Annotated in this window: 46 protein-coding genes and 1 other annotated feature (1 of these 47 running past the window's edge); of the genes, 17 read left to right on the top strand and 29 right to left on the bottom strand. The window is 44.8% G+C overall.

What is annotated here, in order from left to right; all coding sequences use genetic code 11:
• Window positions 1-634: 634 nt before the first annotated feature.
• The 3 genes from clpB to rluD form a co-directional block, all read right to left on the bottom strand.
• Window positions 635-3208: an ATP-dependent chaperone ClpB gene (clpB, locus tag ABMY42_RS17450; RefSeq protein WP_005447963.1), complete on the bottom strand. Its 2574-nt coding sequence runs from the start codon at window positions 3206-3208 to the stop codon at window positions 635-637.
• 146 nt (window positions 3209-3354) lie between these two features.
• Entirely contained in the window at window positions 3355-4083 is a 729-nt protein-coding gene (gene pgeF, locus ABMY42_RS17445; RefSeq protein ID WP_017817297.1) for a peptidoglycan editing factor PgeF, read from the bottom strand.
• 1 nt (window position 4084) lies between these two features.
• Window positions 4085-5062 (bottom strand): 23S rRNA pseudouridine(1911/1915/1917) synthase RluD, encoded by a 978-nt coding sequence (gene rluD / locus ABMY42_RS17440; protein WP_005447961.1) that lies wholly within the window; start codon window positions 5060-5062, stop codon window positions 4085-4087.
• 136 nt (window positions 5063-5198) lie between these two features.
• Between rluD and ABMY42_RS17435 the strand changes: the two genes are divergently transcribed.
• The 5 genes from ABMY42_RS17435 (at window position 5199) to yjjX (ending at window position 10200) form a co-directional block, all read left to right on the top strand.
• Complete coding sequence (locus tag ABMY42_RS17435) at window positions 5199-5927, top strand: outer membrane protein assembly factor BamD (protein WP_005447960.1); 729 nt, start codon at window positions 5199-5201, stop codon at window positions 5925-5927.
• 121 nt (window positions 5928-6048) lie between these two features.
• A complete protein-coding gene (locus ABMY42_RS17430; protein WP_009697650.1) occupies window positions 6049-7533 on the top strand; it encodes a lytic transglycosylase F in 1485 nt (494 codons plus the stop codon).
• 360 nt (window positions 7534-7893) lie between these two features.
• Window positions 7894-8220 (top strand): ribosome-associated translation inhibitor RaiA, encoded by a 327-nt coding sequence (gene raiA, locus ABMY42_RS17425; protein WP_005447957.1) that lies wholly within the window; start codon window positions 7894-7896, stop codon window positions 8218-8220.
• A 107-nt stretch (window positions 8221-8327) separates the two neighbouring features.
• Window positions 8328-8450 (top strand) — a sequence feature (Phe leader region).
• A gap of 13 nt (window positions 8451-8463) precedes the next feature.
• Window positions 8464-9642, top strand: coding sequence for a prephenate dehydratase (pheA, locus tag ABMY42_RS17420; protein ID WP_005447956.1), 1179 nt, complete (start codon window positions 8464-8466; stop codon window positions 9640-9642).
• Window positions 9643-9666: 24 nt separating this feature from the next.
• Window positions 9667-10200 (top strand): inosine/xanthosine triphosphatase, encoded by a 534-nt coding sequence (gene yjjX / locus ABMY42_RS17415; RefSeq protein WP_049534745.1) that lies wholly within the window; start codon window positions 9667-9669, stop codon window positions 10198-10200.
• Window positions 10201-10293: 93 nt separating this feature from the next.
• Here yjjX and trpR read toward each other — a convergent pair whose 3' ends face one another.
• Window positions 10294-10596 (bottom strand): trp operon repressor, encoded by a 303-nt coding sequence (gene trpR, locus ABMY42_RS17410; protein WP_005447954.1) that lies wholly within the window; start codon window positions 10594-10596, stop codon window positions 10294-10296.
• A gap of 13 nt (window positions 10597-10609) precedes the next feature.
• Window positions 10610-12556 (bottom strand): murein transglycosylase, encoded by a 1947-nt coding sequence (sltY, locus tag ABMY42_RS17405; RefSeq protein WP_005447953.1) that lies wholly within the window; start codon window positions 12554-12556, stop codon window positions 10610-10612.
• A gap of 375 nt (window positions 12557-12931) precedes the next feature.
• On the opposite strand from sltY, the gene ettA reads away from it, so the two are divergent.
• The 3 genes from ettA to ABMY42_RS17390 all read left to right on the top strand — a co-directional run bounded on the left by ettA (window position 12932) and on the right by ABMY42_RS17390 (window position 16256).
• Window positions 12932-14599: an energy-dependent translational throttle protein EttA gene (ettA, locus tag ABMY42_RS17400; RefSeq protein ID WP_005447952.1), complete on the top strand. Its 1668-nt coding sequence runs from the start codon at window positions 12932-12934 to the stop codon at window positions 14597-14599.
• Between the two features lie 257 nt (window positions 14600-14856).
• Window positions 14857-15225 carry a PilZ domain-containing protein gene (locus tag ABMY42_RS17395; RefSeq protein WP_009697646.1) on the top strand — a complete coding sequence of 123 codons (369 nt, stop codon included), beginning with the start codon at window positions 14857-14859 and terminating at the stop codon, window positions 15223-15225.
• A 29-nt stretch (window positions 15226-15254) separates the two neighbouring features.
• A complete protein-coding gene (locus ABMY42_RS17390) occupies window positions 15255-16256 on the top strand; it encodes a M23 family metallopeptidase (protein ID WP_009697645.1) in 1002 nt (333 codons plus the stop codon).
• A 79-nt stretch (window positions 16257-16335) separates the two neighbouring features.
• Here ABMY42_RS17390 and tyrA read toward each other — a convergent pair whose 3' ends face one another.
• From tyrA to nagZ, 3 genes are all read right to left on the bottom strand, one after another.
• Window positions 16336-17463 (bottom strand): bifunctional chorismate mutase/prephenate dehydrogenase, encoded by a 1128-nt coding sequence (gene tyrA, locus ABMY42_RS17385; RefSeq protein ID WP_005447947.1) that lies wholly within the window; start codon window positions 17461-17463, stop codon window positions 16336-16338.
• 24 nt (window positions 17464-17487) lie between these two features.
• Complete coding sequence (locus ABMY42_RS17380) at window positions 17488-18561, bottom strand: 3-deoxy-7-phosphoheptulonate synthase (RefSeq protein WP_005447945.1); 1074 nt, start codon at window positions 18559-18561, stop codon at window positions 17488-17490.
• Window positions 18562-18800: 239 nt separating this feature from the next.
• Entirely contained in the window at window positions 18801-19784 is a 984-nt protein-coding gene (gene nagZ / locus ABMY42_RS17375; protein WP_009697644.1) for a beta-N-acetylhexosaminidase, read from the bottom strand.
• 100 nt (window positions 19785-19884) lie between these two features.
• Between nagZ and ABMY42_RS17370 the strand changes: the two genes are divergently transcribed.
• Window positions 19885-20997, top strand: coding sequence for an anhydro-N-acetylmuramic acid kinase (locus ABMY42_RS17370; protein ID WP_005447941.1), 1113 nt, complete (start codon window positions 19885-19887; stop codon window positions 20995-20997).
• Between the two features lie 64 nt (window positions 20998-21061).
• Window positions 21062-21988, top strand: coding sequence for an N-acetylmuramic acid 6-phosphate etherase (gene murQ, locus ABMY42_RS17365; RefSeq protein WP_017190112.1), 927 nt, complete (start codon window positions 21062-21064; stop codon window positions 21986-21988).
• A gap of 86 nt (window positions 21989-22074) precedes the next feature.
• On the opposite strand, the gene ABMY42_RS17360 is transcribed toward murQ, so the two are convergent.
• On the bottom strand, window positions 22075-22404 hold the full coding sequence (locus ABMY42_RS17360; RefSeq protein WP_017190111.1) for a hypothetical protein: 330 nt from the start codon (window positions 22402-22404) through the stop codon (window positions 22075-22077).
• 110 nt (window positions 22405-22514) lie between these two features.
• Window positions 22515-22856 (bottom strand): DUF2799 domain-containing protein, encoded by a 342-nt coding sequence (locus tag ABMY42_RS17355; protein ID WP_005425322.1) that lies wholly within the window; start codon window positions 22854-22856, stop codon window positions 22515-22517.
• 316 nt (window positions 22857-23172) lie between these two features.
• Here ABMY42_RS17355 and ABMY42_RS17350 point away from each other — a divergent pair, with 316 nt between their 5' ends.
• From ABMY42_RS17350 to btsR, 3 genes are all read left to right on the top strand, one after another.
• Window positions 23173-24657 (top strand): carbon starvation protein A, encoded by a 1485-nt coding sequence (locus tag ABMY42_RS17350; RefSeq protein ID WP_005447938.1) that lies wholly within the window; start codon window positions 23173-23175, stop codon window positions 24655-24657.
• A gap of 128 nt (window positions 24658-24785) precedes the next feature.
• Window positions 24786-26456: a sensor histidine kinase gene (locus tag ABMY42_RS17345; RefSeq protein ID WP_009697640.1), complete on the top strand. Its 1671-nt coding sequence runs from the start codon at window positions 24786-24788 to the stop codon at window positions 26454-26456.
• Between the two features lie 31 nt (window positions 26457-26487).
• The gene (gene btsR / locus ABMY42_RS17340) at window positions 26488-27216 is read left to right on the top strand and encodes a two-component system response regulator BtsR (protein ID WP_005447935.1); all 729 of its coding nucleotides are present in this window, start codon (window positions 26488-26490) and stop codon (window positions 27214-27216) included.
• Window positions 27217-27343: 127 nt separating this feature from the next.
• Here the strand turns inward: btsR and ispH are convergent, their stop codons facing one another.
• The 6 genes from ispH to murJ all read right to left on the bottom strand — a co-directional run bounded on the left by ispH (window position 27344) and on the right by murJ (window position 34967).
• A complete protein-coding gene (ispH, locus tag ABMY42_RS17335) occupies window positions 27344-28309 on the bottom strand; it encodes a 4-hydroxy-3-methylbut-2-enyl diphosphate reductase (RefSeq protein ID WP_017190109.1) in 966 nt (321 codons plus the stop codon).
• 24 nt (window positions 28310-28333) lie between these two features.
• Window positions 28334-28765 carry an FKBP-type peptidyl-prolyl cis-trans isomerase gene (gene fkpB / locus ABMY42_RS17330; protein ID WP_005447933.1) on the bottom strand — a complete coding sequence of 144 codons (432 nt, stop codon included), beginning with the start codon at window positions 28763-28765 and terminating at the stop codon, window positions 28334-28336.
• A 160-nt stretch (window positions 28766-28925) separates the two neighbouring features.
• On the bottom strand, window positions 28926-29432 hold the full coding sequence (gene lspA, locus ABMY42_RS17325) for a signal peptidase II (protein WP_005440576.1): 507 nt from the start codon (window positions 29430-29432) through the stop codon (window positions 28926-28928).
• 73 nt (window positions 29433-29505) lie between these two features.
• On the bottom strand, window positions 29506-32334 hold the full coding sequence (ileS, locus tag ABMY42_RS17320; protein ID WP_069686828.1) for an isoleucine--tRNA ligase: 2829 nt from the start codon (window positions 32332-32334) through the stop codon (window positions 29506-29508).
• Between the two features lie 64 nt (window positions 32335-32398).
• The gene (gene ribF, locus ABMY42_RS17315; RefSeq protein WP_349266575.1) at window positions 32399-33334 is read right to left on the bottom strand and encodes a bifunctional riboflavin kinase/FAD synthetase; all 936 of its coding nucleotides are present in this window, start codon (window positions 33332-33334) and stop codon (window positions 32399-32401) included.
• A 70-nt stretch (window positions 33335-33404) separates the two neighbouring features.
• Window positions 33405-34967, bottom strand: coding sequence for a murein biosynthesis integral membrane protein MurJ (gene murJ / locus ABMY42_RS17310; RefSeq protein WP_005447928.1), 1563 nt, complete (start codon window positions 34965-34967; stop codon window positions 33405-33407).
• A 294-nt stretch (window positions 34968-35261) separates the two neighbouring features.
• Between murJ and rpsT the strand changes: the two genes are divergently transcribed.
• On the top strand, window positions 35262-35522 hold the full coding sequence (rpsT, locus tag ABMY42_RS17305; protein ID WP_005447926.1) for a 30S ribosomal protein S20: 261 nt from the start codon (window positions 35262-35264) through the stop codon (window positions 35520-35522).
• Window positions 35523-35653: 131 nt separating this feature from the next.
• Here rpsT and ABMY42_RS17300 read toward each other — a convergent pair whose 3' ends face one another.
• A complete protein-coding gene (locus ABMY42_RS17300; RefSeq protein WP_005447923.1) occupies window positions 35654-35959 on the bottom strand; it encodes a metalloregulator ArsR/SmtB family transcription factor in 306 nt (101 codons plus the stop codon).
• A gap of 127 nt (window positions 35960-36086) precedes the next feature.
• On the bottom strand, window positions 36087-36977 hold the full coding sequence (gene nhaR / locus ABMY42_RS17295; protein ID WP_005447920.1) for a transcriptional activator NhaR: 891 nt from the start codon (window positions 36975-36977) through the stop codon (window positions 36087-36089).
• Between the two features lie 383 nt (window positions 36978-37360).
• Here nhaR and ABMY42_RS17290 point away from each other — a divergent pair, with 383 nt between their 5' ends.
• A complete protein-coding gene (locus ABMY42_RS17290) occupies window positions 37361-38509 on the top strand; it encodes a Na/Pi symporter (RefSeq protein ID WP_005447917.1) in 1149 nt (382 codons plus the stop codon).
• Window positions 38510-38890: 381 nt separating this feature from the next.
• Here ABMY42_RS17290 and ABMY42_RS17285 read toward each other — a convergent pair whose 3' ends face one another.
• From ABMY42_RS17285 to rppH, 5 genes are read right to left on the bottom strand one after another with little or no spacing between them, the layout of a single operon-like run.
• On the bottom strand, window positions 38891-39742 hold the full coding sequence (locus ABMY42_RS17285) for a thymidylate synthase (RefSeq protein WP_005434888.1): 852 nt from the start codon (window positions 39740-39742) through the stop codon (window positions 38891-38893).
• A gap of 9 nt (window positions 39743-39751) precedes the next feature.
• Window positions 39752-40573: a prolipoprotein diacylglyceryl transferase gene (gene lgt / locus ABMY42_RS17280; protein ID WP_005447915.1), complete on the bottom strand. Its 822-nt coding sequence runs from the start codon at window positions 40571-40573 to the stop codon at window positions 39752-39754.
• Window positions 40574-40612: 39 nt separating this feature from the next.
• Window positions 40613-41404: a sulfite exporter TauE/SafE family protein gene (locus tag ABMY42_RS17275; RefSeq protein ID WP_005447912.1), complete on the bottom strand. Its 792-nt coding sequence runs from the start codon at window positions 41402-41404 to the stop codon at window positions 40613-40615.
• 7 nt (window positions 41405-41411) lie between these two features.
• Complete coding sequence (ptsP, locus tag ABMY42_RS17270; RefSeq protein ID WP_005447910.1) at window positions 41412-43658, bottom strand: phosphoenolpyruvate--protein phosphotransferase; 2247 nt, start codon at window positions 43656-43658, stop codon at window positions 41412-41414.
• A gap of 9 nt (window positions 43659-43667) precedes the next feature.
• Window positions 43668-44186, bottom strand: a complete 519-nt coding sequence (gene rppH / locus ABMY42_RS17265; RefSeq protein ID WP_005434895.1) for an RNA pyrophosphohydrolase — start codon at window positions 44184-44186, stop codon at window positions 43668-43670.
• A gap of 618 nt (window positions 44187-44804) precedes the next feature.
• Between rppH and mutH the strand changes: the two genes are divergently transcribed.
• A complete protein-coding gene (gene mutH / locus ABMY42_RS17260; protein ID WP_349266574.1) occupies window positions 44805-45485 on the top strand; it encodes a DNA mismatch repair endonuclease MutH in 681 nt (226 codons plus the stop codon).
• Between the two features lie 139 nt (window positions 45486-45624).
• Here mutH and ABMY42_RS17255 read toward each other — a convergent pair whose 3' ends face one another.
• Window positions 45625-45936 carry a DUF6482 family protein gene (locus tag ABMY42_RS17255; protein ID WP_005447906.1) on the bottom strand — a complete coding sequence of 104 codons (312 nt, stop codon included), beginning with the start codon at window positions 45934-45936 and terminating at the stop codon, window positions 45625-45627.
• A 154-nt stretch (window positions 45937-46090) separates the two neighbouring features.
• On the opposite strand from ABMY42_RS17255, the gene ABMY42_RS17250 reads away from it, so the two are divergent.
• Window positions 46091-47125 carry an NADP(H)-dependent aldo-keto reductase gene (locus ABMY42_RS17250; protein ID WP_005447904.1) on the top strand — a complete coding sequence of 345 codons (1035 nt, stop codon included), beginning with the start codon at window positions 46091-46093 and terminating at the stop codon, window positions 47123-47125.
• Between the two features lie 142 nt (window positions 47126-47267).
• Here the strand turns inward: ABMY42_RS17250 and ABMY42_RS17245 are convergent, their stop codons facing one another.
• The 5 genes from ABMY42_RS17245 to recJ form a co-directional block, all read right to left on the bottom strand.
• A complete protein-coding gene (locus ABMY42_RS17245) occupies window positions 47268-47519 on the bottom strand; it encodes a hypothetical protein (protein WP_005447902.1) in 252 nt (83 codons plus the stop codon).
• 527 nt (window positions 47520-48046) lie between these two features.
• On the bottom strand, window positions 48047-49381 hold the full coding sequence (vpsR, locus tag ABMY42_RS17240) for a cyclic-di-GMP-binding transcriptional regulator VpsR (protein WP_005447897.1): 1335 nt from the start codon (window positions 49379-49381) through the stop codon (window positions 48047-48049).
• A gap of 246 nt (window positions 49382-49627) precedes the next feature.
• Entirely contained in the window at window positions 49628-51145 is a 1518-nt protein-coding gene (gene lysS, locus ABMY42_RS17235) for a lysine--tRNA ligase (RefSeq protein ID WP_005447896.1), read from the bottom strand.
• Window positions 51146-51179: 34 nt separating this feature from the next.
• A protein-coding gene (gene prfB, locus ABMY42_RS17230) for a peptide chain release factor 2 (protein ID WP_100208484.1) occupies window positions 51180-52278 on the bottom strand; the annotation gives its coding sequence in 2 pieces (ribosomal slippage) (window positions 51180-52202 and window positions 52204-52278; 1098 coding nt in all).
• Window positions 52279-52450: 172 nt separating this feature from the next.
• Window positions 52451-52996, bottom strand: partial view of a single-stranded-DNA-specific exonuclease RecJ gene (recJ, locus tag ABMY42_RS17225; protein ID WP_005447894.1) — the end only. The gene runs 1194 nt beyond the window's last position; the window shows 546 of its 1740 coding nt (coding positions 1195-1740); the start codon falls outside the window, past its right edge; its stop codon occupies window positions 52451-52453.

The raw sequence follows: 52996 nt of genomic DNA, 5'->3' as shown, positions 1-52996 counted from the left end.
GCATGTGTTAGGCCTGCCGCCAGCGTTCAATCTGAGCCATGATCAAACTCTTCAATTTAAAGTTTTTGATTCCCTAAATAAATAGGGAGAGGCTCAATGAATACTGACTTCAAAACTACTAATGTAATTTTAAAGCTATTATCGTTCCAACAGAACGATAATGAATTGACTGTGCCAAGTCCGAAGACTTGATTGGTCACTTCGTTTCATTGAAACCTAATTTGAAACCGCTCTTTATTAAGAGAAATTTCTAATTGGATTATCATCAACGAGTGCCCACACAGATTGATAGGTTCTTATTTTTAAAGAGCAGACTTTGAAGTTCTCTTCAAAGTGGACGGTCATTTTAGCGAGATAACTTGCCGTGTCAAACACTTTTTTAAGTTATTTCTCTGTGAGTTAACTTCTAACTCACTGACCTTGTCATCTTGGTTTCGCTTAGCTTGCTTTCCCGTGACAACGGAGGCGCATTATAGGGAGTTCCCTAAGGAACACAAGCCTATTTTTCAAAAAAACTTGGCTTTTTAGTTCGTTCGTATAGAAAACAAACAAAACTCAATAAAAGTGTATTAAAAAGGGGGCTATAGCCCCCTAAAGTTTGAACTTTATCCCACTTTTCAGTGCATCAATGCAATTATTGATGAGCAATGATTTGGTCATTGCTAACAATCAGCTGTACTTTCTTGTCTGGTAATATCTCTCCAGCCAAAATCGACTTCGCTAATGGGTTTTCTACATTCTGTTGAATTGCACGTTTTAAAGGTCGTGCACCATATACTGGGTCGAAGCCAACTTGGGCGATCAAATCGAGGGCTTTATCAGATACCTCAAATTGGTAACCTTTTTCTTCTAAACGTTTAGCCAAACGTTCTAGTTGAATAGACGCAATAGATTTAATGTGTTCTTGACCTAGTGGGTGGAAGACGACACTTTCATCAACACGGTTTAAGAATTCCGGACGGAAGTGTTTGCTTACAACATCCATCACCTCATTCTTGATTCCTTGGTAATCCAGAGTAGCAAAGTTCTCTTGAATACGAGCCGAACCTAGGTTCGATGTCATAATGACGACCGTGTTACGGAAATCCACCGTACGACCTTGTCCGTCAGTTAAGCGTCCGTCATCTAATACTTGCAGTAGAATATTGAACACATCAGGGTGAGCCTTTTCTACTTCATCTAATAAGATGACGGAATAAGGTTTACGACGAACCGCTTCAGTTAAGTAGCCCCCCTCTTCATAGCCGACATAACCCGGAGGCGCACCAACCAGCCTTGCCACAGAGTGTTTCTCCATGAACTCTGACATATCGATACGTACCATGGCATCTTCACTATCAAACATGAAGCTAGCGAGTGTCTTACACAACTCTGTTTTACCTACGCCTGTTGGACCTAAGAATAAGAAGGAACCAATTGGTTTATTTGGATCGGATAAACCAGCTCGGCTACGACGGATAGCATTCGATACCACCTCAACCGCTTCAGCCTGGCCAATGACACGTTTATGCAGAACATCTTCCATACGGAGTAATTTCTCTTTTTCTGCTTCAAGCATTTTTGAAACAGGAATACCCGTCTGCTTAGAAAGCACTTCTGCAATTTCATTGTCAGTAACCTTATTACGCAGTAGCGTCATCTCTTGCATTTCTGCTTGAGTTGCTAGGTCTAATTGCTTTTCTAATTCAGGAATACGTCCATACTGCAGCTCAGACATACGGTTTAAGTCACCAGCACGACGAGCAAAGTCCATATCCATACGAGCTTGTTCTAACTCACCTTTAATATGTTGCGTACCTGATAGCGCTGCTTTTTCAGCATTCCACACTTCTTCAAGCTCTGCATACTCACGCTCTTTCTCGTTCAACTCATCGTTAAGCACATCCAAACGTTTTTCACTCGCTTCATCATGCTCGTTGCTCAGCGCTTGCTGTTCGATTTTCAGTTGAATGATTTTGCGCTCAAGTTTGTCTAGCGACTCTGGTTTAGAGTCAATTTGTAGACGAATACTAGAAGCGGCTTCATCAATTAAATCGATCGCTTTGTCGGGTAGTTGACGATCAGAAACATAACGATGCGACAAGCTAGCCGCCGCAACAATCGCCGGATCTGTAATTTCTACGTGATGGTGAAGCTCATAGCGTTCTTTTAAACCACGCAGAATTGCAATGGTATCCTCAACACTTGGCTCATCCACCAGCACTTTTTGGAAACGACGCTCAAGCGCAGCATCTTTCTCTATATACTGACGGTATTCATCTAGTGTTGTAGCGCCCACACAATGAAGTTCACCACGAGCCAGCGCTGGTTTTAGCATGTTACCGGCATCCATAGAGCCTTCACCTTTACCTGCACCAACCATAGTATGAAGCTCATCAATAAACAGAATGACGTTGCCTTCTTCTTTGGCTAGTTCATTCAATACCGACTTCAAGCGCTCTTCAAATTCACCACGGTACTTCGCGCCCGCAACAAGTGCGCCCATATCTAATGAAAGCACTCGGCGACCACGTAGCCCCTCTGGAACTTCATTATTAATGATGCGCTGAGCCAAACCTTCTACGATTGCTGTTTTACCAACACCTGGTTCACCAATAATCACAGGGTTGTTTTTAGTACGGCGTTGCAATACTTGGATGGTACGACGAATTTCGTCATCACGACCAATAACCGGATCCAACTTACCCTGCTCTGCACGTTCAGTAAGGTCTATGGTGAACTTTTCCAACGCTTGTCGAAGTTCTTCCGCATTCGGGTCATTAACCTTTTGACCACCTCTGATCTTTTCGATCGCTTGACTCACTTTTTGCTCGGTCAAGCCCATCTCTTTCAATAACTGACCAAGTGGACCACGGTCTTCTAATGCTGCAAGCAAGAAGACTTCGGAGGAAATGTAGGAGTCCTGACGCTTTTGAGCCACTTTGTCACACAAATTGAAAAGCGTACCCATAGAGCTAGACAGCTGAACATCACCACCGATGCCACTGACTTTAGGCAGTCGATCTAACATTTCGCTCAATTTAGAGCGTAGATGAGTCACGTCGACATCTAACATTGTTAGCAGTGGACGAATTGGGCTACCGTTCTGATCAAGCAATGCCACCATTAGGTGCACTGGTTCGATATATTGATGATCGCGCCCTAACGCTAGTGACTGAGCATCAGAGATAGCGATTTGAAACTTGCTTGTGAATCTATCAAGACGCATATCTTCCTTCCTAACCTCAACTGAAGAAAATTCTTTTGACAGTTAGAAAGATGGATACGCACAGAGGGAATTTCAAGGGAGAGAATTAATAAAGATAGCTTTGCAAAAATGAAGCTATGCATCTTTGTACTTTTGGGTTGTAGTGGTTAGTCCTCGATCCAAATAAAAGTCGCTTGTCTACCCGTCACACCATCACGACGATATGAGTAAAAATCTTCTCTATTTTGGAAAGTGCACAATCCGGAATCAAATACTTGAGTGACCCCAGCTTTGTTAAGACGTTGAGTTGCAAGCTTGGACATATCAGCCAGCCACTTACCTTCAACATTACGAGGTGTAAATGCTTGATGCGCTTGAGAGTCAAAATCTACAAAGGATTGTAAGACATCCTCACCCACTTCAAATGCTTGAGGTCCAATTGCAGGACCAAGCCACGCTATTACTTCACCAGAAAATAGCGCTAGTGCATTTTCAACAATACCATTTGCTAAACCGCGCCAACCAGCATGCACGGCTGCCACTTGGCTGCCCTGTGTATTGGTTAATAGAACAGGTAAACAATCTGCAGTCATCGCAGAACAGACAATATTATTTGAAGAAGTAAACACACCATCAGCGTCAAGTACTTGTGTTGTTGGTGTGCTAACCTGAGCTACCACAGTAGAGTGAGTTTGATTCAACCAAATTGGCGCATTTGGCATATTCGCTTGTTGCGCCAACCAATTACGGTTCTTCTCTACTATAGACGCATCATCCCCAACATGCGCACCAAGGTTCAACCCTTGATATGGCGAAGTCGAAAAGCCTCCGACTCTTGTAGAGGCGAAAGCTTTAACATTTTTCGGCGCGGACCAATTGGGAACAATCGTCTTCATATTAGAACTCGTCAGGTAGACCGAACTCTTCTGTATCTTTACGCAGCGCTTCTGTCATCTCTACCATGTCATCAGGAACTGGAGCGTGGAACTCTAGCTCTTCACCAGTGATAGGATGTTCGAAACGTAGCATTACCGCGTGCAATGCTTGACGATCAAAACCACGAATCATGGCTGTTAGCTCTTCCGATGCACCTGTTGGGATACGAGCACGACCGCCATAAGCAGTATCACCGAGTAGCGGATGCTGTAGGTAAGACATATGAACACGGATTTGGTGCGTGCGACCGGTTTCTAGACGAAGACGGATACGTGTGTGTTCACGGAAATGCTCTGCAACACGGTAATGCGTTACCGCCGGTTTACCCAGAGGCGCAACTGCCATTAGCGTACGCTTAGTCGAGTGACGACCAATTGGCTGATCCACTTTACCACCCGCCGTCATACGACCGATTGCAATCGCTTCGTACTCACGAGTGATGTTACGTTTTTGCAAAGCGCGAACCAGACGAGTTTGTGCCGGAACAGTTTTCGCAACCACCATTAGACCAGTGGTGTCTTTATCTAGACGGTGTACGATACCTGCACGAGGTACTTCAGCGATGTCTGGGTAGTGATGCAGCAATGCGTTTAGTACTGTGCCGTCTGGAGTACCCGCACCTGGGTGTACAACAAAATCACGAGGCTTGTTGATTACGATGATATCTTCATCTTCGTAGACGATATCTAGCGGGATATCTTGTGCTTCCCAGCGTTCTTCATCTTCCAGCTCGGCTTGCAAGGTAATTTCCTCACCACCCATTACTTTGGTGCGAGGTTTAGTGACAACTTCACCATTCACTTGTACCTTCCCGTCAAGCAACCACTCTTTCAAGCGAGAACGAGAGAAGTCCGCGAACAATTCGGCGATAGCTTGGTCTAAACGTTGACCTAACTGGCTATCTTTTACGGTGTTGGTTAAAACAATCTGCTGAGCCATATCGAACTTTTTTAAAAACTGTGAGACTAATGCTCACGACTGTGGAAAAATAGACTATTACGTCATTGTATCTGTTACTGGAAAGAAAGTAACGGCAGCTTAAGAAATATTTAGATTCAAGGAACAGACTCCTGATATGAAACATCAGACTTTAACAGGCCTTTTAGCGGTATCCCTTCTGTTTGGCTGTGCAAGCAAAGAAGAAATCGTTCCTGATGTGCCACCTTCTGAACTGTATGCAGACGCGCAAACTTCTCTGCAAAGCGGTAACTGGCTTTCTGCCATCGAGAAATTAGAAGCTTTGGATTCGCGTTACCCGTTTGGTGCCTACTCTGAGCAGGTACAACTTGACCTTATCTACGCGTACTACAAAAACGACGACCTAGCACTCGGTCTAGCAACTATTTCTCGCTTTATGCGTTTGAACCCGACTCATGAAAAAATGGACTGGGTATTGTACATGCGTGGTTTGAGCCACATGGCACAAGATCGTAACTTCATGCATGACCTATTTAACGTTGATCGCAGTGACCGTGACCCAGAGCCCGTTAAGAAAGCATTTGATGATTTCAAAAAACTGCTAGAGCGTTACCCGAACAGCCCATACGCGGAAGATTCACAGAAACGCATGGTGGCGCTGAAGAACCGTCTTGCAAACTACGATCTTGCGACAGCAGATTTCTACTTGCGTCGTGAAGCTTGGATTGCGGCGATTAACCGTTCTCAAGAGCTTCAAAAGACTTTCCCTGATACAGAAGCAGCTCGCAAGTCGCTTGAGATTCAACTAGAAGCTTACAAACAGTTGAAACTGGATGACGCCGTTGCCAGAACGGAAGAGCTTATCAAGCTAAACCCAGCAAACTAATCCTCAACCGCCACAGCTCAAACTGTGGCGGTTTTGTTTTCCCTTCTTATTTTTGCTCCACCCGCTAACTTGATGATTTTTTGAGCGCTACTTATGCTTAAAGTTCTCCTTCACCATCAACATGGATGTGAACGTGACATTATCAAAGTTATGGATAGGATTGCTGCTTCTACTCTCAGCATCGAGCTTTTCTCTTGAGCTCTCCCCTCTTAGACAACCACCTTACACGGGGGATCTGGATGTCATTAAAGAGAAAAATGTTTTACGCGTATTAGTGTCTGCCGACCTTGGTTTCTATTACATAGAAGGTGGAGAACCAAAAGGCATTGGTGCAGAACTATTGGCTCATTTCGAAAAAGAGCTCCGTAAGCTCAAACCAAAACTCAACATTCAAATTATCCCAGTTTCACGCGATGAGTTGCTACCTTCTCTTGAGCAAGGTTTAGGGGATTTAGTGGTTGCCAATCTCACCATTACCGATGCACGCAAGAAGCTGGTCGATTTTAGCGATCCTGCTATTACAGGGATTGAAGAATGGGTCATCACTAACAAAAAAACACCAGCAATGACGAAGATTGAACAACTGAGTGGCAAAGAAATTTGGGTTCGTGCCAGTTCAAGTTATTTCGAGAGCATTCAGGTATTAAACAAACAGCTTAATAAAAAAGGCTTACCACCAGTGGTGGTGCACTTTATTGAAGAGACGCTGCAAGACTATGAACTGGTAGGAATGCTAAACAATGGCTATATCAAAGCTATCGTACTTGATAGCCACAAAGCCAAGCTGTGGATGAACTTTATGGATGACATCCGAGCACACACCAAGATTCCGATTAGAGAAGGGGGTGAAATTGGTTGGGCCATGCGCCATAACAGCCCGGAGCTAAGAAAAGCGGTCAACAAGTTCATCCAAACTTCCAAGTCAGGAACACTACTGGGCAACGTCATTTATGGAAAATACATCGATAACACCAATTGGCTCAACAAAGCACTGAACCCCAAAAAGATTGCTCAGCTTGAAAAGCTCTCATCACTGTTTGCTAAGTATGGGGAGAAGTACGACTTTGACTACCTCCTCATCGCAGCGGTGGCCTATCAGGAATCAGGGTTCGATAACAGTCTAGTATCAAGCCGTGGTGCCGTTGGTATTATGCAAATCTTACCGAGTACGGCCAGTGACCCTAATGTGAACATTAAGAATGTCCGTAATCTAGAGAACAACGTTCATGCAGGGGTGAAATACTTAGCGTTTCTTCGCCGGTATTACTTCAGTGATAGCAACATAACTAAAGAGAACAAGCTCTACTTAACGTTAGCTGCATACAATGCTGGACCTGGAAACATTGAGAGAATGCGTAAACGTGCCGCTCAGCAAGGTTACGATCCGAATGTATGGTTCAATAATGTGGAGGTCGTAACACGTAGAAGCTTAGGGGAAACCATCAGGTACGTAACGAATGTGAACCGCTACTACGTGATCTACAAACAGTTAGAAAGTCTCGACCTAGCAAAAACTCTCGATAATGTTCTGCTTGTGCCTGATGACCCTGTCTTTATGACGCCATTGCGCAGCGTCAGCCAAACGCCTCAATTGAAAACACACTAGCTAGAAACCAAAAACGCCGCTCATTTGTTGAGCGGCGTTTTTGAATCTAACTTATTGTGCACTTTAAGAGTGATCTGATTCACATCTTTGATCTGGTTAATTTTTAACTAACTAGAATTACAGGCCGTATAACTCCCCTAAAAACGGGTTAGTTTTCAGCTCAGTACTCTATCCAATCTAATGATTTCGAATCCGATAACAAGCAATTTTCACATAAATCTCAGCAGTTCTTGAGTGAGATCACATTCATTTTTCATCTCGAAAAACCCATCCCAAAAAGCGATCTAGATCACATTCTTTTCTCCTCAAAGCGGTAATCTGAACTCAACCCATGAGGGATGAAACAGAGGAAAAACATTTATGACAATGAACATTACTGGTAAAAACATCGAAATCACCTCTGCAATCCGCGCTCATATTGAGAGCAAATTTAAAAAGCTGGAGAAATGGCAAGTAGACATCATTGGATGCCAAGCAACATTCAGCGAGGAACCAAACAAACAGAAGAAATTCGAAGCCGTTATTAAAGTTCCTAAAGGCCAGCTAATCGCCTCAGCAACTCACGAAGATCTTTACGCAGCTATTAATGAAGTGGAGCAAAAACTAGAACGACAACTGAATAAGCTGACCCACAAACCTGAAGCTCGACGTGCGAATAAGCCTGAGCTAGTGGAAGAAGAAGAGTAAAACGTCCAGATTGAGGAAGTAGCGCCGAAAGGCGCTATTTTTTTGCTTGACGCTCCCCGCCTGCTTGCTTATTGTGTTTAAACACTCACAAATTAAGCACTATTTATGCACTCAACTAACCTGTTTCTTTTTGACTTCTTTTTCCTTCCATAGTTGGAGGGGCTAACTCGTTTGTGAAAGAAAAGTCAAAAACAAACAGAAAGCCTCCCAAATCGGGGGGCTTTTTTTATAAGGAAAGAATTGATGACTGACCAACCTATTTCCCTGGAAGAAATTCGTTTACGTTTGAATGAACTCGATGACGAGTTATTAAGCCTGCTGTCCGAACGCCGTAAGCTCAGCATTGAAGTCGCTAAAAGCAAAGTTCAAACTTCGAAACCTGTTCGTGATGCCGTCCGTGAACAACAGCTTCTAGTAAAACTGATCACCAATGGTCGTGATAAATACGAACTCGACGCTCAGTACATCACCAAACTTTTCCATACCATCATTGAAGACTCGGTCCTTCTTCAACAAAGCTACCTACAAAACCTTGTTAACCCACAGCAAAGCCGTAAGCCACTTGCTCGTGTTGCTTTTCTTGGTGCGAAAGGCTCTTACTCACACCTTGCAAGTCGCGAATACTTCAGCCGCAAGAACACAGAGTTAATTGAACTCAACTGTGAACACTTCAAAGAAGTGACTCAAACGGTCGAATCAGGTCATGCTGATTACGGTGTGCTGCCAATTGAAAACACCAGTTCAGGCTCGATCAATGAAGTCTACGACCTACTGCAACACACAACGCTGTACATCGTTGGTGAACTGACTCAACCAATTGAACATTGCTTGGTGGCAACCAAAGACATTCGTCTTGAGAACATCAAAACGCTTTACTCTCATCCACAACCACACCAACAATGCAGCGAGTTCCTGAGTCGCATGAAAGGCGTGAAACTAGAATCTTGTGCAAGTACTGCAGATGCGATGCAAAAAGTGCAAGAGCTCAATCGTGATGATGTAGCGGCAATCGGTAATGCTTCAAGCGGTAAGCTTTATGGTCTACAAGCGATTCAGGGCAATATCGCAAACCAAACCGAAAACCACACACGCTTTATCGTAGTTGCGCGTAAACCAGTAGAAGTATCGACACAGATCCCTGCAAAAACCACACTGATCATGTCGACTTCTCAAGAAGCAGGCTCACTGGTTCAAACGCTATTGGTACTTCAACGTTACGGCATCAATATGACCAAACTAGAATCACGTCCAATCATGGGTAACCCATGGGAAGAAATGTTCTACGTTGACCTTGAATCTCATCTTGGTTCGAACGAAATGCAACAGGCAATTGATGAGCTAACTAAAATCACTAAGCACTTGAAAGTACTAGGCTGTTATCCAAGTGAGAATGTGAAACCGACTCAAGTTAAACTGAGCTAAAAGACATCCATAGGTAAAAAGATCATGGCAGGCCAAAAAGTCGTTATCGCATCACTTAACCCAGCGAAAATCAAAGCCGTAGAGAGTGCTTTTCACAGCGCTTTCCCTGAGCAGAAGTTTGAATTCATTGGGGTCAGCGTTCCAAGTGAAGTCGCAGATCAACCAATGACAAATGATGAAACACATCTCGGAGCTCTGAATCGCGTTCGTAACGCTAAAGCCGAAATAACGAATGCCGATTTCTATGTCGGTTTAGAAGCAGGTATTGAAGGGAAAGTCACATTTGCTTGGATGGTGGTTGAATCTGATACGCATCGCGGGGAATCTCGCTCTGCAAGCTTGATGTTGCCACCAGAAGTACTACAGAAGCTTAAACATGCCAATGAACTTGGTGATGTGATGGATGAAGTTTTTGGTACCGACAACATCAAACAGAAAGGCGGTGCAATTGGGTTGCTAACTCAAAACCAACTGACTCGTAGCTCGGTGTATCATCAAGCTTTGATTCTGGCGTTGATTCCATTTACGAATCCCGAGCACTTCCCTGCGAATTTATAACTGCTTTTGGACTCATGGCTAAATAATACACGAATTAAAAAGGGCGGTTTTTCCGCCCTTTTTACTGTCTATGATATAGAAACTCAAACGACCTTACTGAGCACCTTGCTCGAGCAACGTCTTGAGTTTGTCCTTATCGACTTCCGACTTTGACTTCAACTCATTTGAGCCGCGAGTGATCGTTGCTATGCCAACCCCCAGCATTTGACTGATTTGACGTTGAGAAAGCTCACCTTTCAGCAATTCATTCAGAATGTTCACACGTGCGGTGAGTGATTCTCTCTCATCCGGTGTCATTAGCATGGTCAACAACATCTCATGTTGCTGGTTATCCACACTTGAGCGGATCAATTCAACAATCTGCTGCCAGTCTTTGTACTCAGGTTCGTGTGACATCAAGTTACCTCACTCAATACTTGGTATTGATCTCATTTGGGGTCAAGAACGCACCATCGACACCTAAAAGGTCACGGTAATACGTTTCAAACATCAAAATGTTCTGCACATAACCGCGAGTCTCTTTAAACGGAATCGCTTCAATAAAGGAATAAGCGTCCACTTTTCCTTGGGTTCGCTCTCGCCACGTTTTTACTCGGTTAGGTCCTGCATTATAAGCGGCGAGCGCAAAAATACGATTATTATCGTAATCCTCCATTAACCCTTGTAAGTAATGGCTACCGATTTCAATATTCTTACCTACATTGTACAAGTCTTCCGTACCTTGGTATTTAAGCTTGTATTTACGAGCCGTGTACTTCGCGGTTGCAGGCATAATTTGCATCAAGCCACGAGCGCCAACGGGTGAGCGAGCCTCAGAGTCCAGTGCACTTTCTTGTCGAGCCAAAGACATCATAGTAATAGGATCGATGTTATGTTTCTCGGCATAGAAATTAAACCACCAGCGGTGAGCGACAGGAAAACGCAGAGGAATGTTGTCCCACATTTTAGCTTGAATACTCGCTGTTACCGTTAAATTATGCCAACGTTTAGAAGCAGCATAAGCCGCCAACATCTTTTTCTCTTCTTTACCAACACGACGCAACAAATGTGCCCATTCACTTTTGGCAGCAGCAATTTTGTCGGTTTCAATCAACTCTTCAATTCGCACTAACGATTTTTGGTAAGGTTGAACAACCTTTTTATCGAGCTTCACGGTACTCGATGGATACTTAATCGACTGACCAATCGCATTCGCTGCAGCAACACTATAAAAATTCCGTTGACCCGCCAATTTAGCCAAGCGCTGTTTGCCCGCGACTTTATCACCCAACGCCATCTCACTGCGTCCTAACCAGTATTGCCACCGAAGCGTCGCTTGTTCTTTTTCATTTAAAACTGCAATCCACTTCTGTACCCCTTTCCAATCACCATTTTGAATCGATAAACGAATGCGGCTTTCAATCAAGGGTAAATTCTTACTCGATCTCGTCTTATCATCACGCCATTGAGCCAACGAATCTGACTCGGTACGAATCAAACGAATCGCAATATAGTCAGCTAATGCTTGTGCTTTCTCTGGTGAAAACTTCTGTCCTTTCACAACGATTGCGTAAGCGTCTTGCGCCTTTTTTGTATCCTTACGCGCTAGTTTTTCTAACGCGAATTCACTTTGAGCACGGTTGAAATCATTAGCAGGTTGTTTCTTAGCAAATGCAGCGACCGTTTCTGGTTTATCAAACAGTGCCTTCATCGCTTTGGCTTGCTGCTGCGCCTTGCTTGATTTAGGCAGTTTTTGTAGGTAACTCAATAAACCACCGTTACGCGCATCAAACGCCAGCAACATGCGTTGTAAGATAAGTTCATCAGAGCGCTCACCCGCTTTATCCCACGCAGAGAATAATGGGTCACACTCATCTGCAATGCTGCTGCCACGCAACCACATGTGTTCTGCACCTTTGAACGCAGCCACTTGTTTGCCTTGATTTAATTGGGCGACGTAAAAAATACATTGATAGCGCTCACCACTTGGTTCCACTCTCTGAAACTCAGTAATGGTTTTCCAATCTTTCTGACGATAAAGGTTATCTAAGTAAGGGGCACGAATTCGACGTGAGAATGGAAAAGCCTCATGGTCTTTAATAAATTCGTCTACCTGTTGTGGAGACTTACTCGATAATTGCCTCAGAAACACCCGATAATCCACATAAGGAGTCAGTGGATAGTTGGCGATTTTTGAACGGATAGATAAGTAACCATCAATGTCATTCTTATCTAATAGGTCTTGAGCTTGTTCATAGACCTGGCGCTGCTTTTCTAAACTCAGCGCAGCGTTTGCTGATACGCTAACCGCACATAAAGCGGCTGCATAACATACTCTTTTAGCCAATTCAGATACGTTGAATCTCATGTGCGTCATTTTCCTCAGACGTTTATCACTCCATGCCTTACTAATGAAGAATACAAAGCGTAGTAAGTCATAAAGCATATGCATCTATTTACACCGTATTAAGTTCTCATTGTAAAGCGACTTGATGTAATAAATGTTGTACTCGTGAAACTTTAGAACCCTTAAAGACAAATAGATTCCCAACAATCCATTCTTCCTGATGAATCGCAGCACATTGAATTAAGGATGAACAAGAAAAGTGTATACCCTAAAGTTGTGAGTTTCCGGTCAGCAATGAAGAAGAAATCACATGAGCGGCGAATTTCTTGCAATGCGGTAACAAAACTCAAGGAGTTGGTATAAAATAGACGCTTTGAATGACAGTTAATTTAGGAACGATCGGCAATGGCTGAATACGTATATACCATGTCGCGGGTGAGCAAAATCGTGCCACCTAAGCGTCAAATTCTTAAAGACATCTCTCTAAGCTTCTTCCCAGGTGCAAAAATCGGTGTTCTAGGTCTGAACGGTGCGGGTAAATCAACTCTGCTACGTATCATGGCGGGCATCGATACTGATATCGATGGTGAAGCACGTCCACAACCTGGTCTAAACGTAGGTTACCTACCTCAGGAGCCAGTACTAGACGAATCAAAAACCGTTCGTGAAGTGGTTGAAGAAGCGGTATCTGATGTTGCAGACGCGCTGAAGCGTTTGGATGCGGTATATGCTGCGTATGCAGAACCAGACGCAGACTTCGATGCACTTGCAAAAGAGCAAGGCGAACTAGAAGCGCTAATTCAAGCGAAAGACGGTCATAACCTAGACAACGCGCTAGAGCGTGCGGCTGATGCACTTCGTCTACCTGAGTGGGATCAAAAGATTGCAAACCTATCTGGTGGTGAACGTCGCCGTGTTGCTATCTGTCGTCTTCTTCTAGAGAAGCCAGACATGCTACTACTAGACGAACCAACCAACCACTTGGATGCTGAGTCTGTTGCATGGCTAGAGCGCTTCCTAGTTGATTACACAGGCACTGTAGTTGCGATTACCCACGACCGTTACTTCCTAGATAACGCTGCGGGTTGGATCCTAGAACTTGACCGTGGTGAAGGTATTCCATGGGAAGGTAACTACACGTCTTGGCTAGAGCAAAAAGATGCACGTCTACAACAAGAAGCATCTCAAGAAAAAGCTCGTCAAAAGACCATTGAGAAAGAACTTGAATGGGTTCGTCAAAACCCTAAAGGTCGTCAAGCGAAGTCTAAAGCACGTATGGCGCGCTTTGAAGAGCTGCAAAACACTGACCACCAAAAACGTAACGAAACCAACGAGCTGTTCATCCCACCGGGTGAGCGTCTAGGTGATAAAGTTATCGAAGTGAACAACCTGACGAAATCATTCGACGGTCGCGTTCTTATTGATGACCTATCATTCAGCATGCCTAAGGGTGCAATCGTAGGTATTATCGGTGCCAACGGTGCTGGTAAATCGACCCTATTCAAGATGCTAAGCGGCACAGAACAGCCTGATTCAGGTACGATTGAGCTAGGTGAAACCGTGAAGCTAGCGTCTGTTGAGCAGTTCCGCGACTCAATGAACGACAAGAACACCGTATTCCAAGAAATTTCTGAAGGCGCTGATATCATCAAGATAAACAACTTCGAAATTCCTGCACGTGCTTACTGTTCTCGCTTCAACTTCAAAGGTTCAGATCAACAGAAGATTATCGGCGAACTGTCTGGTGGTGAGCGTAACCGTGTACACCTTGCTAAGCTTCTTAAAGCTGGCGGTAACGTACTATTACTCGATGAGCCAACCAACGACCTTGACGTTGAAACACTACGTGCGCTAGAAGAAGCTCTACTAGAGTTCCCTGGCTGTGCAATGGTTATCTCGCACGACCGCTGGTTCCTAGACCGTATCGCGACACACATCATCGACTACCGCGATGAAGGTCAAGTTAACTTCTACGAAGGTAACTATAACGAGTACATGGAATGGCTGAAGAAGACGCTTGGTCCTGAAGCGGCTGAGCCACACCGTATCAAATACAAGCGCGTATCGAAGTAATTTCGACCGCAGGTTGATGTGCGGTATTTCACCTTACATCTCACCTTTGCTTGTAATTCGTACAAAGGTCGCTATCATAGCGACCTTTGTTGTATGTGTTGCATAAATAGCTCAAATGCCCTTGTAGCATGTAAAGAGCCTAACCTTTAGCCAGCATAACTCTGTAGCATTTTCGACATTTCAAACACAAAAATCGAACATTTTTTGTTCTATTTGGTATAGTCTTGCCATTGTTTGACATTTTACGAGAAAGCTCTATGACGGAAAGACGACGCTTTTCACGCATCATCTACCAAGTACCAGCCTTAATTGAACAGAGAGATTTGGTAATACCAGCTACCATTCAAGACCTTTCTTTACATGGCTTGTTATTAAAAGCTGAAGATGCAAAAAAACTGAATTTATTACAGCCCGTAGAAGTCGGTTTTTCGTTTATTCAATCAGAGCAAACCATGCGATTAAATGCTGACGTCATTTCAATTGCAGACAATGAAGTTCGGCTAAAGATCAGCAACATAGACATCGACAGTATTAGCCAATTAAAACGATTCATAGAATTGAATGTAGGCAATAACGAACTCCTAAATCGAGAGTTAGAACACCTTTCGGATTTAGGGGAAGAATAAACTGAACGCCTGCTTTAGTAACAATAATCATGTCTAAAAAAATCATCATGCAGATCCCAACCAAAGATGGGAATCAGCAATTTCATTTGGGTCGCCTTTCGATCCTAACCATTTGCGCATCGGTCATTGCGCTACCGGCTGTCATTGGTGGTGCTTGGTATATGAACCAAAAACAGGTTCATGACGCACAAACATTAAACCAGACCATCGCAAAGCTTGAGAGCGAGAAAGCACAAATCACTGCATTGTACGAAGAGCAGTTGGACACCAACCATTCATTATCTCAGTCTCTGACGGACAAAAATAACCAAATACAACTTCTCGGGAAGCGCGTATTTGATGTTGAATCCGTACTCGGCTTGGCAGATGAAGAGTTAATAGGTGAAGAAAGCAATCTCGCGTTAGAAGAGCGGATCGATGCAGCTGCGATAGACTCAGCGGTCAGAGCCACCATGTTTCGCTTGATACCTAACGACAGCCCGATGACCTACCAACGTATTTCATCTTCATATGGCAGTCGTATTAACCCTATTTCTGGTAAACGCCATGTCCACACCGGTATCGATCTCACCTGCAAACGCGGTGAAGAGATCCTGGCTCCAGCCGATGGGGTTGTGGAGACAGTACGACCAAGTAACAGAGGTTACGGCAACTACCTAACTCTGCGTCACTCTTTTGGTTTCTCGAGCTCTTTTGCCCACTTAAACCGTTTTAAAGTTAAAAGTGGTCAGTTCGTAAGTAAAGGTGATGTGATTGCACAATGTGGTAATTCAGGCAACTCAACTGGACCACACTTACATTATGAGGTGCGCTTCTTAGGTCGTGCGTTGAATCCTCAATATCTGATGGATTGGACACCAGAAAACTTCAACTACGCATTCGAGAAAGAGAAAAAGGTGAAATGGGGACCATTGGTTCAATTGATTGATAATGTCGTTCGTCTGCAAATCAATCTGACTAACTCACCTTACCGTGATACTAGCATCAGCACCGTATCAAGCGAAGATAAGACAGGAACCGCAACCAACTAAGGTTTTGCGCTCCTTTTCTTCACTTCACATATAAAAAGAGCAGCCTCAGGGCTGGTCTTTTTATCTATCAAATCGGTGTTTATCCACGATGGATATTGTCATTCGCTTGTTTTAGCAGATTCTGACTCTCGTTCATAAATTGTTGAGAGTACTCACCAAACCAATCACTGACTTGTTCAAAGCTTTCAACAAATTCTGCTTTGTCTTTGCTATCCAAAATGCTCAGCGCCTCACCAAAACGTTGGTGGAATCGCTTAATCATATCGATGTTCTCTTGCGACGAGAGAATAATGTCACCGTAGAGGTTTGGATCTTGACCAAACAAACGCCCTACCATCGCTAACTCCAAGCGGTAAATTGGTGAGCTCAACTTTAACAACTGTTCAATGTTTGGATTCTCTTTACTTAGGTGCATACCGTAAGCAAACGAAGTGAAGTGGCGCAGCGCCTGAATCAATGTCATGCCATGATCGTGCTCTTGCGCATCAATTTGGCACAGGCTTGCGCCCCAAATCCCAAACTGTTGCAATAGCCATTGGTATTGTTCGTTACCACGACCATCACAGTACACAATTACCTGTTTCGCTAGGCTTGGCACATCTGGACCAAACATAGGGTGTAAACCAACAACCGGACCTTGGTGCACATTCAACATTGCTTGCAATGGCTTAGACTTGATGGAAGTCAGGTCACAAAGAATGCAGTCTTTTGGTAGGTTGCCTAGCTTTTCAATCACACCTTCTGTCAGGTGAATCGGAACAGTAACCACCACCAGCCCAGCATCTTCCAAGATGTCGTCTGCATGATCCCAGTCTTTACTGCCCAGCACTTTAACTTGGTAACCAGACAGCTTAAACATTCGACCAAACAGACCACCTAACTGACCATTACCACCAATAATAACCACTGAGCGCAATTCTGGGTTCAAACACTTAAAACCGGAATCTTTCTCGCTGGCATAAGACTCACGCATTGTTCGACGAAGAATGTCTTCAATCAGTTGTGGAGGAATCCCCATTTTTTCAGCTTCAGCTCGTCGTGATGCCAGCATTGCCGCCTCACGATCTGGGGCATAAATTGGCAAACCGTGTTCGCTTTTTACTTCCCCTACTTTCTCTACTAGAGCCAAACGCTGAGCTAATAGCTCCAACATTTGCTTGTCGACTGCATCAATCTGATCGCGTAATGCGTTAAGTTCAACTGCCATTGATGTTCCTTAAATCCCGTGTTGTTAGCCTTTTAGACGATTCTCTAAGAAAGGCACCAGCTCTTCGTGTGCATGACGTAATAGTGCCTCAGTTGAATCCCAATTGATACATGCGTCGGTGATCGATACGCCGTATTTCATCTCTTCGAGTGGCAGGTCAGAAGATTGATTACCTTCATTGATATGGCTCTCAATCATCAAGCCAATGATTGACTTGTTTCCTTCACGGATTTGATGAATCACATCTTCTGCGACCAATGGCTGACGACGGTAATCTTTACGCGAGTTCGCATGGCTACAGTCCACCATCAGCGAAGCATCGAGACCAGACTTCGCCATTTCTTGCTCACATTCAGTCACTGATACTGAATCGTAGTTGGTTTGCTTACCTCCACGTAAAATGACATGACCATTTGGGTTGCCTTGTGTCGTTAGCAGTGCCACTTGGCCTTCACGGTTGATTCCCATGAAACGATGACTAGAAGAAGCCGCTTGCATCGCGTTAACAGCAGTTGCCAAGCTACCATCCGTACCATTCTTAAAACCAATAGGCATAGAAAGACCACTTGCCATCTCGCGGTGAGTTTGTGACTCCGTTGTGCGAGCACCGATCGCCGCCCAGCTAAAAGTATCCGCAAGGTATTGTGGGCTGATTGGGTCAAGAGCTTCTGTTGCTAGCGGGATTTCCATCTCTGCCAATTCAACCAGCAGTTCACGACCAACATGCAAACCATGTTCAATGTCGAAGCTACCATCTAGGTGTGGGTCATTGATCAAACCTTTCCAACCAACCGTGGTTCGAGGTTTTTCAAAGTAAACACGCATTACAATATACAGTTGGTCGCTTAGTTGTTCTGAAAGGGCTTTTAGGCGCTTAGCGTAGTCCTTCGCTGCCTCTACGTCATGAATAGAACATGGTCCACATACAACAAGCAGACGATGATCTTTCTTGTGAATGATGTCAGCGATGGTTTGACGAGACTCTTGAATGAAACGACGTGCCTTTTCACTCAAAGGAAGCTTAACTTTTAGCTCCTCAGGCGTGATCAGTACTTGTTCTTCGCTGATGTTGATGTTGCTCAATTCACTTCTTTGCATAACTTCGACCTGTATATTTTTGTTTACACCCAACCAATTCCTTGGTGAGACAACTAAGCTTTATCGACAAGATAACAGGCTACAAAAGAAATACAAGCGTACACAATAAAAAACATTTAATGTAAACTTAAATTTACACACAAAGAAAAAGCCGAAATGCAGGGCACTTCGGCTTAAAATAGGTGTTTTCGACAGTTTACGTATCCCCCCAAGTAAACCAATACTCAAGGTTTACATGGCTAACCAATCAATCGCTTCATGGCTTCAGTAGCGTCTTTCCACTCTTGAGACAATTTTAACTCGCTTAGTGTAAAGTTTTGTTTTTTCAGCAAGGCATCAGCAAGAGGAACGGAAGTAATTGGCAGGTTATCGAGTACTTCCACTTGTGCATCGCGCTTGTTACAAACTAATAGCATGTCACAACCTGCTTTTAATGCCTGTATGCCTCGCTGGGCAGGACCACCCATAATTGCGGCACCTTCCATGGTCAAATCATCAGAGAAGATCAAACCTTTAAAACCAAGTTGTTGGCGCAAGATTTGTTTTAACCAGTACTCTGAACCACTTGCAGGTTGATCATCATAATTGGGGAAAATGACATGAGCAGGCATCATCGCATCTAAGATGCCGGAATCGATTTGCGCTTTGAAAATAGCCATATCTTGCTCAAAGATATCACTGCGCTCATCGTACGGAGTCTCTAGGTGTGAATCAGCAATCACACCGCCATGACCAGGAAAGTGCTTACCCGTTGTTGCCATACCGACACTCTTCATGCCATGCATGTAAGCAGAACTGTGACGCAAAATTGTGTCCATATCCTCACCAAAAGCTCGACTGCCGATCGCTTTACACTGATGACCTTTATCCAGCACAGGCGCGAAACTTAGGTCAATGTCATGAGCTATCAGCTCTGCGGCCATCAACCAACCACCCATGCGTGCCAGTTCCTCACTATTTTGGTGCTTGGCATATTCGTCAGCCGCTGGAATGAGAGAGAAGCCTTCACGGAAACGCTGAACGCGCCCGCCCTCTTGGTCAACACCAATCAAAATCGGACGTTTCGCCGCTTTACGGATAGACTGGGTAAGAGCTTGAAGCTGCTTGCTATCGTGGTAGTTACGTGTAAATAAAATCAAACCACCAACCGTTGGATGTTCCAAAATTTCTCTGTCTTCTGCAGTCAGTTCGTAGCCTGCAACATCAACCCATAACGGTCCCATTGTTTCTCCTCAAAATCGGCTGAATATCTCGTATTCGATGAGGTTATTCGCTTCAGAATTGCTTTACAATAAGTGAATCGAAGAATTGACGGAATCGGCTGTGAATCTTAACAATCTGTACATTGGCGTAATGTCTGGAACCAGCATGGACGGTGTGGATACGGCACTGGTAGAAATTGAAAATGACCATGTTTGCCTAATTGCGCACGATGATTACCCAATGCCGCCTCACATTAAACAAATGCTTCTGTCGATTTGCACAGGACAAGACACTAACCTGAAAGCACTTGGCGAACTGGACCACCAACTCGGGCATTTGTTTGCCGATGCCGTATTACAACTACTGAATAAATCTGGCTATTCCGCTGAGCAAGTCCGAGCCATTGGCAATCATGGTCAAACCGTTTTCCACCAGCCAACTGGCGATCTGCCCTTCACCACTCAACTGGGTGATGCCAACATCATTGCGGTCAAAACCGGTATTGATACCGTGGCAGATTTTCGACGCAAAGACATGGCGCTAGGTGGACAAGGTGCACCACTTGTTCCTGCGTTTCACAAAAGCATCTTTGCGATGCAAGACTCCACAACGGTAGTGCTTAACATCGGTGGTATTGCCAATATCTCTGTATTACATCCCGAGCAGCCGGTGATTGGTTATGACACCGGTCCAGGTAATATGTTGATGGACGCATGGTGTGAGCAGAATACTGGACAAGGCTTCGACAAAGACGCCCAATTTGCTCTGCAAGGTAAGATCAATGCAGCTTTACTGGCTCAACTGTTGGAGGCTCCTTATCTTGCGATGCCACCGCCTAAAAGCACAGGGCGAGAACTGTTCAATATCGATTGGTTACATCAACAGCTAACGGATCACCGTGTCTCTGTACAAGATGTGCAACGCACACTTTGCGAATACTCGGCAATGACCATTGCTGTCGAAGTGGAAAAGTTCACTCATGGTCAAAAGCCTCAGCTTTTAGTGTGTGGTGGTGGAGCAAGAAACCCACTATTGATGCAACGTTTGGCAGCCCTTCTCCCTCAGTGGCAAGTCGCAACAACCAACGACAAGGGTGTCGACGGAGACTATATGGAAGCCATGGCTTTTGCTTGGCTTGCACAGCGCCACGTTCATGGATTGCCAAGCAACTTGCCAGAAGTGACAGGGGCAAGTCGTCTTGCTTCACTCGGTGTGCTCTATCCTAAAAACTAAATGAGTTGTCCTAAATACAGCTTAAAGATGAAACGAATTCAGTATTCAAAAGGCTTAAATCACTATGACAAATGACGCGCTTATTGCCGCTCTCGCTCACCTTGTTTCAGAAGGTCGCAACCCAGATACGATGGACATCGACTTATTACCATCTCTGGATATTGTTCAACGTCTTAATCAACAAGACAAACTCGTTCCACTTGCCGTTGAGAAAGCGTTGCCGGAGATCGCCCTCGCGGTAGATAAAATCACCGACGCATTTAAGGTAGGCGGTCGTTTGGTTTACATGGGCGCAGGCACCAGTGGTCGTTTAGGGGTGCTTGATGCATCAGAATGCCCACCAACATTTGGTGTGTCTGACAAGATGGTGGTTGGCTTGATTGCAGGTGGTCCAGAAGCCATCCTCAAAGCGAAAGAAGGCGCAGAAGACTCTCCAATTCTAGGTGAACAAGATTTGAAAGACATCGAGTTCACTCATCATGATGTCGTGGTCGGCATCGCCGCTAGTGGACGCACACCTTACGTGATTGGTGGTTTGGAGTACGCCAACGAGATAGGTGCGACGACAGTGGCACTGTCTTGCAACCCAGACTCACCAATTGCAGAGATCGCTAGCATCGCCATTTGTCCTGTCGTAGGTCCTGAAGCTTTAACCGGTTCAACACGTTTAAAATCAGGAACCGCACAGAAGCTGGTTCTGAATATGCTGACCACAGCGAGCATGATCCGTTTAGGTAAGAGTTATCAAAACCTGATGGTCGACGTGAAAGCGACCAACAACAAACTGGTAGCGCGCGCCGCACGCATCGTTATGCAAGCGACCGATTGCAGCCAAGAACAAGCAACCGAAGTACTTAAGCAAACAGACTATGAAGTAAAACTGGCGATCTTGATGATCCTGACCGATCTTGATATCGATTCAGCTCGTGCGCATCTGCATCATCAAGATGGCTTCTTACGTAAAGCCGTTGAAAGTCACCAGCCAAAATAACGGGTGAGATGGTTAACCAGATTGACCAACACAAGAAAAACAAAAAGGAGACCTCAAGGTCTCCTTTCTTATTCTGATATCAAGAATCAGTCTTCATATAGCCACTCATCAAATTCTTGGTTAAGCTTGTCATTCGCTTTGCGCTTGATTTGATCAGGATTCGTCATGTTTTTCACACGGTCGACCTTATTGGTGTACTTGCTAGTGGTATTGTTTACCTTGCGCTTAACCTGGTTCTCCACATAAGTGCCATCGCTGATCTCTTTGATATTACGCTTAGTGTGATTGATGGTGTTGGTTATATGATGCTTGTCATGGTCATACTTTCGCTTCATCTTGATCGACTCTTTCAATACATTGGTTGCGCCAACGGTCAAAGGGAACAGTGCTAATACGACCAAAAAGACTTTTTTCATGCTTCTATTTCACTTCTGATTGAATCTAATCATATCAGTACATCAAAGCGATAAAATTCAAATGTCAGAAGATTAACAGGGCAAATTGCTGTCTTGATTATGAAACAGAACTAGTTACTGTATTCGTTCCAACCGCGTTGCCATTCCATTCGAAACTTCTGCGCTTGTGGTGTGCCTTCGCATACACCTTCATAGTACTGACCAGACAATCCCATCTGGTAAGCGAAATCAGGATTACAGTATTCCGTCACCCCTTCGAGATAACCTTGGTCGTAGTCACCTTGCTTAGCATTCCCGAGTTGATTGAGTTCTTTCACCGTACGAGAAGTATGCCCTGCAATGCCATCTTGATAACCGATCTGATACCAATCACCAGATTGCGCTAATTCTTCCGTGGTCGCCGCACAGCCTGCCAATAAAGCCAGCGCCAAACCTAACGTTGCCTTTTTCATGATTCTTCCTTAACTAGTTGTTTTCCAAACAAGCTTACCACTAAAGCCCGTAATGTGCCGCTTATCTGTCGATTTCGCCACTTAACTCTTGAGGTGACCACTTACCCTTAATCACAGCCACTCAATGGTGAATAGAACCACTTAACCCATCGTGCTACCACTAAGCAAACGATAAAACCACTTAATCTTTATATCGACCACTCGCTTCTCTATTCGACCACTCATCCACTGAGCGAATGCACTTAACAAAAGAGGCGAATACCATACATCCTGAGCTTAAAAAATTACCCTACCTAATAAACCAAGGACAATTGCTATGATGTGGTTTCTAACCTGTGTCGCAGCCCTTATCGGCGGATACTTCATCTACGGTGCTTTCGTTGAGAAAGTTTTCGGTATCAATGAGAATCGCCAAACTCCTGCCCATACAAAAACCGACGGTGTTGACTACGTTCCAATGTCAACCAAACGCGTTTACCTTGTTCAACTACTCAACATTGCTGGTGTTGGTCCTATTTTCGGTCCAATCATGGGTGCCCTATACGGTCCTGCCGCTATGTTGTGGATTGTTGTAGGTTGTATCTTTGCAGGTGCAGTACACGATTACTTCTCAGGCATGCTTTCTGTTCGTAATGGTGGTGCATCAGTACCAACGATTACAGGTCGCTACCTAGGTAATGGCGCAAAACACTTTATGAACATCTTTGCCATTGTCCTGCTGCTTCTTGTTGGTGTGGTATTCGTATCTGCGCCTGCTGGCATGATCACGAACCTAATTAACGACCAAACTAGCCTAAGCGTCAGCATGACAACGATGGTTGTATTGATTTTCGCTTACTACATCATCGCTACAATTGTTCCAGTTGATAAAATCATTGGTCGCTTCTACCCACTGTTTGGCGCACTACTGATCTTCATGTCTGTTGGTCTGATGACAGCTGTCGCGTTTTCTAGCGAACACACAGTGATGGGTGATTTCCAAGTAAGCGATATGTTCACTAACTTGAACCCTAACGACATGCCTCTATGGCCAGCGCTGTTTATCACTATCGCATGTGGCGCTATCTCTGGCTTCCACGCAACTCAGTCACCACTGATGGCTCGTTGTATGGAAAACGAGAAAAACGGTCGCTTCGTTTTCTACGGTGCGATGATTGGTGAAGGTGTTATCGCGTTAATCTGGTGTGCTATCGCTCTGTCTTTCTTCGGTACGCTTGACGGTCTTGCAGAAGCAGTGAAAAACGGTGGTCCTGGTAACGTGGTATACAGTGCTTCATTTGGTCTACTAGGTGTATTCGGTGGTGTGATTGCCTTCCTAGGTGTTGTAATTCTGCCAATCACATCAGGTGACACAGCATTCCGCTCTAGCCGTCTGATTCTTGCTGAATACTTCGGTATGGAACAAAAAACACTACGTAACCGCCTTCTAATGGCTGTACCACTATTCGTTATCGGTGGCGTTTTGACTCAAGTAGATTTCGGTATCATTTGGCGCTACTTCGGCTTCGCAAACCAAACAACAGCAGTAATGATGCTTTGGACTGCATCGGCTTACCTACTGCGCCATAACAAGTTCCACTGGATCACGACTGTCCCAGCGGTCTTCATGACAACCGTGTGTGTTACGTTCATTCTAAACAACAGTACATTAGGCTTTGGTCTGCCAATGCAAATCTCGACCATCGCAGGTATTCTGTTCTCACTAGCCGCTGCTGGCTACGTAATTAAAATCTCTAAAGGTAAAGGTGAGACTGAGCTTGCTGACGAAGAGAAACCACAAGCTGCTTCAGAAACTGCATAATGAATACCTTCGCTTGCTAACCGATTCATTATCAATGACTGGATAAAACCAAGAGCCTGCCCACCGCAGGCTCTTTTTGTTTCTCTTCTACGTTACAATAACAACATCATTTTTAGGTTAGGTTCGCTATGGAACTGGTCATCTCCCTTTTACAACAAATGTGTGTTTACTTGGTGCTGGCTTACATGCTGAGTAAAACGCCGATCATTTTGCCTCTGCTGAGTATCTCCTCTCGCCTCAGTCATCGGCTCATTTGTTATGTACTCTTCTCTGGCTTTTGTATTCTCGGCACCTACTTCGGCTTGCATATTAACGATGCTATCGCCAATACGCGTGCCATTGGTGCGGTGATGGGTGGGCTGTTTGGAGGCCCTGTGGTCGGTTTTGCTGTGGGGTTAACCGGTGGTATTCACCGCTACACACTTGGCGGTTTTACCGATTTAGCCTGCGCAATTTCTACCACGGCTGAAGGCTTGATTGGCGGCTTGCTGCATGTCTACCTTATCAAGCGTAACAAGGGAGCCATGCTGTTCAATCCAAGCGTGGTATTCAGTGTCACTTTTGTAGCAGAAATTGTGCAGATGATTCTGTTACTCGCTGTAGCCAAACCTTTCGACCAAGCCTATGCGCTTGTCTCAGCGATTGCCGCTCCAATGATCATTGCTAACTCGGTTGGTGCGGCACTGTTTATGAGTATCCTGCAAGACCGTAAAACCATTTTCGAAAAATACTCAGCCACCTTCTCCCGCCGCGCATTAAGCATCGCCGATCGCTCAGTTGGTATTCTAAGTACCGGCTTTAACAGTGAGAATGCAGACAAAATCGCCCGCATCATCTACGACGAAACCAAAGTAGGTGCCGTCGCGATCACCGACCAAGAAAAGATCCTAGCTTTCGTTGGTATCGGCGATGATCACCATAAGCCAAATACTCCTATTTCATCGCAAAGCACGCTAGATTCGATGGAAAAGAACGACATCATCTACCTTGATGGTAGCGAACGACCGTATCAATGCTCATTAGCACAAGACTGTAAGTTGGGCTCTGCATTGATCATTCCTCTGCGTGCAGGCAAAGAGGTGGTGGGAACCATTAAGCTTTACGAACCAAAACGCAAACTGTTCTCTACTGCGAATATGTCAATGGCAGAAGGGATTGCTCAGCTTCTTTCAAGCCAAATCTTGTATGGTGATTATCAGCAGCAACAAACTCTACTGGCTCAGGCAGAAATCAAACTGCTGCATGCTCAGGTGAATCCACACTTCTTGTTCAACGCGTTAAATACCATTAGTGCCATCACTCGTCGTGATCCTGACAAAGCACGAGAACTGATCCAAAATCTGTCTCATTTCTTCCGCAGTAACTTAAAGCAGAACATCAATACAGTGACGCTAAAAGAAGAATTGGCGCACGTGAATTCCTACTTATCGATCGAAAAAGCACGTTTTACCGATCGCCTAGAAGTTGAGATTGATATTGAACCAGAATTACTGGATATCAAGCTGCCGAGTTTTACTCTTCAACCTCTGGTCGAAAATGCCATCAAGCATGGTGTTTCTAATATGTTAGAGGGAGGAAAAGTGAAGATTTATAGCCAAGCACACCCTCAAGGCGCGCTGATAACGGTTGAGGACAACGCAGGTAGTTATAAGCCGCCAAAAGAGAATCATTCTGGTTTGGGTATGGAAATCGTCGATAAGCGCTTGTCGAATCAATTTGGGCGTGATTCAGCGCTAAAAATTACCTCTCAGCAGCATCAATTTACTAAAATGAGTTTTATCATTCCCCACTCGCGATAAGCGCAATGAAAACGCACAAAGGTAATCTTGGATGTTAACCGCCCTCGTCATTGATGATGAACAGTTTGCTCGTGAAGAGTTGGCAGAGCTATTGGATGAAACGGGTCAAATTGAGGTGATTGGCGACGCGTCAAACGCCATCATGGGACTGAAGAAAATCAATGAGCTGAAACCAGATGTGGTGTTTCTCGACATCCAAATGCCTCAGGTGACGGGCATTGAGCTGCTGGGAATGTTAGACCCAGAAACTATGCCTTACGTGGTGTTTGTGACGGCTTATGATCAATACGCTATTCAAGCCTTTGAAGACAATGCCTTCGATTATTTACTCAAGCCCGTTGATCCATGTCGTTTGACCAAAACCGTCAAACGCCTTAGCAAGGTGATGAGTCAATCTGCACTCACTCAGCAACTGTCAGCCATCGCACCAGAAAACCTCGACCAAATTCCATGTATTGGGCACAACCGCATAGTGATCATGGCGACGGAGACAGTTGAGTGTGCTTACAGTGATATTAGCGGTGTACATGTGCGCTCCACCAGCCAAACCGCAAGTACTCAATTGACCCTGAAAACCTTGGAAGAGAAAACGCCACTGGTACGTTGTCATCGACAGTATCTCGTAAGTATTAAAGCCATCAGCGAGATTAAGCTATTAGAAAACGGGCTGGCAGAAATCATTACCAAAACAGGCTTTGAGATCCCCGTGAGCCGCCGTTATTTAAAAGTACTCAAAGAGCTACTCGGCATTAGTCATTAGTCATTAGTCATTAGGGTATATACCAAAATAACCCCGAAATGGCTGGGTATAAACCATCACGAGTAGATAGAAACCACACAATCAAAAAAGGCGACCTTCTGGTCGCCTTTTGCATATTTTCATCGCCTTAATCAACTTGCTTGATTTGTAGCTCTTTTGGTACTTCGAAGAACATGTTTTCTTCGCGACCAAGCACTTCATCTACGGCTTGCGCCCCAACCAACTCTTTGATGCGATCTAGGATTTGATTAACCAGCTCTTCAGGCGCAGATGCACCAGCAGTCACACCAACCTTGCCTTTACCTTCAAACCATTCAGGCTTAATGTCTTCAGGACAATCCGTTAGGTATCCTGGCGTACCTAGCTTTTCAGCGAGCTCTTTTAAACGCGTTGAGTTTGATGAATTCTTGGAACCTACAACAACCATCACATCTACGTCAGCAGAAAGCTCACGCACAGCATCTTGACGGTTTTGCGTCGCGTAACAGATGTCATCTTTACGAGGACCTTGAATGTCTGGGAATACGCGGCGTAGCTCTTCAATTACGTCAGCGGTTTCATCAACAGACAGTGTCGTTTGGCTCACGTAGTGTAGATCAGATGGATCCTTTACGATCGCTTTTAGCTTCTCAACATCCGCTGGTGTTTCCACAAGGTACATACCGCCTGTATCACTTGAATACTGACCCATTGTGCCTTCCACCTCTGGATGACCAGCGTGACCGATCAATACCACTTCCATATTGCGACGGCTTGCACGTGCAACTTCCATATGTACTTTGGTTACCAGCGGACAGGTCGCATCAAACACAGTTAAATCACGAGACTTCGCTTCTTGGCGAACCGCTTGAGATACACCATGAGCGGAGAAAATCACAATGTTGTTGTCTGGCACTTCGTGCAGTTCTTCAACGAAGATAGCACCACGCTGTTTTAAACCTTCAACCACAAAGCGGTTGTGCACTACTTCATGTCGAACATAGATAGGTGGCTGATACATCTCTAGCGCACGTTCTACGATGCTAATCGCGCGGTCAACACCAGCACAGAAACCACGTGGGTTAGCTAACAGGATTTTCATTTCATTGCTCATGGAAGTTATCTTTTATTTGGTTCGCTATTCTACTGACAAAATTTCGACTTCGAAAGTCACGTCTTGTCCCGCGAGTGGATGGTTGAAGTCCACTGTTACTGAGTCGCCAGCAATCTCAGTAATGATGCCCGGGATTTCCATACCATCGGGACCACTGAACGCCATAATAGTGCCGACTTCAACTTCCGCTTCGCCCACAAATTTAGTGCGATCCATATGGTGGATATGGTCTGGATTCGGCATGCCAAAAGCGTCAGCCGCTTTTAGTTCAATTGCCTTTTGTTCACCTACTTGCAAGCCTAATAGGCACTGCTCAAAGTTCTCACTTAAGCTGCCGTCGCCCATCACGAACTTAGCAGGCTTGCCCATGTTATGTGTGCTGTCCGCTACAGAGCCATCTTGCATTTTGATGGTGAAATGCAGTGTTACTGCTGAATCTTGATTTATTGTTGTCACGTTACTGCTTCCTTGTTCTTGGGTTTTCCAGCGCTCTATATGATCACTCACCGTGATTACTTTTATTGTACGAAGATACGCGGATTGCGCTCCAACATAATAAAAAGCGTCGTCCGAATCAACGGACGACGCTTAGGGTTATTCGATATATCGCAAAAGATTACTTGTCAGCGTCCTTTTTGCGGAAGCCATCAAGAATGATCATTGCCGCACCAATACAGATAGTTGTATCTGCAAGGTTGAATGCTGGCCAATGGTAGTTACCCCAGAAGAAGTCTAGGTAGTCAACAACAAAGCCATGAACAACACGGTCAAACACGTTGCCCACTGCACCACCAATAATCAGTGCGTAAGCGATGTTGTTCCATTTTTCTTTCGCTGGAAGCTTGCTCATCCAGTAGGTCAAAAGACCTGTAACAACAAACGCGATACCTGTGAACAACCAGCGCTGCCAACCCGCTTGATCGCTCAAGAAGCTGAATGCTGCACCGTAGTTATGAACATAAAGTAGGTTGAAGAATGGCAGCACCTCAATTCGGTTTGCCCATCCGTAGCCCATGTTGTCCATCACCACCAATTTGATGCCAATATCTGCAATAAATACCAGAATTGCTAACCACAGCCAGCGAACTCCAGATTGCTTTAACGTCAGTGCTTTTTCACTCATTACTTTACCTACAAACAGCCCCAGTAAATACTGGGGCTGTTAATTTTAAAAAAAGTTCAGTTGTACTGGGTAATTACGCGAATTTACGTACTTCACCTTCGCCGTCAACGTTAGACACACAACGACCACAGATCTTCTCGTGACCTTCGATTGTGCCTACGTCTGGCGTGTGGTGCCAACAACGGTCACACTTCTCGCCTTCAGCGGCTGCCACTTCAACAAACAAGCCTTCGATATCTGTCGCTTGTGCTGCATCAGTCTTCTCACTTAGAGACTTAACTTTCGCAGCAGAAGTTAGTAGAACAAAGCGCAGTTCATCTTCAAGTTTGTTGATCTTCGCCGCTAGTGCGTCATCAGCAAATAGAGTCACTTCAGCTTGTAGTGCACCACCAATGGTTTTCTCTTTACGCGCATCTTCTAGAAGTTTGTTAACCGCACCACGAACCGCTTGGATCTCAGTCCAGAATTCGTTGTTCAACTCTTCACCTTCAGCAAGACCGAATAAGCCGTCGAACCACTCACCAGTGAATACGAACTTGTCGCGTTGACCTGGCATTTCGTTCCAGATTTCATCTGCTGTGAACGACATGATTGGCGCCATCCAACGAACTAGCGCTTCTACGATGTAGTAAAGTGCTGTCTGACAGCTACGTTGAGCGTTACCGCCACGTTTTGCTGTGTACTGACGGTCTTTAATTACGTCTAGGTAGAAAGAGCCCATTTCGATTGAACAGAATTGCATTAGACGCTGAGTTACACCGTGTGTGTTGTACTCTTCGTATGCTTTAACGATCTCTTCTTGTGCTGCTAGTGCACGACCAACCGCCCAGCGATCTAGCGCAACCATCTCTTCAACAGGAACGATGTCTGTTTCAGGGTTGAATCCGCTTAGGTTAGCAAGGAAGAAACGCGCTGTGTTACGGATACGACGGTAAGCATCTGCGCTGCGTTTTAGGATTTCATCAGAAACCGCAACTTCACCAGTGTAGTCTGTTGAAGCAACCCATAGACGAAGAATGTCAGCACCTAGCTTGTTAGTTACGTCTTTTGGCGCAACCACGTTACCGATAGATTTAGACATCTTACGACCGTGACCATCAACCACGAAACCGTGTGTCAGTACTTGTTTGTAAGGCGCTTCATCTTTCATCGCGATAGATGAAATTAGAGAAGACTGGAACCAACCGCGGTGTTGGTCAGAACCTTCTAGGTATAGGTCTGCACTGTTGCCGTTGTACTCTTCACGAGCATCAACAACAGAGAAGTGAGTCACACCTGAATCGAACCATACGTCTAGCGTATCTAGCACTTTTTCGTATTGGTCAGCGTCAGCACCTAGTAGTTCAGCTGCATCGACATCCCACCATGCTTGGATGCCTTTCTCTTCAACCAGCTTAGCGACTTTCTCGATCAGCTCTAGCGTGTTTGGATGAAGTTCTGCTGTTTCTTTATGAACAAACAGAGCAATTGGCACACCCCAAGTACGTTGACGAGAGATACACCACTCAGGGCGACCTTCGATCATACCTTCGATGCGGCTTTGACCCCACTCAGGCATCCACTCTACGTTCTTGATTGACTCTAGTGCTTTAGCACGTAGGCCAGCTTGGTCCATAGAAACGAACCATTGAGGCGTAGCACGGAAGATGATTGGAGTCTTATGACGCCAACAGTGTGGGTAGCTGTGCTCGTAAGCGTGGTGGTGTAGTAGTGCACCTTTTTCTTTCAGTACTTCTACTACTGCATCGTTCGCTTTAAATACGTGCTGACCAGCAAATAGCTCTGTATCTGGTAGGTAAACGCCGTTTGAACCAACTGGGTTTGCTACTTCTAGGTTGTACTTGTTACCAACCGCGAAGTCTTCTTGACCGTGACCAGGAGCAGTGTGAACAACACCAGTACCTGAATCAGTTGTAACGTGATCACCAAGGATCGCCGGTACTGTGAAATCGTAGAATGGGTGTTGGAACTGAGAAAGCTCTAGATCCGCACCTTTTGCAAAGCCTAGGTTGTGGAAGTGCTCGATACCAGCACGATCCATTACGTCTTTCGCTAGCTCAGCAGCAACGATAATACGCTCAGCGTTGTCGCCTTCTGTTTGGATAAGTACGTATTCTAGATCATCACGTAGACATACTGCGCGGTTTGCAGGCAGCGTCCAAGGCGTTGTTGTCCAGATAACGATAGACACGTCACCTTGACCTTCATGACCTTCTGTCAGTTCAAACTTAGATAGCAGTGCCGCTTCGTCAGCCGCTTTAAAACGAACGTCGATAGATGGCGATACTTTATCTTTGTACTCAACTTCTGCTTCAGCAAGAGCTGAACCACAGTCTGTACACCAGTGAACTGGTTTAAAACCTTTCAGTAGGTGACCTTTGCTTGCGATCTTACCAAGAGCACGAATGATGTTCGCTTCAGTTGCGAAATCCATAGTGCGGTATGGCTTGTCCCACTCACCCATGATACCAAGACGCTTGAAGCTCTCTTTCTGACCTTCAACCTGACCGGCCGCGTACTCACGACATTTCTCGCGGAACTCAGCAGCTGTCACTTTTTGTCCTGGTTTGCCAACTTTCTTCTCTACCATCAATTCGATTGGTAGACCGTGACAGTCCCAGCCTGGGATGTAAGGTGCGTCAAAACCTGAAAGTGTTTTGGATTTAATAATAATGTCTTTAAGAATCTTGTTTAGTGCGTGACCAATGTGAATGTCACCGTTCGCGTAAGGAGGGCCATCGTGCAGTACGAATGACTTTTTGCCTTTCTTAGCTTTACGGATTTCACCGTAAAGATCTTCTTTGTACCAACGCTTAAGCATTTCTGGCTCACGATTGGCCAGGTTGCCGCGCATTGGAAACCCTGTTTCAGGTAAGTTCAGGGTATCTTTATACTCACTCATCGATTCTTAATTCCGTTATATTGGGCGAAAATTAGACATTATGTTGCACGGTGGAATAAACCGCTCAACGCTTAAGCTGACGCAGCCACACCCTTGCTGCTTCAGCATCCAATTCGATTTGTTGTTTAAGTGCTTCAAACGACTCAAACTTTTGCTCATCTCGAAGTTTGTGCAAAAGTTCCACTTCTAGCTGCTTGCCATATAAATTAGCGTGAAAGTCGAATAAGTGTACTTCTAACTGCTGGCGAACACCATTTACTGTTGGTCGTTGACCAATATTAGCGACACCGCCAACTGGCTTATATCCTAAGCCAAGCGCTTGAACAACATAAACTCCGGAAACCGGAGAAACACAGCGTTTCAAAGGAATATTTGCAGTAGGGAACCCAATGGTTCGACCTAGCTTTCTTCCATGAGAAACACGACCGCTGATGCTGTAATCTCTTCCCAGCATCTCTTGCGCGGAATGCAAATCATCACGAGCCAGCGCTTTACGAATAGCCGTGCTACTCACTCGTAATTGCTGTAAACAAAAGCTTTGGGTACTCACGACTTCAAAGCCGTACTTTTTCCCCGCTTCTTGTAACATTGCAAAGTTTCCTGTTCGACCTTTGCCGAAACAGAAATCATCACCAATGACAAGAAACTTAACACCCAATCGACCAACCAACAAGTCACGGATAAACTCTTCCGCCGTTAGGTCAGCAAAATGACGATTGAAGTTAACACACAGCAGACGATCGATGTCGAGCTTACTCAGCTGAACAAACTTATCACGCAGTCGCGTTAACCTCGCAGGTGCCTTATCTCGAGCAAACAGCTCCATCGGCTGAGGTTCAAAGGTCATCACAACCGAAGGTAACGAAAGTTTCTCCGCTTGTTCAGACACTTGCTGCAATACTTGTTGATGACCTCTATGCACGCCATCGAAATTGCCAATAGTCAGCACGCACCCATGATGGTGCGACTTGATATTGTGAATGCCTCTAATCAGTTCCATTGGATACTGCTTTATGCCTCTGTTTTTACTTTGCACTGTGTGAAACTGACGGATTATATACCAATCAACCTTATTCTGTCCCAGCTTTTAGGTCTTTTAAACGTACACCGAGTAAAAACACGACGGCTAGGTAAACACCTGCACCAAGCGCAATCAGCATTCCTAATACGCCACTGCGATGAGCAAAGCTCCAATCTAACCATACCGACATGTCTTCTAGCTGCCACAAAATAGCCGCAACCATCGCAGCTCCCGCGATCATCAAACGTATAATAAAGAGGACTGTACGTTTGGTCACTTGGTACACACCTGCGATATGGAGACCACGGTAGAGTAATGCCATATTTACAAAAGCAGAGAGCGCAGTCGCGATAGCCAGACCAACATAGCCATAGAAATAAGCAAAGATCGCATTGAATACCATGTTAGTTAGCATCGCAATGATGCCGTATTTCACTGGCGTTTTCGTGTCTTGACGAGAGTAGTAACCCGGAGCAAGAACTTTGATCAGCATAAAGTTAAGCAAGCCAGAAGCATACGCTAATAAAGAGAGAGAAGCTTGATGCACATCCTGCGGAGAAAACTCACCACGCATGAACAGCACCATTAACATCGGCTTCGCCAGTACCATTAAACCAAGCATTGCTGGGATTCCCAGTAAGGTCACCATACGAATGCCCCAATCCATGGTGTGTGCAAAGCCTTCACTGTGAGCATCTACGTGCTTACGTGATAACGCTGGGAGAATCACCGTCGCTATCGCAATACCAAACAGGCCTAACGGGAATTCCAACAATCGATCGGAATAGTACAACCAACTGATTGAACCGGTTTGTAGAAAACTGGCAATAAAAGTGTCAAACAGTAGATTGATTTGGCTTACAGACACACCAAATAAAGCAGGAATCATCAAGGTACGGATCTTCACCACCCCCGGATCGCGCCAACCCCATTTTGGCTTGACCATAACTCCCGCTTTAATAAGGAAAGGAATTTGAAATAAGAACTGAACCAACCCACCAAGAAAAACACCAATGGCAAGACCAATCTCAGGTTGTGACATCTGCGGAGAGATAAACCACGCCGCCAAAATGATCATCACATTGAGGAAGACGGGAGTAAAAGAAGAAACCGCAAACTTACCTAGTGTATTGAGAATGGCTCCCGATAAGGCAACAAAAGTGATGAACCATAAATAAGGAAAGGTAATCTTGAGCATTACGCTGGCAAGTTCAAACTTCTCAGCCGCGGGACCACCATGCATCCAGTCTAAAAACCAACCAAAACCAAATAAAGCAGTCACGACGCCAGAGCCAAGAACACCAAGGATGGTAACAATAGAGACAATCACACCCAATGTACCAGCAGCACGAGCAATCAACTCACGAGTTTTGTCCATGTCCCCTTGTGCATGACTTTCAGTTAATACAGGAACGAAAGCTTGAGAAAATGCGCCTTCAGCAAACAAACGGCGTAAGAAATTAGGAATTTTATTGGCAAAGAAGAAGACGTCGGCACTCGCGCCTGCCCCCATCAAGTTTGCTACTACTACATCACGAACTAAACCTAGGACGCGCGAAATTAATGTCATGGCACTGACGATCATGCCAGACTTGAGCAGTCGTTTACTCACTGTAACCTCGGAATATCACCAAAAGATAGCCAACCCTATTCCTCTAAGCCTTTGAAAGCTACAAATGGGCGTTAAAAATATATCCGGTTATTGTTAGATCTAAGCGGATAATTATTAGCAATGGTCTAAAAATGCTGTTAGAATCCCCGCCATCTTAACCGCGATAACCTTTCTTACCAAAACTTGTTTTGGCTTCGATGGGTTTTTGCACAAATCATTTGACATTTAGGCGCAAATGAGGGATAGTCCTCGCCCTTAAATTGTCACAGAACTAAGTTTTTGGGAGTTAGACCCTTGGCAAATAGTAAATCTGCTAAGAAGCGCGCTATCCAAGCTGAGAAACGTCGTCAGCACAATGCTAGCCGTCGCTCAATGATGCGTACTTACATGAAGAAAACTGTTGCTGCTATCGAAGCAGGCGACAAAGAAGCTGCAACTGCTGCATTCGCTGCAGTTACACCTATCCTAGACCGTATGGCGACTAAAGGCCTTATTCACAAGAATAAAGCAGCTCGTCATAAGTCTCGTTTCACTGCACAAATCAAAGCTCTATAATAGAGAATTGATTCTACAGTGAAGAAAAAACCGGCTAACGCCGGTTTTTTTATACCTAAAATTCAGCAAAGCTCGAATTCAAGATAATAAAAAAGCTGGCACTGCCAGCTTTTCTAATTTGTGACCTGTCATCACGCGGTTGCTTCTGCACAATAAAGACCATGAAGTGTTTGAATTAGCGCTTTCACTTCATCGCTCTTCAATGTGTAGTAGACCGTTTGTGCTTCTTTTCTTGTCGCAACTAACTCATCACGACGAAGCCACGCTAAGTGTTGAGACAATGCCGACTGGCTCAACTCTAGTTTTGCGCAAAGTTCCCCGACCGAAAGCTCTTGATTATGCAGCATGCAAAGGATTTGTAGGCGTCTCTCGTTTGCCATCGCCTTGAGCAGCACGACAGCCTTGGCGGAGTTTTTCTCCATTTCTTGTAGATTCATGCGTTGGACCTCTAGCTACAACTTACTTTTCCCAACCCTGGCCAGTTTGTTGTGTGTTACAGAATTTTATAATTTCGAGTTATAATTTTATCGATAGTAATCTATTTAATTGAGCAACGGAACGTGTTCATTCAAACATTTGGCTAAAATCTGCATCACATACGTTCTTAACCGCTGGATGTTGTATCATTCGTTCCGCAAAAATGACGTAGTACTCTTCTTTTAAGTCTTCAACGTGACCAATCAGTTGTAAGTTTCGGTCATCTTCAATCTCCGACATATAAACTGTTGGAGCCAAAAAGATCACATCATCGCGGTAGCGTGCAAAAGCTTTCATGAGTGCCACATCGTCAAACTCACCCAATACATCCGGTTGTAAGCCTTGGCGATCAAACCACTGCAATACTTTACGACCCATTGCCGTTCGACTTGCCGGGATCAACAACTTTTTCTTCTCTAAGACTTCAGGAAAGCTCACTCCTGCGATTTCAGACGAAGCAAAAAAGCTCATACTACTTTCACCCAACTTCTTACTGTACAGACCCGGGCTTTGTGTCGAATCTACTGGGCAATCGGAAAGGATCATATCGAGTTTATGTTGTGACAAGCGCTCCAACAGCAACTCGTGTGTTGATTCATAACAACGTAAATGAATGCTGTTGTCTTCAGGAACTGTCGTCATCAAGACTTTGCTGACAAGACGTTTAGAAAGCGCATCGGCGACGCCGACTTCGAAAAGGATATTAGAGTGTTGGCTATAGTTAACAATATCGAGCATTTCGTAGCTCAAACCAAACATACGGTCGGCATACTTAAAAACTAACTGCCCAAGTTCTGTTGGTTCAACTGTACGTCCATTCCGTTTGGTCAACTTCCCCTTCATACGGTCTTCAAGTGCTTTAATTTGTCCGGTAACCGTTTGAGGCGTCAGGAATAACGCATCTGCTGCTTTTGTTACCGAGCCTTGTTTACACACCATCCAGAAGTAATAAAGGTGGTTGTAGTTTAAATGTGACATAGCCAATCCCTATAAAGAAGATGACACTTTTTATATCAAATGTGACACCGACAAACAATAAGTTCGACAAAACCTACATAAAGCTACAAAACATATGGTTTTACCGAAAATATAAGATTCACACTGTCATAAAACTTGAAGCCAAACGCACTTTTTTGATCTTACCCAGAAATAAAACCGCCGATCTATAAGCAATAAATACCCTTAATAATCAACACCTTAATTTGATGTGAAATTTTCTTCACGGATAACTATCAAAAAGAATAATAAAAATCCTCTATAGAAACCTAACTGTAATATTACTGAAATATTTCATCTCTAACATCGCCCTCAGTTTCAACAACAGACCAAATAAACGAACTGAAAGGTCCACGGAGAAAATTATGATGAACCAAGCTACTTCTACAGCAGCACCAATCTCGAGCACGACTCGCTGGTTACGCTGGGCTAACTTGGCATTCATGTTGTATCTGCTTCTTCTAGCAGTATCTATGGTTGGTAGCGGCTTCAAATGGGCGACTGGCGATCAAGCTAAAGTACTCTTTGAATTTGCGTCTCACCCAGTCGCAGGTCTAATGATCGGTTTGGTGGCTACGGCACTGATCCAATCTTCCAGTACCGTAACTTCTATTATTGTAGGTTTGGTTGCAGGTGGTCTACCTGTAGAAACCGCTATCCCTATGGTAATGGGTGCGAACATCGGTACAACCGTAACAAATACACTGGTTTCGCTTGGTCACGTTCGTTGTAAAGACGAATTCAAACGTGCATTCGCAAGCGCAACAATCCACGATTTCTTCAACTTACTTGCAGTACTGATCTTCCTACCACTGGAAATGATGTTCGGCATCCTAGAGAAAATCTCTCACTGGTTGGTGTCACCATTACTAAACACAGGTGATATGAGTATGAAAGGCTTTGATTTCATCAAGCCAATCACGAAACCAGTAGTAAGTGCAATCAAAGAGCCACTAGCAACATTTGGCGACACTATGGGTGGCGTAGCGCTAATCGCTCTAGGTATCGGTACTATCTTCGTAGCTATCACTGTTATGGGTAAGCTAATGAAGAGCCTAATGGTTGGTCGTGCACGTGACATCCTTAAGAACGCAATCGGTCGTGGTCCTATCCACGGTATCGTATCGGGCTCAGTAGTAACTGTTCTTGTTCAGTCTTCTTCTACGACAACAAGTCTAATGGTTCCACTTGTAGGCTCAGGTGTTCTAAAAGTACGTGACATCTACCCGTTCACTCTTGGTGCAAACATTGGTACATGTATCACGGCTCTACTAGCAGCAACAGCGGTATCTGGCGAGTTCGCAGTATTCGCACTACAAATTGCACTAGTACACCTAACGTTCAACATTCTGGCGACACTGTTCATCTTCGGTATCCCGTTCCTACGTGAGATTCCAGTGAAATGTGCAGAAGTGATTTCAGAAATGGCGATTAAGAACAAAGCAGTTGTAGCAGGTTACCTACTAGCAGTATTCATCGTGCTACCAGGTTCTATCCTTGCTCTGACAGCATAATAATAAAATTACCATCGCTTATTTAGGCTCCACTTCGGTGGAGCCTTTTTTCGTTTTGGGGAAGCAAGAAGCGCTCTCATTTCGTAATCACGCAGTAAACTGTGGTAAAAGAGATTCCCGACGACGCTCCTTCTTCGCTTTCGGAAATGACACCGTTTGATTTCAGAGTGATTGAACGTCATCCTCAAGAGCGCGGCACGAGCGAGTTGGGGATCTTTTATTCCCTCTCACGTCTCGAAACGTAAGCTTTCCTTACGACGAAGTCCGCTCCCGGCTCTCGAAGCGCAGCATTCTATAGGGTGAAGCCCGTTCCCTTCTTTCCCCGCCCTTCAGGCGTAAAAAAGCCGCCATGCAGGCGGCTTAGAAAACTCAACATACTCGTTAAACTGAGAACGGGTACTGAATTGGATCGTGATGCTCGTAACCTTCTACCCAGAAGTCATCTAGGGTTACCCATGTTTCTAAATCTTCTAGCGATTTAATTTCTGGGTTGATGTGGAAAGTTGCGGCTTTTAGTGGCTCACGTTTCAACTGAATGTCACGCATTGGTGCAAGCTGATCTTCGTAGATGTGTGCGTTAACAATCTTGTGGTATGCCTGACCAGGTTTCTTGCCCGTGATTTGCGCCATGATTGCCAAGAACACATACACTTGAACCATATTGAAATTCAGACCTAGCGGGACATCACAAGAGCGTTGCGTGCTGTTTAAGTAGAGCGTGTCACCTAACAGTGAGAAGTGGTGGCTGTACATACATGGACGCAAACAACCCATGTGGAATTCACCCGGGTTGTAGAAGTTTAGGATTTCACCACGGTCATCAACACCACGCGTTAAATCATCCACAATCTTACGCAGTTGGTCGATATGACCGCCATCTGGCTTCGCCCATGAACGACCTTGAACGCCATATACACGTCCCATGTCATCTTCACCTTTGCGGAACGGGTTGTTTAGCCATGCTTCATTTAGGTTTGCGTTCGCATCCCACGTTTTCGTACCTAGCTTACGGAAATCTTCTGCGTTGTCGTAGCCACGAATGTAGCCAAGTAGCTCAGCAACTGCCGCTTTCCAAAAGCTCTTACGTGTCGTAACTAATGGGAATTGGTTGTTGGCAACATCGTAGGTCAAGTCTGCGTTGATCACCGTTAGGCAGCGTTTGCCTGTGCGCTCGTTTTCAACCCAAGTGCCTTGGTCAACGATACGCTGACACAAATCTAAATACTGTTTCACACCAATTCCTTACTTCGTTTCTGCTTGGACTTTGTCTTGGTAAAGACCACGTTTGTACGCCCAAACCATCATAAGAACACCCAGAATGATCATCGGTGACGATAGGATTTGTCCCATCGAAATGTAACCACCAAATAGACCAAGCTGTGCATCCGGTTCGCGAACAAACTCAACTAGGAAACGGAATGTACCATATCCAGCTAAAAATAGCCCTGATACCGCACCTAAAGGACGAGGCTTTTTGATGAACCAGTTGAGAATGAAGAACAGCACAATGCCCTCTAGGAACATCTCATAAAGCTGAGATGGGTGACGAGGCAGTGGGCCACCATTCGGAAAGATGATCGCCCATGGCACATCTGTTACGCGTCCCCAAAGTTCACTGTTCATGAAGTTACCCATACGCCCCATGCCAAGACCAAACGGCACGAGCGGAGCCACAAAGTCAGCCACACCGAAGAAAGTTCGACCATTCTTATGTGCGTACCAGAACATTGCCGTGATAACACCTAACAAACCGCCGTGGAATGACATGCCGCCAGTCCAAACTTTAAATAGGTATAGGGGGTCTGCTAAGAACAAATCAAAGTTGTAGAAGATAACGTAGCCAACTCGACCACCAATCACTACTCCAAGGAAACCAGCGAACAACAAGTCTGAAACTTGTTCACGCGTCCAACCACTACCCGGTTTATCTGCGCGACGATTTGCCAACCATAGTGCGAACATAAAGCCGACTAGGTACATCAAACCGTACCAACGAACAGAAACAGGACCAATAGAGACTAAAACCGGATCAATATTGGGAAATTCTAAGTATCCCTGAGACATAACTCATTCTCTTCTTATTACTAATAAAACAGGTGGACTTTACAGCAGCATGGTCGCTGCAACAAACATCAAGAACACAGCAAAGATCTTTTTTAAGACTGCCGTAGGAAGGTTGGTTGCCATTTTAGCGCCGACTTTCGTCGTGAGCATCGACGTCATCGCAATCGCCGCTAAAGCTGGTAGGTAAACATAGCCAATACTGTAGTCAGGTAACCCCTCAACTTTGTAGCCATGCAAGATAAATCCAATCATACCTGAAATCGCAATGACACAACCGCATACCGATGAGGAGCCAACCGCTTTGCGCATTTCAATGCCATGCTTGTTTAAGAAAGGCACCGACAGAGAACCACCGCCAATACCAGCAAGACTAGAGACTACACCAATTCCCGTTCCGTACATCATAGTGACCGGACTACTCGGCATTGGCTTCTCACTTTTCGTCTTGATGGAGCGAAACATTTGTATTGCTAAGCACAGCACAATCACACCGAAGACTTTCGGTAGGTAATGAGTCGGGATCCATTCCGCGATATTAGCCCCAACAAAACCACCGATAACCACGCCAGGCATCAACCATTTGACGACAAACATATCGACATTCCCAAGCTTCAGGTGGTTCAGTGCAGAAGAACCTGATGTGACAATGATACTCGCCAATGACGTTGCTAATGCCATATGCATGCTCATTTCAGGAGAGATACCAGCAAGAGGAAGAAGGTATAGTAACGCAGGTACGACAATCAGCCCGCCTCCGATACCAAGAAGCCCCGCCATCACGCCTACAAAAGCGCCTAGCGCGAGCAATAATATAAATAAAGAGATGGTCACTGTTACCCTACTTCTTACCTGCACGAATAAAGCCGGCAAAGCCTTGCTGGATAAAGAAATCATGCATCATTTGATGGATTTCTTGCCCGTAAGAGCATGACATGGCTTTCTCGACGAGTTTTTCTAGTTCTTTTTGTTGGCTATGACGAATCAAATACTTCACCTTAGCCACGTTCGAGGTGTTCATGCTCAAACTGTTGTAGCCTAAGCCCAACAGGAGCAGCGCACCAAATGGATCACCTGCTAGCTCACCACAAATACACACAGGTACTTGATACTGGAGGCAAACATCGTGAATTTGTTTTAACGCTAACAACACCGCCGGATGCATGGATTCATAGACATCCGCAACACGGGAATTGTTCCGATCAACTGCCAACAAATATTGCGTTAAGTCGTTAGTACCCACCGAAACAAAGTCAACACGATGAGCAATGGCCGGTAACAAGTACACCATTGATGGGACTTCTATCATCACCCCAACCTTTGGTGCTTGAATTCGCTCATCCAGCAACACGACTTCACTGTACGCTTGATTGATAAGCGTAATCGCGTCATCGAGCTCTTTTATTCCCGAAACCATAGGAAGCAAAATACTTAAGTTGCCGCTTTCAGCACTCGCCCTTAGCATCGCTCTCAGTTGGATCAAAAAGATATCCGGATGATCCAAAGTAAAACGAATACCGCGCCAGCCCAAGAACGGATTATCTTCATCAATCGGCAGATACGGCAATGGCTTATCACCACCGATGTCCAAGGTACGCATCACAACGCGCTGATTCGGATAACTATTAAGAATTGCTTGGTACTGATGATACTGCTCATCTTCAGAGGGAAAGTGATGCTGAAGTAAAAAAGCGATTTCTGTTCGATACAGACCAACGCCATCGACACCTGAGTTGATCGCGATATTGCTATCGGCACTCAACCCCGCGTTAAGCATCACTTCAATGTGGCAATCGTCTTTTGTAATGGCTGGCAGTGCCAAGTCTTTGTTCACCATGGCGAACAGTTCAGACTCTTCACTCACAAGGCTACGATACTCGCGTAGAAGCTGCCTGTTAGGTTCTAAATAGATCTCACCAGTGTAACCATCCACAATCCCCTTCTTGCCATTCACGACACTGGTGTTAATGTTCGCGCCCATGATGGCAGGTACACCCAATGCCCTTGAAAGAATCGCCGCGTGAGAGTTCGCTGCACCTTCCAATGACACGACCGCTAAAAGGTGTTGTTTTGGAATCGACGCTAATAACGTGGCCGTCAGTTCATTGGCAACCAAGATCACCGGACGATCGATCGAGGCATGTTCTTGCTCGCTATTGTGCAAGAAATAGAGCAGGCGTTGTCCTAATTCACGAATATCTTGCGCACGTTCACGCAGGTACACATCCGACATACGTGCAAAGCGGTTCGAATAGGTCTCTACAACTTGTCGCAACGCCCAATCTGCTCGGTCGCCTTTCTCGATCTGCTTCTTCAGATCACCACGCAACATTGGATCGTTAAGTAAGTGGGTAAAAAGGTCGAAGATCGCCAAGGCATCTTTATTGATTTCGCTGTCGAACTTTTTCCGCATACGGCGAAAATCACTCAATGCCCTTTCTACTGCAACCGCTAAAAGTTCATGCTCACGCTCTTTATCTAACGCTGACGCAGGAAACACATCATTTAAGTTTGGTTGTGTATTATCAAACCAGAACTCACCAATCGCTACCCCAGTTGAAGCCGGTAGGCCTTTGATCACCGTAGGTTTGGAAGCAAGTTGCCAATGACCGAGGTTTTGCGCATGGGCAATGAGCACCGCAAGCTGTGCCGATAGGGTAACAAGGAAAGACTCTTCCATCTCACTGAACAAACGCGGTGTTTTCTGCTGGATAACCAACACGCCAAGTACTTGTTTGCGATGAATGATTGGCGTACCAAGGAAGGAGTGGTAAACCTGCTCGCCTAATTGGGGGAAGAATTTGAAATCAGGGTGAGTGGAAGCTTCTGCTAAGTTAAGTGGCTCTGCACTGCGCTTCACCAAACCAACCAAGCCTTCATTGAAGTTGATATGGATGCTATCGCCTTCAAAAATAAGGCCTTGAGTTGCCATTAACTCAAGGCGCTGCATTTCTTCGTTAGCAAGATAGATAGTACAACATTCAGTGCATAGGGCGGCACAAGTCTCTTTTACCAATATATCGAGTGCCAGATGCACATCATCGACTCTGGAGACTTTCTCAACTATTTCCCTTAGCTGACTGAGCATGTTAACCCTCTATCTACGTTGCTTTTTTCTTTTCCCTTTCGTCTTACGCTCTCGAAAAGGCATGGCTAAAGATGCAAACTCTTTCATTGCTCGACGGTATACGTCACGCTTGAAAGAAACAACTTGCCTAACTGGATACCAGTAGCTTACCCAGCGCCAACCATCAAATTCAGGGGATTTCCCGCGCTGCATATTGATGCGAGACTCATCGCACTCTAATCGCAGCAGAAACCATTTCTGTTTTTGGCCGATACAAACAGGCTTGGAGTCCCAACGCACCAATCGCTTTGGTAGCTTATATCTTAACCAATGACGACTTGTAGCGATGATCTTAACGTCTTTTTTCGTCAGACCGACTTCTTCATATAACTCCCTGAACATGGCTTGTTCAGGTGTTTCACCTTCGTCAATCCCACCTTGTGGAAATTGCCATGAGTGTTGCCCGTATCGTTTAGCCCAGAAGACCTGACCATGGTTATTACATATCACAATACCAACATTGAGTCGGTAACCATCGCCATCTATCACTGGCTAACCTCTATGAATAATTTTTTATTACCGTGATTTTTCCACATATCCCCATTACTAGCAAACTTACTGATGTGATATGAGCAAGATTTATTACCTTTCGCCCCGTTTTGGATATCTTTTGAACAGACATTATTTTATCAACACAAGTTTGAGACATAGCCCACATTTATTCACCTTTTCTGTGAATAACTTTGTGAAGAAAACGCTATCAACAAAGAATTTTGTTCAAAACCATTATTGTCGACATTTATAAAGGCTCAACCAAAAATAGATAACTAAATGATTAAAAAGGAATAAAAAGCAATATTGATGATTTATTGATCTTATTTGCCTTGATGATCTTTTCATCAAATACAGATCGGTCAAAGATCGCACAATCGGTTATTTATCCACATTCGACAGGTAGGACTTCATGGCATCTCAATAAAAGCAAGTCTCAATCGCTACCTAAACCCCTGTTTATTCATCCAGCTCAGCTAGAGATCCTATTGGTCACTTCCTAATCTGTGGATAAGTTATGAATTGATCATTCTTAATCCAGCTCGATGAAATCTTAGACAGAGGATTTTATTCAAATTTGTTAGACTAGATGTTTTCCAATACCACCTTGTCATTATGAAACCAGAACCACAATCCGAAGCTGAACTGATGGAACGCGCGCACGACATTGCTGGCTTAAGCTTTGCTGAGCTTGCCGAAGAGGCTGGCATGACCGTTCCAGAGAACTTGAAACGCGACAAAGGTTGGGTTGGTCAATTGCTTGAATGGCATTTGGGTGCGCCTGCGGGTAGTAAGCCGCAACAAGATTTCGCTAAACTTGGGATCGAACTAAAAAGCATTCCGATCAGTTATTCTGGTAAGCCATTAGAAACCACTTTTGTCTCTGTAGCACCATTGACTGGTGTACAAGGCTTAACATGGGAAACCAGTCACGTACGCAACAAACTTTCCCGCGTACTTTGGGTTCCCGTGGAAGGCGAGCGCGAAATTCCTTTAGCAGAGCGACGAGTTGGCAGTCCATTGATTTGGTCACCAGACCAGGAAGAGGAGCTAGTCCTAAAAAACGATTGGGAAGAGCTGATGGAAATGATCGTGTTAGGTAAGTTTGATCAAATTTCCGCCAGACATGGAGAGGCACTGCACTTACGACCGAAAGCTGCAAACGCAAAAGCTTTAACAGAAGCATACAGTTCAAATGGTAAACCGATCAAAACCCTGCCTCGCGGATTCTACCTCAGAACACAGTTTACTGAGCAGCTCCTACTGAAGCACTATATCAACGCTCAATCCGAGTAACTAGGTTCTGTTGGTCTTTTGCGGTTCATTTCTACAGCGTTATCGGCTTCTCATGTAGGCTAGCTACGCTTCAAAGCCTTTGTCTTGTAGAAATTTCCCACAAAGTGCGGCAAAAATCAGCTCAAAAGATCAACAGCCCCTAATGCGTTACCAGTGACAATTCAATATCACAATATGAGGCTGCGCCATCGCTACCAAATTCATCGTACGCGTTGTGCAGTCTTAAATAAGCTTTATCAATCCCCAACCTAAGCAGTTCTTCTTTCACCAAGTCTAACGATCCAAAGTGAATCGGATCTTCGCCATCTTTGATCGGCTCAAGTTGGTGTTTGTACTCCACTGCTAATAGATAGTCAGAGACATCAGAACAACCTATCACAAAGACCTTCGGTGTTTTGTAGGAGTCTTTGTGGTGGCCATGCAACCACATGTCGAGTTGATGCTTCTGCATAATGCACCTCCTTCACAAGATCTTTTAAGTCTAGTTACCGTATTGATAACTTTCGAGTTAACTACAAAGCGAAAGTTAAATCATTTGCGACAGCGACTAAAAATCCCCTATATTGGAATGACTTATTCAGTCGGTAATTCTTCAAGGACGTGAAATGCAATATACAAAACTACCGCACTCATCACTCGAGATCAGTAAGATCTGCCTTGGCACTATGACGTTTGGTGAGCAAAACACCGAACAAGAAGCGTTTCAACAACTCGACTTCGCCCTCGACCGTGGCGTGAACTTTATTGATACTGCAGAGATGTATCCCGTTCCACCAAAAGCAGAAACACAAGGACTCACTGAGCAATATATTGGAAATTGGTTAGCGAAAAGTGGCAAGCGCGAAAAAGTGGTATTGGCAACGAAAGTCGCTGGTCCACGCAACGTGCCTTATATTCGAGAGAACATGAGTCTGAATCGTCGCCATATTCATACCGCTATCGATGACAGTCTCAAGCGTCTACAAACCGATTATGTCGATCTATACCAATTGCACTGGCCACAACGCCAAACCAACTGCTTTGGTCAACTCAACTACCCTTACCCAGATAAGCAAGAAGAAGTCACACTGATCGAAACACTTGAAGCACTGACCGAACTAGTTAAAGCAGGCAAGGTACGTTACATAGGTGTATCGAACGAAACCCCATGGGGTGTGATGTCACTGCTGCGTTTAGCAGAAAAACACGATCTGCCTAGAATAGTTTCAATCCAAAACCCATATAACTTGTTGAACCGCAGCTTTGAAGTTGGTTTGTCTGAAATCAGCCATTATGAAGGTGTTCAGCTACTTGCTTACTCACCTCTAGCCTTTGGTTGTTTAAGCGGTAAATACCTCAACGATGCGAAGCCAGAAGGTGCCCGATGCACTATTTGGGAACGCTTTGCTCGTTACTTCACTCCACAAGGCGTGAAAGCAACAGAAGCATACGTCAATCTAGCTCGTGACCATGGTTTGGATCCTTCGCAAATGGCACTTGCCTTCGTCAATCAGCGACCATTTGTGGGTTCTAATATTATTGGCGCTACTAACCTAGAACAACTTAAATCCAATATCGACAGTATCGATGTTCACCTCAGTGAAGCATTACTCAATGACATCCAAGCGATTGGCACCACTTACTCAAACCCTTGTCCGTAAGACTTCATGTTGACGTGACCAACACACTAAAGTAACGGACACTAAAAACAAAACGGGCTGACCATAATGGTCAGCCCGTTTTGTTTCTATCAAGCCCAAATTGAACCAAGTACATTAAGGAAAGTTCAATTTGGGCTTTTGATTACGTCAGTATTCGCGAAGTTAAAACTCGGCGAAGATGGCGAACTCGACGATCAACTTTTACGGCGTCTGGGACGCTAGTTCGAGTTGAGCGGCCGTCTTTATCTAAGCCAATATCTTTTAGCAAGTGTTCGTTAGTCCATGGAATATCATGTGAGCTACGACGAACCATACGTTGCCATTGTTTTTCTTCACGTTTTAGATCTGCTTTCAATAGCACAGTTGCTAGTTTCAGATAGATAGAGTGACGCATAACTTATTCTCCAAATTGCGATAAAGGATCGACTGGGAAAAATAGTGCGTAATTGGACAGAAAAATTCTGTTGAGACTAAGCCGCTACTTTTCCGCAGCCTAGTAAAAGAGATAGGTTACGGATTAATTTAATCTAATGAGCCAGTGGCATCCTGTTTAGTCGCATCAAAGGTTGAGCGAACAGCAGGCATACGATCAGCGCAAGCAGTGGTGTTAACAACGTAATGTTTCATCTTGCGCCTCCTAGCTAAAAATTAATCCGTGATTGATGTGGTATAACTCTTTGAGTTACGGCTAAATTGTAAGCAACGGAGGATATTTATCAAACAATTTTTATCCTTTCGATTAAAAACAAACCAATGACCTAAAATTAGGTTTCATATGGTTTTTTGAATAACATATTCAACTAAGGAATATATAAAACATCGAGTTTTATAAATAACCGAATTCTATTCACAAAAAAGGAGCACATATGCACTCCTTTTTGGGATAAGTTGTTTCGTCAGCACTTACTGATTCAAATTAGATTAAACCGTCTGCTCTGAAATCAAATTATGCTTGTTCAATAGTCGATACATGGTTGCGCGCGATACGCCAAGCTCTTTCGCTGCGTTCGATACCTGACCGGAATGTGATTCCAACACAACAAGCAATGCATCACGCTCACTCTTTTCACGAATTGACTTCAAGCTACGTTTAGAATCATTGCGTTGCGGAAGATCAAGATGATGTTCTTCAATCATTACGCTATCCGACATCAGTACAGCACGTTTGACTTGGTTCATCAACTCACGCACGTTACCTGGCCAGAAGTAACGTGTCAGTGCTTTCAGCGCATCTTCAGAAAAGCTTTTCGCCTGCGAGTTATATTCTTTTGAGAACTCTTGTAGGTAGAAGCGCGCTAATAGTGCGATATCACTTGCGCGTTCTTTCAAGCTTGGCACATTAATGCGAAGCACATTGATGTAATGGTAAAGCTCTTCATTGAAGTCACCATCAATCAGTGCTTTTTCAACATCAGAAGAGTTAGCAGCAAGAATACGAACGTTAACATTTTTCGCACCATCACGAGTTTCAATCGTGCCTTCTTGCAAGAAACGCAGAAGGTTCATCTGCTGTTCTTTAGAGATGGTCAAGATATCGTTGAAAAGCACGGTACCACCATCAGCCTGCTCAAGCAGACTTGCTTCCATATCGTCATCAGCATCAATGCCAAAGACTTCGGCTTGGAAGCGTTGCTCGTTAAGCGCGCGACAGTTAATTGATAGGAATGGCTTGTGAGAACGTGAGGATACTTTATGAATCGCACGTGCAACAGCTTCTTTACCTGTACCGCTTTCACCATAGATTAGAATACTTACATCGGTTGGACCGATACGTTTCACTTGGTCACGTAGACGTTTCATTGGGATAGATTCGCCGATCAGCCCCATGTCTAAGCTGCTACCAAAGCTTGGCCATACTTTTTTCTCTAGCTTCAACATACCAAGTTGGTGACCAATGGTACTCAATAGCTGTGCATCAGGGATTGGTGCCGTGAAAAAGTCGATACAGAAGTTCACAATGAACTGACAGATGGTATCAGTTCCGAGTTGAGATTCACGGATGAAGGCTAACCAACGAACGTGCTTGTGAGAACTCACTAAGTTCGCCAAACCATTAAGACTGAACTCGTCATGGCTAAGGTCAACTATACCAATACATGGACCAATATCTTCTAACAATGTGTTGGCTTTACGTAAATCACCCACTTGGTGACATTTCCATCCCACTTGCTCTAGCACCGAAAGCCAAGGTTCATAAGTACCGCCAACTACTACAAGCGATCCCGGAATGGAATCCATCTTAAACTGCCCAGCCATTCTCTAACCCTTATTGATTGTTCATAGAAATTTCGCGCCACAAACCCATCTTTGCGAACGGGTAACATTATCGAGACTACGCGCGCTGAAGTCTGTCTCAATATTAAGACTATGCAACAGATTGAGATTTGGCGAATGCTTATTTAGACCTCTTATATACAATCAAATGCAAACAGTTGAATTTATTCAAATTAAAGATACAAAAAAACCACCCGAAGGTGGTTTTTTCATTACTCAGCGAGGAGATTACGCTTGTGGGCGCATCGCTGGGAATAGGATCACGTCACGGATAGTGTGCGTGTTAGTCAGCAGCATAACTAGGCGGTCGATACCGATACCTTGGCCTGCTGTTGGTGGTAGACCGTGCTCTAGTGCAGTGATGTAGTCTGCATCGTAGAACATTGCTTCGTCATCACCAGACTCTTTCGCTTCCACCTGTGCTTTGAAACGCGCGTCTTGGTCTTCTGCATCGTTAAGCTCAGAGAAGCCGTTTGCTACTTCACGACCACCGATGAAGAACTCAAAGCGGTCTGTGAAGAATGGGTTGTCATCGCTACGACGAGCCAGAGGAGAGATATCCGCAGGGTAGCCAGTGATGAACGTTGGCTGCATTAGCTTAGGTTCTGCAGTTTCACCAAAGATTTCTTCAAGAAGCTGACCACATGTCCAAAAAGGTTCGACTTCAACGTGCACTGATTTCGCGATAGAAACCATTAGGTCACGGTTTTGAATGTCTTCTTCTGTTAGCGCTTGGATTTGTGCGTGGTCTGGGTTGTAGTGCTTGATTGCTTCAAACATGCTCATACGAGTGTAAGTGCCACCAAACTCAACCGTGTCATCACCGTAAGGCATTGACGTTGAACCTAGAACTTCTAGAGCGACTGAGCTTAGTAGTTCTTCAGTTAGGTCCATAAGATCTTTGTAATCCGCGTACGCCATGTAGAATTCCATCATTGTGAATTCTGGGTTGTGACGTGGAGAAAGACCTTCGTTACGGAAGTTACGGTTGATTTCGAATACGCGATCAAAACCACCAACAACTAGACGTTTCAGGTATAGCTCAGGCGCGATACGTAGGTACATTGGCATGTCTAGTGCGTTGTGGTGCGTGATAAATGGACGCGCACTCGCACCGCCAGGGATAACGTGCATCATTGGCGTTTCAACTTCCATGAACTGTTTAGAGATCATGAAGTTACGGATTGCAGACATTACTTTAGAACGTACTACGAACGCTTGACGAGAATCTTCGTTAACGATTAGGTCAACGTAACGTTGACGGTAACGCATCTCTTGGTCAGTTAGACCGTGGAACTTCTCTGGTAGTGGACGAAGTGCTTTAGTTAGCAACTCGTACTCTTCCATGTTCACGTATAGGTCGCCTTTACCTGATTTGTGCAGCGCACCTTTAACACCGATGATGTCACCGATATCAAGACCTTGGTATTTGTCTTTTAGTACTTTTTGAACCGCTTTGTCAGCGTAAGCTTGAATACGACCAGAAGTCTCTTGGATTACTAGGAATGGACCACGCTTAGCCATGATACGACCAGCGATTGCAACTACGTGGTTAAGCTCTTCTAGCTCTTCCTTCGTCTTTTCACCGAACTCTTTTTGAAGGTCGCCCGCTAGTGCGTCACGACGGAAGTCGTTTGGGTGGCCATTTGCTTTGCAGCTCTTTCGGATTTCATCCAGTTTAGCGCGGCGTTCAGCAATTAGCTTGTTTTCTTCTTGTACAGTTTCGTTTTGAACAGCATCAGTCATTTTCGATGTATCCTGTTTTTGTCGGTGAAAAGCTTTATAGACCTGATTTCAGGCTAGCTTCAATAAATTTGTCCAGATCGCCATCAAGAACCGCTTGAGTATTACGGTTTTCAACGCCCGTACGGAGGTCTTTAATGCGTGAGTCATCCAATACGTAAGAACGGATCTGGCTACCCCAGCCAATGTCAGACTTAGCGTCTTCATTAGCTTGTTTTTCCGCGTTTTGCTTTTGCAATTCAAGCTCAAATAGCTTCGCTCGAAGCTGTTTCATTGCCTGATCTTTGTTCTTATGTTGAGAACGGTCATTCTGACACTGAACCACTGTGTTCGTTGGTACGTGTGTAATACGAACCGCAGATTCGGTGGTGTTTACGTGCTGACCACCAGCACCTGACGCACGGTAAACGTCGATACGTAGGTCAGATGGGTTAATGTCGATATCAATGTTTTCATCAATCTCTGGGTAGATAAACGCAGAAGCAAATGAAGTATGACGACGACCGCCTGAATCGAATGGCGATTTACGAACTAGGCGGTGAACGCCTGTTTCTGTGCGTAGCCAGCCGTAAGCGTACTCACCAGAGATCTTCACTGTTGCGCCCTTAAGACCCGCAACTTCGCCTTCCGATACTTCGATCACCTCAGATTTGAAGCCTTTTGCTTCAGCCCAACGTAGGTACATACGTAGCATCATGTTGGTCCAGTCTTGTGCCTCTGTACCACCTGAGCCAGCTTGCAAATCAATGTAGCAATCAGAGCTGTCATGGTCACCAGAGAACATACGACGGAATTCAAGCTGTTCTAGCTTCTCTTCCAACTCAGCAAGTTCTGGTTCGATCTCGTCAAACGTTTCTTGATCTTCTTCTTCAACCGCAAGCTCAAGAAGACCTTCAACGTCCTCTACACCTTGCTCTAGTTGATCGATAGTTTCAACAACCGCTTCAAGAGATGCACGCTCTTTACCTAGTGCTTGTGCACGTTCTGGTTCGTTCCATACATCTGGTTGTTCAAGTTCTGCGTTGACTTCTTCTAGACGCTCTTTCTTAGCGTCATAGTCAAAGATACCCCCTCAGGACATTCGTGCGCTCAGACACGTCCTGTAGACGGTTTTTAATTGGATTGATTTCAAACATGTTGGCTCAACATTTTAGAATAGAATTTAACCGAGAAATTCTACTCAAAAATGTGACCGAGATACAGGAAAATTTCGGCTGGGAAATCAGATTGCAATTAGAGAGAGCACGGTCATAAAATTTTTGCCCACAAAAAGGCGACCGTACTCTAAAAGAAGTGACTTTCTAGGTCCTACTTAGCTTCAATGTGATCAATCATTAACTGTAATGATTGATTGCCGCGAAACTCATTCACATCCAACTTATACGCGAGGCGTACTGTTTTCACTGATGCATCCGGCCAACGACGCAAGTCAACATTAAATGCAATGCCATCGATCATGACGTTTGTTGGATGACCTTTGAAAAGTGGTTCTAGCATCAGCTTAAGGTGCTTCTCACCGACCAGTTTCTGGTGCAATACTTTGAACTCACCATCAAAGATAGGTTCTGGGAACGCTTGCCCAAAAGGACCACCTGAGCGCAATTGTTCAGCAACATTCATCGAGAACTCTTCGGGTTTAAGCTCGCCGTCCGACATAACCACACCTTTCAGCGCCGCTTCGTCCAGTTCTTTCTTCACGACTTCATCAAACAAACGGCTAAAGCGCTCGAAGTCTTGTTCTTTGATGGTTAAGCCTGCCGCCATCGCGTGTCCACCAAATTTGATGATCAAGCCTGGGTTTTGCGTATCGATGAAATCCAGCGCGTCACGCATGTGTAGCCCCGGAATAGAGCG

The organism is Vibrio sp. SSH13-20 (assembly GCF_040104475.1).
Taxonomy (GTDB): Bacteria; Pseudomonadota; Gammaproteobacteria; order Enterobacterales; family Vibrionaceae; genus Vibrio; species Vibrio harveyi.
This window is presented reverse-complemented; position numbering and strand designations above follow the sequence as displayed.

Bases quoted from the DNA above. Each gene is read 5' to 3' on its own strand.
- ABMY42_RS17350 (WP_005447938.1), top strand. From the start codon at position 23,173: ATGATGTGGTTTCTAACCTGTGTCGCAGCCCTTATCGGCGGATACTTC.
- pheA (WP_005447956.1), top strand. From the start codon at position 8,464: ATGACTGACCAACCTATTTCCCTGGAAGAAATTCGTTTACGTTTGAAT.
- ABMY42_RS17355 (WP_005425322.1), bottom strand. From the start codon at position 22,856: ATGAAAAAGGCAACGTTAGGTTTGGCGCTGGCTTTATTGGCAGGCTGT.
- ABMY42_RS17300 (WP_005447923.1), bottom strand. From the start codon at position 35,959: ATGAATCTACAAGAAATGGAGAAAAACTCCGCCAAGGCTGTCGTGCTG.
- ABMY42_RS17360 (WP_017190111.1), bottom strand. From the start codon at position 22,404: ATGAAAAAAGTCTTTTTGGTCGTATTAGCACTGTTCCCTTTGACCGTT.
- ABMY42_RS17345 (WP_009697640.1), top strand. From the start codon at position 24,786: ATGGAACTGGTCATCTCCCTTTTACAACAAATGTGTGTTTACTTGGTG.
- lysS (WP_005447896.1), bottom strand. From the start codon at position 51,145: ATGACTGATGCTGTTCAAAACGAAACTGTACAAGAAGAAAACAAGCTA.
- rluD (WP_005447961.1), bottom strand. From the start codon at position 5,062: ATGGCTCAGCAGATTGTTTTAACCAACACCGTAAAAGATAGCCAGTTA.
- sltY (WP_005447953.1), bottom strand. From the start codon at position 12,556: ATGACGCACATGAGATTCAACGTATCTGAATTGGCTAAAAGAGTATGT.
- ABMY42_RS17290 (WP_005447917.1), top strand. From the start codon at position 37,361: ATGATGAACCAAGCTACTTCTACAGCAGCACCAATCTCGAGCACGACT.
- nagZ (WP_009697644.1), bottom strand. From the start codon at position 19,784: ATGGGACCGTTATGGGTTGATGTTGCAGGCTACGAACTGACTGCAGAA.
- lspA (WP_005440576.1), bottom strand. From the start codon at position 29,432: ATGAGTGAAAAAGCACTGACGTTAAAGCAATCTGGAGTTCGCTGGCTG.
- ettA (WP_005447952.1), top strand. From the start codon at position 12,932: ATGGCTGAATACGTATATACCATGTCGCGGGTGAGCAAAATCGTGCCA.
- clpB (WP_005447963.1), bottom strand. From the start codon at position 3,208: ATGCGTCTTGATAGATTCACAAGCAAGTTTCAAATCGCTATCTCTGAT.
- ABMY42_RS17250 (WP_005447904.1), top strand. From the start codon at position 46,091: ATGCAATATACAAAACTACCGCACTCATCACTCGAGATCAGTAAGATC.
- ptsP (WP_005447910.1), bottom strand. From the start codon at position 43,658: ATGCTCAGTCAGCTAAGGGAAATAGTTGAGAAAGTCTCCAGAGTCGAT.
- mutH (WP_349266574.1), top strand. From the start codon at position 44,805: ATGAAACCAGAACCACAATCCGAAGCTGAACTGATGGAACGCGCGCAC.
- ABMY42_RS17395 (WP_009697646.1), top strand. From the start codon at position 14,857: ATGACGGAAAGACGACGCTTTTCACGCATCATCTACCAAGTACCAGCC.
- raiA (WP_005447957.1), top strand. From the start codon at position 7,894: ATGACAATGAACATTACTGGTAAAAACATCGAAATCACCTCTGCAATC.
- tyrA (WP_005447947.1), bottom strand. From the start codon at position 17,463: ATGGCAGTTGAACTTAACGCATTACGCGATCAGATTGATGCAGTCGAC.
- vpsR (WP_005447897.1), bottom strand. From the start codon at position 49,381: ATGGCTGGGCAGTTTAAGATGGATTCCATTCCGGGATCGCTTGTAGTA.
- ispH (WP_017190109.1), bottom strand. From the start codon at position 28,309: ATGAGCAATGAAATGAAAATCCTGTTAGCTAACCCACGTGGTTTCTGT.
- ileS (WP_069686828.1), bottom strand. From the start codon at position 32,334: ATGAGTGAGTATAAAGATACCCTGAACTTACCTGAAACAGGGTTTCCA.
- lgt (WP_005447915.1), bottom strand. From the start codon at position 40,573: ATGTCTCAGGGATACTTAGAATTTCCCAATATTGATCCGGTTTTAGTC.
- ABMY42_RS17430 (WP_009697650.1), top strand. From the start codon at position 6,049: ATGGATGTGAACGTGACATTATCAAAGTTATGGATAGGATTGCTGCTT.
- pgeF (WP_017817297.1), bottom strand. From the start codon at position 4,083: ATGAAGACGATTGTTCCCAATTGGTCCGCGCCGAAAAATGTTAAAGCT.
- trpR (WP_005447954.1), bottom strand. From the start codon at position 10,596: ATGTCACACGAACCTGAGTACAAAGACTGGCAGCAGATTGTTGAATTG.
- ABMY42_RS17390 (WP_009697645.1), top strand. From the start codon at position 15,255: ATGTCTAAAAAAATCATCATGCAGATCCCAACCAAAGATGGGAATCAG.
- yjjX (WP_049534745.1), top strand. From the start codon at position 9,667: ATGGCAGGCCAAAAAGTCGTTATCGCATCACTTAACCCAGCGAAAATC.
- ABMY42_RS17435 (WP_005447960.1), top strand. From the start codon at position 5,199: ATGAAACATCAGACTTTAACAGGCCTTTTAGCGGTATCCCTTCTGTTT.
- nhaR (WP_005447920.1), bottom strand. From the start codon at position 36,977: ATGTCACATTTAAACTACAACCACCTTTATTACTTCTGGATGGTGTGT.
- ABMY42_RS17380 (WP_005447945.1), bottom strand. From the start codon at position 18,561: ATGCAAAGAAGTGAATTGAGCAACATCAACATCAGCGAAGAACAAGTA.
- btsR (WP_005447935.1), top strand. From the start codon at position 26,488: ATGTTAACCGCCCTCGTCATTGATGATGAACAGTTTGCTCGTGAAGAG.
- ABMY42_RS17245 (WP_005447902.1), bottom strand. From the start codon at position 47,519: ATGCGTCACTCTATCTATCTGAAACTAGCAACTGTGCTATTGAAAGCA.
- ABMY42_RS17255 (WP_005447906.1), bottom strand. From the start codon at position 45,936: ATGCAGAAGCATCAACTCGACATGTGGTTGCATGGCCACCACAAAGAC.
- murQ (WP_017190112.1), top strand. From the start codon at position 21,062: ATGACAAATGACGCGCTTATTGCCGCTCTCGCTCACCTTGTTTCAGAA.
- ribF (WP_349266575.1), bottom strand. From the start codon at position 33,334: ATGGAACTGATTAGAGGCATTCACAATATCAAGTCGCACCATCATGGG.